The organism is Streptomyces sp. NPDC001093, from assembly GCF_040298985.1.
In the GTDB taxonomy this organism is placed as follows: domain Bacteria; phylum Actinomycetota; class Actinomycetes; order Streptomycetales; family Streptomycetaceae; genus Streptomyces.
Genome location: NZ_JBEPBF010000015.1, coordinates 57672 through 113097 on the forward strand (window position 1 = coordinate 57672; position 55426 = coordinate 113097).

The 55426-nt window shown below is 68.5% G+C and carries 39 protein-coding genes and 1 pseudogene (1 of these 40 running past the window's edge); 22 read left to right on the forward strand and 18 right to left on the reverse strand.

The annotated features are described in order from the left end of the window. On the forward strand, positions 1-1200 hold the 3' portion of the coding sequence (locus tag ABT288_RS10525; protein ID WP_055707164.1) for a PP2C family protein-serine/threonine phosphatase. 42 nt of this gene lie to the left of the window's left edge; only the last 1200 of its 1242 coding nucleotides appear in the window; the start codon falls outside the window, past its left edge; it ends in the stop codon at positions 1198-1200. Between the two features lie 62 nt (positions 1201-1262). Here ABT288_RS10525 and ABT288_RS10530 read toward each other — a convergent pair whose 3' ends face one another. Beyond that, complete coding sequence (locus ABT288_RS10530; protein WP_351604828.1) at positions 1263-1868, reverse strand: DUF5994 family protein; 606 nt, start codon at positions 1866-1868, stop codon at positions 1263-1265. A 354-nt stretch (positions 1869-2222) separates the two neighbouring features. Between ABT288_RS10530 and ABT288_RS10535 the strand changes: the two genes are divergently transcribed. The 3 genes from ABT288_RS10535 to ABT288_RS10545 all read left to right on the forward strand — a co-directional run bounded on the left by ABT288_RS10535 (position 2223) and on the right by ABT288_RS10545 (position 5291). Next, positions 2223-2915 carry a DUF5994 family protein gene (locus ABT288_RS10535; RefSeq protein WP_351604831.1) on the forward strand — a complete coding sequence of 231 codons (693 nt, stop codon included), beginning with the start codon at positions 2223-2225 and terminating at the stop codon, positions 2913-2915. 124 nt (positions 2916-3039) lie between these two features. Then, positions 3040-3903 (forward strand): slipin family protein, encoded by an 864-nt coding sequence (locus ABT288_RS10540; RefSeq protein ID WP_069777874.1) that lies wholly within the window; start codon positions 3040-3042, stop codon positions 3901-3903. 119 nt (positions 3904-4022) lie between these two features. Continuing rightward, entirely contained in the window at positions 4023-5291 is a 1269-nt protein-coding gene (locus ABT288_RS10545; RefSeq protein ID WP_351604833.1) for an ATP-binding protein, read from the forward strand. A 39-nt stretch (positions 5292-5330) separates the two neighbouring features. Here the strand turns inward: ABT288_RS10545 and ABT288_RS10550 are convergent, their stop codons facing one another. The 4 genes from ABT288_RS10550 to ABT288_RS10565 form a co-directional block, all read right to left on the reverse strand. Further along, positions 5331-5816, reverse strand: coding sequence for a DUF5994 family protein (locus tag ABT288_RS10550; protein WP_351604836.1), 486 nt, complete (start codon positions 5814-5816; stop codon positions 5331-5333). A 283-nt stretch (positions 5817-6099) separates the two neighbouring features. After that, entirely contained in the window at positions 6100-6372 is a 273-nt protein-coding gene (locus ABT288_RS10555) for a hypothetical protein (protein ID WP_055495844.1), read from the reverse strand. 251 nt (positions 6373-6623) lie between these two features. Next, positions 6624-7172 carry a DUF5994 family protein gene (locus tag ABT288_RS10560; RefSeq protein WP_063785065.1) on the reverse strand — a complete coding sequence of 183 codons (549 nt, stop codon included), beginning with the start codon at positions 7170-7172 and terminating at the stop codon, positions 6624-6626. Positions 7173-7362: 190 nt separating this feature from the next. Beyond that, the gene (locus ABT288_RS10565; protein WP_351604839.1) at positions 7363-8340 is read right to left on the reverse strand and encodes a magnesium transporter CorA family protein; all 978 of its coding nucleotides are present in this window, start codon (positions 8338-8340) and stop codon (positions 7363-7365) included. Between the two features lie 248 nt (positions 8341-8588). On the opposite strand from ABT288_RS10565, the gene ABT288_RS10570 reads away from it, so the two are divergent. Then, entirely contained in the window at positions 8589-9641 is a 1053-nt protein-coding gene (locus ABT288_RS10570; protein ID WP_351604842.1) for a fatty acid desaturase family protein, read from the forward strand. A gap of 1026 nt (positions 9642-10667) precedes the next feature. Here ABT288_RS10570 and ABT288_RS10575 read toward each other — a convergent pair. Both ABT288_RS10575 and ABT288_RS10580 read right to left on the reverse strand, forming a co-directional pair. Beyond that, complete coding sequence (locus tag ABT288_RS10575) at positions 10668-11510, reverse strand: site-specific integrase (protein WP_351604845.1); 843 nt, start codon at positions 11508-11510, stop codon at positions 10668-10670. Further along, positions 11507-11635, reverse strand: a complete 129-nt coding sequence (locus tag ABT288_RS10580; RefSeq protein WP_351604847.1) for a hypothetical protein — start codon at positions 11633-11635, stop codon at positions 11507-11509. The genes ABT288_RS10575 and ABT288_RS10580 overlap by 4 nt, the downstream gene beginning before the upstream one ends. 5 nt (positions 11636-11640) lie before the next feature. On the opposite strand from ABT288_RS10580, the gene ABT288_RS10585 reads away from it, so the two are divergent. After that, entirely contained in the window at positions 11641-12225 is a 585-nt protein-coding gene (locus ABT288_RS10585; protein WP_351604850.1) for a DinB family protein, read from the forward strand. A 45-nt stretch (positions 12226-12270) separates the two neighbouring features. Continuing rightward, positions 12271-13088, forward strand: a protein-coding gene (locus ABT288_RS10590) for an IS5 family transposase (protein WP_450862119.1) whose coding sequence is annotated in 2 segments (ribosomal slippage) — positions 12271-12613 and positions 12613-13088 — 819 coding nt in all. Because the reading frame shifts where the segments join, the coding sequence is not laid out codon by codon here. On the opposite strand, the gene ABT288_RS10595 is transcribed toward ABT288_RS10590, so the two are convergent. Next, the gene (locus tag ABT288_RS10595) at positions 12988-13392 is read right to left on the reverse strand and encodes an Arm DNA-binding domain-containing protein (RefSeq protein ID WP_351604854.1); all 405 of its coding nucleotides are present in this window, start codon (positions 13390-13392) and stop codon (positions 12988-12990) included. The two genes, ABT288_RS10590 and ABT288_RS10595, sit on opposite strands and share 101 nt — an antisense overlap. A 990-nt stretch (positions 13393-14382) precedes the next feature. Between ABT288_RS10595 and ABT288_RS10600 the strand changes: the two genes are divergently transcribed. From ABT288_RS10600 to ABT288_RS10610, 3 genes are read left to right on the forward strand one after another with little or no spacing between them, the layout of a single operon-like run. Next, complete coding sequence (locus ABT288_RS10600) at positions 14383-15576, forward strand: restriction endonuclease-related protein (protein ID WP_351604857.1); 1194 nt, start codon at positions 14383-14385, stop codon at positions 15574-15576. Continuing rightward, complete coding sequence (locus ABT288_RS10605) at positions 15573-18956, forward strand: hypothetical protein (protein ID WP_351604860.1); 3384 nt, start codon at positions 15573-15575, stop codon at positions 18954-18956. Before ABT288_RS10600 ends, ABT288_RS10605 begins: the two co-directional genes overlap by 4 nt. Continuing rightward, complete coding sequence (locus tag ABT288_RS10610; protein ID WP_351604863.1) at positions 18953-21709, forward strand: RNaseH domain-containing protein; 2757 nt, start codon at positions 18953-18955, stop codon at positions 21707-21709. Before ABT288_RS10605 ends, ABT288_RS10610 begins: the two co-directional genes overlap by 4 nt. 103 nt (positions 21710-21812) lie before the next feature. On the opposite strand, the gene ABT288_RS10615 is transcribed toward ABT288_RS10610, so the two are convergent. From ABT288_RS10615 to ABT288_RS10625, 3 genes and pseudogenes are all read right to left on the reverse strand, one after another. Continuing rightward, a complete protein-coding gene (locus ABT288_RS10615; protein ID WP_351604866.1) occupies positions 21813-25088 on the reverse strand; it encodes a type I restriction-modification system subunit M in 3276 nt (1091 codons plus the stop codon). Positions 25089-25557: 469 nt separating this feature from the next. Beyond that, positions 25558-26472, reverse strand: a complete 915-nt coding sequence (locus tag ABT288_RS10620) for a transposase family protein (RefSeq protein ID WP_351604922.1) — start codon at positions 26470-26472, stop codon at positions 25558-25560. A gap of 68 nt (positions 26473-26540) precedes the next feature. Continuing rightward, positions 26541-27089 (reverse strand): annotated as a pseudogene (locus ABT288_RS10625) (restriction endonuclease); the annotation flags it as partial. Between the two features lie 264 nt (positions 27090-27353). Here ABT288_RS10625 and ABT288_RS10630 point away from each other — a divergent pair. The 4 genes from ABT288_RS10630 (at position 27354) to ABT288_RS10645 (ending at position 34756) form a co-directional block, all read left to right on the forward strand. Then, positions 27354-28316 (forward strand): alpha/beta hydrolase family protein, encoded by a 963-nt coding sequence (locus tag ABT288_RS10630; RefSeq protein WP_351604868.1) that lies wholly within the window; start codon positions 27354-27356, stop codon positions 28314-28316. Positions 28317-28582: 266 nt separating this feature from the next. Continuing rightward, the gene (locus ABT288_RS10635; RefSeq protein WP_351604871.1) at positions 28583-30493 is read left to right on the forward strand and encodes a vWA-MoxR associated conflict system protein; all 1911 of its coding nucleotides are present in this window, start codon (positions 28583-28585) and stop codon (positions 30491-30493) included. Next, complete coding sequence (locus ABT288_RS10640; protein WP_351604873.1) at positions 30493-31482, forward strand: MoxR family ATPase; 990 nt, start codon at positions 30493-30495, stop codon at positions 31480-31482. Before ABT288_RS10635 ends, ABT288_RS10640 begins: the two co-directional genes overlap by 1 nt. Beyond that, complete coding sequence (locus ABT288_RS10645; RefSeq protein ID WP_351604876.1) at positions 31475-34756, forward strand: SAV_2336 N-terminal domain-related protein; 3282 nt, start codon at positions 31475-31477, stop codon at positions 34754-34756. The genes ABT288_RS10640 and ABT288_RS10645 overlap by 8 nt, the downstream gene beginning before the upstream one ends. Positions 34757-35191: 435 nt before the next feature. On the opposite strand, the gene ABT288_RS10650 is transcribed toward ABT288_RS10645, so the two are convergent. Continuing rightward, a complete protein-coding gene (locus ABT288_RS10650) occupies positions 35192-38839 on the reverse strand; it encodes a Z1 domain-containing protein (protein ID WP_351604879.1) in 3648 nt (1215 codons plus the stop codon). 589 nt (positions 38840-39428) lie between these two features. Between ABT288_RS10650 and ABT288_RS10655 the strand changes: the two genes are divergently transcribed. Beyond that, entirely contained in the window at positions 39429-40673 is a 1245-nt protein-coding gene (locus tag ABT288_RS10655) for an IS256 family transposase (RefSeq protein WP_351604881.1), read from the forward strand. 713 nt (positions 40674-41386) lie between these two features. Here ABT288_RS10655 and ABT288_RS10660 read toward each other — a convergent pair. Then, positions 41387-41776: a hypothetical protein gene (locus ABT288_RS10660; RefSeq protein ID WP_351604884.1), complete on the reverse strand. Its 390-nt coding sequence runs from the start codon at positions 41774-41776 to the stop codon at positions 41387-41389. Between the two features lie 320 nt (positions 41777-42096). On the opposite strand from ABT288_RS10660, the gene ABT288_RS10665 reads away from it, so the two are divergent. From ABT288_RS10665 to ABT288_RS10685, 5 genes are all read left to right on the forward strand, one after another. Further along, positions 42097-42723: a DedA family protein gene (locus ABT288_RS10665; protein WP_351604887.1), complete on the forward strand. Its 627-nt coding sequence runs from the start codon at positions 42097-42099 to the stop codon at positions 42721-42723. A 159-nt stretch (positions 42724-42882) separates the two neighbouring features. Then, on the forward strand, positions 42883-43803 hold the full coding sequence (locus tag ABT288_RS10670; RefSeq protein ID WP_351604889.1) for an undecaprenyl-diphosphate phosphatase: 921 nt from the start codon (positions 42883-42885) through the stop codon (positions 43801-43803). Between the two features lie 169 nt (positions 43804-43972). Further along, entirely contained in the window at positions 43973-44629 is a 657-nt protein-coding gene (locus ABT288_RS10675; protein ID WP_351604892.1) for a DedA family protein, read from the forward strand. Between the two features lie 201 nt (positions 44630-44830). Further along, entirely contained in the window at positions 44831-45088 is a 258-nt protein-coding gene (locus ABT288_RS10680; protein WP_351604895.1) for a Chromate resistance protein ChrB, read from the forward strand. Between the two features lie 38 nt (positions 45089-45126). Then, the gene (locus ABT288_RS10685) at positions 45127-46263 is read left to right on the forward strand and encodes an MFS transporter (protein WP_351604925.1); all 1137 of its coding nucleotides are present in this window, start codon (positions 45127-45129) and stop codon (positions 46261-46263) included. On the opposite strand, the gene ABT288_RS10690 is transcribed toward ABT288_RS10685, so the two are convergent. Together ABT288_RS10690 and ABT288_RS10695 are read right to left on the reverse strand one after the other, a co-directional pair. Further along, positions 46250-47077 carry a polysaccharide deacetylase family protein gene (locus ABT288_RS10690; RefSeq protein WP_351604898.1) on the reverse strand — a complete coding sequence of 276 codons (828 nt, stop codon included), beginning with the start codon at positions 47075-47077 and terminating at the stop codon, positions 46250-46252. The two genes, ABT288_RS10685 and ABT288_RS10690, sit on opposite strands and share 14 nt — an antisense overlap. Further along, entirely contained in the window at positions 47077-48405 is a 1329-nt protein-coding gene (locus tag ABT288_RS10695) for an MGDG synthase family glycosyltransferase (protein ID WP_351604901.1), read from the reverse strand. The genes ABT288_RS10690 and ABT288_RS10695 overlap by 1 nt, the downstream gene beginning before the upstream one ends. A gap of 603 nt (positions 48406-49008) precedes the next feature. Between ABT288_RS10695 and ABT288_RS10700 the strand changes: the two genes are divergently transcribed. Both ABT288_RS10700 and ABT288_RS10705 read left to right on the forward strand, forming a co-directional pair. Then, positions 49009-49524 (forward strand): hypothetical protein, encoded by a 516-nt coding sequence (locus ABT288_RS10700; protein WP_351604903.1) that lies wholly within the window; start codon positions 49009-49011, stop codon positions 49522-49524. Between the two features lie 192 nt (positions 49525-49716). Next, positions 49717-50367 (forward strand): phosphatase PAP2 family protein, encoded by a 651-nt coding sequence (locus tag ABT288_RS10705; protein ID WP_351604906.1) that lies wholly within the window; start codon positions 49717-49719, stop codon positions 50365-50367. 375 nt (positions 50368-50742) lie between these two features. On the opposite strand, the gene ABT288_RS10710 is transcribed toward ABT288_RS10705, so the two are convergent. The 3 genes from ABT288_RS10710 to ABT288_RS10720 all read right to left on the reverse strand — a co-directional run bounded on the left by ABT288_RS10710 (position 50743) and on the right by ABT288_RS10720 (position 54801). Further along, entirely contained in the window at positions 50743-51129 is a 387-nt protein-coding gene (locus ABT288_RS10710) for a BlaI/MecI/CopY family transcriptional regulator (RefSeq protein ID WP_351604909.1), read from the reverse strand. A 119-nt stretch (positions 51130-51248) separates the two neighbouring features. Then, the gene (locus tag ABT288_RS10715; protein WP_351604912.1) at positions 51249-53936 is read right to left on the reverse strand and encodes an MFS transporter; all 2688 of its coding nucleotides are present in this window, start codon (positions 53934-53936) and stop codon (positions 51249-51251) included. A gap of 211 nt (positions 53937-54147) precedes the next feature. Continuing rightward, a complete protein-coding gene (locus ABT288_RS10720) occupies positions 54148-54801 on the reverse strand; it encodes a hypothetical protein (protein ID WP_351604915.1) in 654 nt (217 codons plus the stop codon). Positions 54802-55426: the final 625 nt, after the last annotated feature.

Below are 55426 nucleotides of genomic sequence, written 5' to 3' on the forward strand. Positions count from 1 at the left end.
CGGTCGGAGCGCTTCGGGGAGGAGTTTCTGGGAATCCTGCTGGACCAGGGGCACGAGCTGCCGCCGCACCAGCTCGGTCCGCTCGTCGCACGGCAGATCGGCAGGCTCGACGGCCGCGAGACCTCGCTCTTCCTGCAGGACTACGGCCAGGTGTGGCTCGTCCCCCTGCCGGGCGACGGGCTGGCAGCCGGGGAACCGCAGCCGATCGACGGCTCCGATGCCGGTCGTGCCTTCCAGGAGGCGCGTCCCGTCGAGGTGCCGCAGGCCGGCGGTGTACGGGTCTATATGCCCCTGCTGGACGGTGGCGACCAGGTGGGCGTCCTGGCCGTCACCCTGGACCGCGTCCACGACGACGAGCGACGGCTGCTGCGCAGGCTCGCCTCGCTCGTGGCCGACATGCTGGTGACCAAGCACGGTTACACCGATCTGTTCTTCCGGCTGCGCCGCAGAGAACCGATGAGTGTGGCGGCGGAGATCCAGTGGTCGCTGCTGCCACCGCTGGCGATGTCCACGCCCCGGGTCGAGCTGGCCGGGATGCTGGAACCCGCCTACGACGTGGCCGGCGACAGCTTCGACTACGCCCTCAACGGCGATGTCCTGCATGTGGCCATGGTCGACGCGATGGGCCACGGACTGGACGCCGCCACGATGGCCACGGTGGTCATCGGAGCCTACCGGCATGCCCGGCGCATCAGCGTCGGCCTGTCGGAGATCTATACGTTCATGGACCGGGCCGTCGCCGATCAGTTCGGCCCCGACCACTTCGTGACCGCTCAGATGATGCGGCTCAACACGGCAACGGGCAGGCTTCAGTGGGTCAACGCCGGACATCCCGCTCCTCTGTTGATCCGTGGACACCGTGTCGTACGACGGCTGCAGGGCCCGACGACGCTGCCCGTCGGCTTTGGCGGTCACGAGCCCCGGATCAGTGAAGTGGCTCTCATCCCCGGCGACCGGATCCTGTGCTTCACCGACGGACTGATAGAGGAGCGCGATGTCGGCGGTGAGGAATTCAGTGAGGAGCAGCTCATCGGGTGGGTGAACCGCCTTGAGCCCACGGCCCAACAGATCCGGACGGTGGCGCGCTCCCTCTCCCACACGCTGCAACGGGCGCGGGGCGGGATCACGACGGACGATGCGACGCTCCTGCTGATCGAATGGCGCGGGAGCGCCACCGACGACCTCGCCCTCCCGGAGTGAGCCGGCCTCCCACCCCCAGGGAAAGGCCGACGGCACGCAGCCTTTCCCCCACCGCCGATCTCTCACACTCCTGCTGCCGCGGTGGGCACGTGACGGGTGACCGGTCCGTCAGGAGTGCGTGAGGCGGAGTGGGGGGCGTCGTGTCCGCCTTCGGAGTCCCAGACCGCCTCCCGGAGCGAGTCCGAGTCGGCCGCTGCCTCTGCCGCGGCCCGGAAACGTTCGGCCTCATGGATCAGGCCGGTCGCCGTGAGGCTCCGCGACGGGTCGGTGGCCGTGGCCATGAGCCGGGCTGCGGTGGCCGGGGCTGTCTCCGGTGGGATCACCAGCAGGTCCCAGCGGCCGAAGGTGTGGGACAGCAGCAACAGCTTGTGCGGGTCCTGCCCGGCGTTGGACCAGCCGACGCGCACCATGTGGCCGTGCGCGGGCACTTCACCCGGGATGACCGGCCACAACGTGCGGCTCACCGCTATCCGGGTGATCCGCCCCCACAGCGGGTCGAGACATTCGACGAGCGCCGGGAGCTCCTCCGTCAGGTTGCGCGAACGGGGCCACCAGGCACCGTCGATCAGGGCCGGAGGGGCGCCGGCCCGCGCCAGCGTGAGTCGGAGCGGTGACGAAGAAGGGGCCCGGTCTCCGACTGCGGGTGTGAACGGAATGGTCGCGGTCATGACGCGGACCCAACCCCGGGCCGGTCACGGCCGACCCGGTTGCCATGAATCGCCGAGAACGACCCGGCGTGGAAGCCGGTGTACGAGATGCTCTCGGTAATCACCAGGATACTCCTCGCCCGCGCCCGGCGGACCGATGCGGAGCGAGGGGTTGAACGGAACACGAGGAAAACCTCCCGCGCAATACAGCCAAGGAGTGCCGGCCAGGGCATGCGAGCCGTCGGGCGTGAGACCGGTCCGGTAGCCGGCGTACGACGTGCCCCGGCGCCCTCAGCCCACTTCCCGCCGGTATCGACAGCCGCTTCACCGAATGCGGCGGCGTCTCCACAACCGCCCCGGCGTGTGCGGAGTACCGTGGACAGCACCGAGGGCATTTCGCACACCGGCTTCCACGCCGGGTCGTTCTCGGCGAGAGACGAAACCCGGGGCGCCGCCAAGGCGGCCCGGAGACGGGTCCGCATCATGTCGGCGACCTTGCACCAACTCCTGCCAGACCACGAGCCCGTCGCAGCCCCGGCCGCGCGTCTCGCGCTGAAGACCGACGGCCCGTCGCGCGGCCTCCTGGACGGTGCCTGGTGGCCCCGCTCCCGGGACCTGCTGAGCGAGCTGCCCGCACTGACCGATGTGCTGGACCCTCTGTGGGGCCGCATCACCCGCATCGCCGTCAACCCGAAGTACTGGCCGGTCATCCCGCACGAGATCCCCGTGGGCGGTCATGTCGTCAAGGTCGGATGGTTCACCCCGGAGATCGACCCGCACAAGCTGCTGCTGCTCTCCTACGGCACCGGCCGCTGGGACCTGCTGGTCATCCCACCCGAGACCGAGACGAAGTCGGCGGCCCGCCTGATGGCGGCCGCGTCCGACTACGACGGCCCACCGCTGACCGCAAGCGCTCTCATGGCCGCGGACGAGACCCGGCACGCCATCTCCGCCGCCGACCGGCCACTCGAACCCGACGAGGCAGGGAAGCACGAGGAGGACGGCCCCGCCTCAGCGGCCGTTCCGGCAGGGACGGATCGCGCCAGTCGCCTGGTCATCGGCATGTGAGACGGCCGCCACGACCGGTGCCTTCACGGGTTTCGGACCTGCCTCACGAGCCGGCGCAGGCACATGCAGGGGTCTCGACCGGCGAGTCTCCGCCCCACGTGGTCCTCGTCCCGAGGAGCAGTACATGCAAGCCCTGATCGTTCTCATCGTCGTGATCGGTCTTCTGGCCGTCCTGGCCCTCGCCCTGTCCGTGAAGGTCGTCAAGCAGTACGAGAAGGGAGTGCTGTTCCGCTTCGGCCGACTCGTCGGAACACGCTCCCCGGGACTGCGGTTCATCATCCCGTTCGTCGACGCCCTGCACCGGGTGTCGCTGCGGGTCGTCACCATGCCGATCCAGTCCCAGGGCATCATCACCCGGGACAACGTGAGCGTGGACGTGTCGGCGGTCGCCTACTTCCGGGTCGTCGACGCCGTGAAGTCGGTCGTCGCCGTGGAGAACGTCAACGCGGCGATCAACCAGATCGCCCAGACCACCCTGCGGAAGGTCGTCGGCCGGCACACGCTCGACGAGACGCTGTCGGAGACGGACCGTATCAACCTGGACATCCGCCAGATCCTCGACGTCACCACCGTCGACTGGGGTGTGCAGGTCACGCTGGTCGAGCTCAAGGACATCCAGCTGCCCGACACCATGAAGCGCGCCATGGCCCGCCAGGCCGAGGCCGAGCGGGAGAAGCGAGCGAAGATCATCAACGCGGAGGGCGAGTCCCTGGCCGCAGCCGCGCTGGGCGACGCCTCGGACACCATGATGGCCCACCCCCTGGCGCTTCAACTGCGCAATCTCCAGAGCCTGGTGGAGATCGGTGTCGACCAGAACACCACCGTCGTCTTCCCGGCCCCCCTCATGAGCACGATCGGCGAGCTCGGCTCCTTCCTCGCCCGGGAAACCGCTGCCGCCGCACCCGCCGCGGCAGCGCCACCGGCCGGCACCGGCCGCACCGACACGTCCCTCAGCCCGGCAGGCAGCGCGCCCGGCACCGCGGCGTGAAGCCGACTACGGCCCGAGCGATCCGTGGCACCAGGGAGGATTCGTGACCGTCGCCTGTCGCGCGCATCCTCCGGGCACCGGCTGATGATGGGGGTACGGCCGAACACGCGGAGCTGATCATGACGGGTTGGCGGGTCAGGGACTACACCCAGGACGATCTCGAAGCGGTGATCCGTGTCGACATGCAGAGCGGCACGACCGAGGAGCCGCCGCTCTTCCCGCTCTCGGACGCCGTGACGGCCCTCCAGACCCGCCACCCGGCCGTGGTGGCCACGGCCGACGACGTGCTGATCGGCGCCGCGGTGAGCAGGGTGGAGGGCGAACGGGCATGGATCCTGCGCATCTGCATGGCGCCCGGCTGGCGGCAGCGCGGGCTGGGGAGTGCCCTGATCACCGCCCTTGAGCAACGGCTCTTCGCCGCCGGCGTCCGCGCGGTGCACGCCGTCCTTCCCGAGGGCGAGACCGGTGCCACCGCCCTGCGCAACTGCGACTTCGGCGCCCGCCCCGGGCTCGTCTTCTTCGAAAAGCGCGGGCCGGTGACCCCGCAGTCGGCCGGCACGCTGTCCTCGCTCGGAGCGGAACTGCCGCCAGGGGGACTGTGGCAGAAGGTCGCGGGCATGCAACGGGAGAAGCAGCTCATCGAGCGGCGCCTGGTCCTGCCGCTGGCCCATCCCGAGCTGGCCGCCCAGCACGGAGTGGAACCGCCACGGGCGGTGATGCTGTTCGGCCCGCCCGGGACCGGCAAGAGCACGTTCGCGCACGCGATCGCCAGCCGCCTGGGATGGCCCTTCCTCGAACTGTTCCCCGCCCGTCTGGCCGCCGAGTACGGCCTGGCGACCGGGCTGAACCGGCGCTTCGACGAGATCGCCCGGCTCGACCACGTCCTCGTCTTCATCGACGAGGTCGAGGAGGTCGCCGGCGAACGCGGCGGCGCGGACGCGACCGCTGTCGGCGTCGTCAACGAACTGCTCAAGGCGATCGTCCGGTTCCGAAGCCAGGACGGACGGCTGCTCGTCTGCGCCACGAACAACGTGACCACGCTCGACTCCGCGTTCCTGCGGCACGGCCGCTTCGACTACGTGCTGCCGATCGGCCCTCCCGACCACACCGCCAGGACCGCGCTGTGGGAGAGCTACCTTGCCCGAGCGGGCGCACGGGCCGACAGCGCGGTACTCTCGTCCGCCAGCGAGGGGTTCACCCCCGCCGACATCGCCCACGCGGCGCGCACCGTCTCCCAGGCCCAGTTCGAGCGCACCTTCGACACCGGAACCCGGACCACCCCTACCACCGACGACTACCTGGACACGATCCGCGACACCAAGCCCACGGTCAGCGCCGCCATGGCCCAGGACTTCGCCCAGCAAACGGAAAAGTACGCCCGCATCTAGCGTCCAGGCCGATAAGGGAGTCGATCTGCGACGGACGTGTCAGGCCGGCGCAGGAGGCATGCCGCCGCCCGTATCAATGAGGATCTGCCTGGCCTCGGTGACGTTGTCGGCCCGTACGGCCCTGGCCATCGCGGCGCGTGCCGCGTCGGGCGACGTGTCCGGAGGGACCAGCAACAGAGAGAAAAGGTCCCCTTCGCCTCGGGTGATGAGGACGGTGTCGTCACCGACCGGGAAGGAGTCGATGTGCACGACCCGGTCGTCGACCATCACCCGGGTCGGCAGTTCGTCCCAGGCGCTGCCGTCCAGACCGACCCGGGTGACAGGCCCGAGATGCTCGGTCAACGCGGAGATCAGCGAGGGAAGCTCGGCACCGATGTCCCGGGACCGCGGCCACCAGGCACCGTCCAGGATTCCCTCGCGTGCGTGTGTGGTCTCCAGCCTCAGCAGGGCCGTCCCTGGTTTCACCGACCGGTGGACGGCGTCCGGCAGGAGCCTGGGGAGGTCGGGGGTGTCTGAGTCAGCCATGGTGTCCGCCCGTCCGCAGAGAGCAGTGCCATCGCAGAGCATGCGACCGCGATACGGCCCTGCTACCTCACGGTACTCCGCACGACGCTCGCGCGAGCGCTTCGCCGCAGGGCGCGGTTACGGAACAAGCAACGGCTCCGGCGTATACCCGCCGGAGCCGCCCTTCCAGGTCATTGCACGTGAGCGTGCGCCGACCCGCTTTCCACGTTACGCCAAAGGGATTGATCCGACATGAACAATCCTTGCGGAAGTTCACTTCGGTCCGAGAAACCGACGCGGCTGCTCAGCCACGCCCTTCTTCTTCTGTCTCCATCTGCCGGATCCCCTGATGCGTCAGCGTGATCATCGCGGGCGTGTTGCCCCTCTCCCAGTCCACGACGACCCAGCCTTCACCTGCCAGGTACATACAGGCAGCGGCCATGTCCTGCTCAGGGATACCCAGGTCGGTGCGGAGCTTCGCCCCATCGACGCCCAGGAGGCGATTGCCCTCGGCGGCTTGGTACAGAGCCTGCATGATCCTCTCGCGGTACGTCTTCCGGTCTCGCAATATCGCCATGACGCGCCTTCCTCTACTGCCCACGGTCGGGCCGAAGTCGATGTCATCCGCGGTCGCCGTCGCGGTGGGGCGCGTCGGAACGGTCGCGTCCACCGCCGACCGACGGTGCCTCCGGGGCCGACGCCCGATCCCCGGCAGAACATCGCTGTAGTGGAAGGCAGCGATCCGTTCGGCGTGCTGGCCGTTGAGCCGGTGGATCAGAGCGACTCCGACGGCGATCAGAAGGAGCAGCGCGGCCGCGGCGATGACCGTCATGGTTCTCTCATCTCCGTCGAACGGCGGGCGAAGGGCCTGCCGATCCGATATGCCGGGGCAGGCACGACGGCCCGACCGGCTCCGCCGTCGGTCTCCCACGCTTCTTCCCTGATCCGGGCGTCGATCCTGTCTGCTGCTTCCTCCAGTGCCGGGGCCTCGATGCCGTCGCCCGCCATGAGCTGCGCGGCTGCCTCCGCACCGGTTTCCGGCGGAATCACCAGGACGTCCCGGCGGCCATTGGCGGAGAAGAAGGTCAGTCTGTGCGGATCCTGCTCCTCGGTGGACCAGCCCACGTGCACTGTACGCCCGGCGATGGACACCCGACACGGGATGACGGGCCAGTGGGCCGGGTTCACCGCGATACCCGTGATGCGACCCCAGAGATCGCCCAGGGCGGCTGTCAAGGGTGGCAGCTCACGGGTCAGGGCACGGGAGCGAGGCCACCACGTGCCGTCCAGCCCGCCCGGCGCGGGTGTCAGGGACAGGCGAGCCGGCAGCGACGGCGCGCGCTTGCCCCATGTCGTACGGTCGATGGTCACGGACATGGTGCGAACCTGCCCCCGGGCTCGTGAGCGGCCCGGCGTTGTCGATCACCGGAAACGGCACCCGCAGCGGAGCCGGTACGCGAAGAACTCCCGGTGCTTTCACACTACTCCGCTCACCGGCCCGAGAAGCCTGGGGTGACCAGGTATTTCCTGCCTTCGGCCTGGTCACCCGCGCCCGGCACTGGGCCGGTCAGAGCCAGTCCTTGCGCTTGAACGTCAGATACAGCACTGCGGACAGGACCACGATGACGGCTGCCGATGTGATGAATCCGGACTGCCGGCCGAAACCGGGGTAGGGAAGATTCTGGCCGTAGTAGCCGGTGATCGCGGTGGGTACGGCGATGATCGCGGCCCAGCTCGTCACCTTCTTCATGATCAGGTTCATGCTGTTGGCCTGGACCGAGAGGTTCGTCTCCATGACCGAGGCCACCAGGTCCCGCAGTGATTCCGTCCACTCGGTGGCACGCAGCACGTGGTCGTAGACGTCCTGGTAGTACGGGGCGAGAGGGTCGTTGATCAGGTGCAGGCCGGGGCGCATGAGGGTGTTGACCACCTCACGCATCGGGAGCACGACGCGGCGCAGCTGGACGAGCGACTTACGCAGTGCGAAAACCCGGCGCTGCACGGCTTCGATCTCACGGCGCCCGGCCGCGAAGAGCAGACCCTCCAGCTCCTCGACGCTGTCGTCCAACTGCTGGACCGCGGCGAAGTGTCCGTCCACGAGATGGTCGAGCAGACCGTGCAGCAGGAATCCGACGCCGTGGCCGGCCAGGTCCGGGCTCTCGTCCCAGCGGGCGACAACGTCCTCGATGTCGAGGCCGTCGTCCTTGCGGACGGTGATCATGGCCTGGCTGGTGAGGAATACGGCGATCTCGCTGTACGTCAGTTGCGCACCGTCCGGGCTGACGGTCACGGCGTAGGCGCTGAGGAACTCGTGGGTGCGATAGCGGTCGAGTTTCGGCCGCTGTCCATGGTGAGCGGCATCCTCCAGAGCCAGTTCGTGGATGCCGAACTCCTGACCGAGCATGGTGAGTTCAGCGGCTCCGGGCCGGTGCAGGTCCAGCCACAGGACCGACGCCGGATCAGCGAGATGCGCAGAGACGTCACTGGCGGGAAAGCCCTCCAGGACCAGAGTGCCGTCGTGATACAGCCGGGTACGCGTCACCATGGCCCGAGGCTAGTGTCTTATACCCCTGTCATGCCGCTTCGCCCCGATTGCCAGCGCGGCAGGTTCATCGACAGCAGCCACCCTCCGTGGGGGCCTTACGTCAAAGCCCGCGACATCCGGAGCTCCGACCGACGAGCATCGGGTGCCGGTCCGAAGGCAGGGATGTGGGTACCCGGCCGCCGCATCGCATCCGGCGTACACCGCACGACCGGATGCGGCCCGTCAGCCGGGAAGGACACTCCGAGACCATGACCACGCATACCCCGCGCCGTCGCCCGCCTCCCCCCGCAGGTGGCAGTGATTTCGCCCGCCTGTCGAAGAAGATCGCCGAGGCCGGCCTGATGAACCGGCGCCCCGGCTACTACACCGTCCGGTCCATCGTCGTGGCCGTCGCCTACGCCGGGGGCTGGAGCGCGTTCGTCGTCATCGGCGCGGGGTTGTGGACCCTGGCGCTCGCCGCGTTCCTCGCCGTGATGTTCGGGCAGGTGGCTCTGCTCGCCCACGACGTCACGCACCGCCAGGTCTTCCGCCGGCGCCGGCCCAGCGAAACGGCCGGCCGCATCGCCGGGGCCGCGATCGGGATGGGCTACGGATGGTGGCAGGACAAACACACCCGCCACCACGCCAACCCCAACCACGAGGACCTCGACCCCGACATCGCCCCGGACCTGCTGGTGTGGTCCCAGGACCAGGCCCGCGCCGCGACCGGACTGCCGAGGATCATCGGCCGTCGGCAGGCGTTCCTCTTCTTTCCCCTGCTCCTGCTCGAAGGGGTCAACCTTCATGTCTCCAGCGCGCGAGCACTGGGCAATCGCGCCCTGAAGAACCGCGCCCTGGACGGCACGCTGCTCTACGGGCACACCGCCGCCTACCTGACCGCAGTGTTCATCGTCCTCCCGCCCGGCATGGCGATCGCGTTCCTGGCCGTCCACCAGTGCCTGTTCGGCCTGTACCTCGGTTGTCTGTTCGCCCCCAACCACAAGGGCATGCCGATCCTGACCGGCAAGGACCGCCCCGACTTCCTGCGCCGCCAGGTCCTCACCGCACGCAACGTACGCGGCAGTTGGTTCACCGACCTCGCCCTGGGCGGCCTGAACCACCAGATCGAACACCACCTGTTCCCCAGCATGCCCAGCCCGCACCTGCGCAGGGCCCGGCCCATCGTCCGCCGCTACTGCCAGGACTTGGGAGTCGACTATCGGGAAACCGGACTGATCGCCTCCTACCGGCAAGCACTCGCCAGCCTCCACCGAGCAGGAGCGCCACTGCGGCGAGCCCGTATCAGCAGCGCCCGAGCATGACGCACCGGCGCCGGCGGTAGATGATCTCGCCGCCCTGTCTGAACCAGGAGGCAATCCCGTCGAACCGCTTGCATGAGTCCGCAGCTGTAACGCATCCAGACGCCCTTGCCGTACTCCAGCGCCTTGTCCCGGTGCCCGGCTGAAGTGATCCGGTGAGACCCAGCGGCTGGAACAGCCCCGTCGGCTTCCCGGCGCGGCTGCGTCGTCTTACGGCTCCCCTCCCAGATGGGCGCAATCGCAAATCCAGCGTCCCGCGAGCATCGCAGGAGCGCGCACTGTGTGCGGAGCCGAACGCGGTCATGCGCGCAAGCACAGTCGAGATCACGGCGAAGCCCCGCCGGAGCGCTCCGGCGGGGCTTCGTCTCAGGGCTCCGAGCAGAAGCCCCGTCGGGGGATGGTTCCCGGATGGGCTTCACTGCTTCGCCCTCTCTCACACCGCTGTCACGAACTGAGCGGACACCCGCGAACCATAGGGACCTGACCTGCAATCTTGTGCGCGCCCCGGAGCGGCTGGACACCCATGGACGATCGTTACGACCTGTGCCATGTGGTACCCAGTGAGGGACCCAAGATCAGGACGGGAGCCTCTTCTGGCCCGTCAAAGCGGTATTGCAGGGTGTTCGACGGTGTCTCACTCACGCGTCAGACCCTCTCATCTGTCACGAGATGTCACATCGCCGGGGTGAACCTAGCGGACCTTAGCCCTCTCGCGTCGGCATGTCCGGACACTGCCGGAACCCTTGAGCGTCTAGGTATGTGGTTCTCCGGCGTGTACTCATGACCGCGTCGACAGCGGACCCTCCGGGCGCGTTCCTGGTAGGAGACTTGGCCGTAGCCGGATGGGCCCTCCCGGTCACGGCTTTCGGTCCACAACCGGCAGCCGCATTCCGAGTCCGCCGGCCATACGGCTCGGCAAGTCGCTCGGCTGGTGGAACGCGTGGCTCACGCTTGCCCCTCCGCCGCACCCCCGTGCAGGCCGTCCCATGTGGTGGCGGCTCCGCGGAGGTCCTCTACATCCGGCTTGACCTACCACCTCTTGGTCGTCTTTACGTTCGTATGCCCGGCCCATCGCGCGAGGATGTGGTCCGGCACGCCGTTGTTGGCTAGGAAGGTGAAGCACGACGAGCGGGCGTCGTAGAGCCTGACGCGACGGAGGCCGAGAAGCTCCATAAGCCGGTACGCACGCCGACGAAGTTGCTTGAGCGTGAAAGCTTCTCCGGTCTCGTGCACCAGCACATAGCCGGACACCACGTACCCCTCTCCCAGAGCGAGTTTCTCCTCGGCCTGGAGAGCCCTGAACGTCTTGAGGGCGGCTAGCACCGGAGTCGGCAGCGGCAAATCCCGCTCGCCCGCAAGAGACTTGGTGTCCTTCTCCACCACGTAGCGGTTGCCCATCATCGTGCGCGTGTTGGCAATGACGATCGTTGCGTTTTCCAAGTCAACATCTTCCCAGCGAAGGCCGCAGACTTCAGCTGGGCGGAGCCCCATCAGAGAAAGCAGAAGCGCGGCGTAGAGGCGTTCTCCCCTGATGCCATGGATGAACTTCTGAACCTCCTGGACGTTCCAGGGCTGCACCTCCTCCTTATTCTTCCGCTCCTCTTTGCGTGCCCTGCGGGGGATGGTGACGTGTTCAGCGACATTGACGTATACCAACCGCCGCGTAACAGCTCTCCCCAGAGCTTCCTTCAGTCGAGCGAGGCTCATATCCACACTCGTGACACCGAGTGGCGTACCTGCCCTCTTGCCACGCACACGACCATGCGCCAGCGCCCAGTCCCTCCATTCCTCCACATGCTCTTCAGTAAGATCCTGCAGGAGGATCTTGCCAAGTCTCCCCCGAACTCGATCCAGGGTAAGAGGCTGTCTCACGTGGCAAGTTTCGCGAGCTTCTTGTAGCAGGCCAGGGCGGCGGCCATGGCCCGGCCTCGGCTCTGCCAGTCGTTGCGAACCACGTACGGGATCTTGAGGCCACGAGCAGCCCATGGCAGGCTCATGCCGCATGATCGATGAATTCGCGAAGGACAACCTGCACGGGAGACTGCGGCGGGACCGCAAGGCGCTGCTCTGGAAACTCGACGGCTTGTCCGAATACGACGCCCGCCGGCCTTTGACCGCGACCGGGACCAACCTCCTCGGCCTGGTCAAACACGTGGCCACCGTCGAGGCCAAGTACTTCGGCGAGGTTTTCGACCGCCATTCCCCGGAACCGCTGCCCCGGTGGCAGGACTCCAACGGCAGCGATCTGTGGGCGACCGAGGACGAGACCCGCGATCAGATCATCGGGTTCTACCGGCGCACATGGGAACACTCGGACGCGACGATCAACGAGCTTCCCCTCGACGCCCCCGGCCACGTGCCGTGGTGGCCGGAGCCTTATGCCGACACGAACCTGTTCGCCATCATGGTCCATGTCCTCGGCGAGTCCAACCGGCATGCCGGGCACGCCGACATCCTGCGCGAGGGCCTCGACGGCCGGACCGGGATGCGCCCCGAACACGAGAAGCAGATCGACCAGGAAGCCCGTGCAGCCTACTGCGCGAAGATCGAGCAGGCCGCCAGGTCGGCCGCACCAATCAAGGCGTAGAGGTTGTCTCACGTGACTTGATGTTCGTGCGGCACGATGCCAGTCGTGGGTGCTGATCTCTCGAAGCGTCTGGTTCCTGATGAACTCTGGGAACTGGCCGCCCCGTTGCTACCGTCGTTCGCTGCTCGTCCGCAAGGTGGTGGGACCGCTCCGTGTGACGAGCGGGCCGTGTTCACCGCAGTGGTGTACGCGCTGACCAGCGGCTGTGCCTGGCGGCATCTGCCGCCGACGTTCGGCACGTCGCCCGCCACCGCGCATCGCCGCTTCACGGTATGGACCGCGGCCGGCCTGTGGCGTCGGCTGCACCGGGCGGTGCTGGACGAACTCGGGGCCCGCGGCGAGGTGGACTGGACCTCGGCGATCGTCGACGCGGCCTCCGTTCGCGCCAAAAGGGGGGATCGCTCACCGGCCCGAACCCGGTCGATCGCGGCAAGAAGGGCAGCAAGCTGCACGTGCTGTCCGATGCCCAGGGCATCCCGCTCGCCGTCGCCGTGTCCGGCGCGAACATGCACGACAGCCTCGCCCTCAAGCCGCTCATCCGCGGCATACCCGCCGTCCGGTCCCGCCGGGGACCACGGCGGCGCCGACCCGTCAAACTCCGCGCGGACAAGGCGTACTTCTCCGCCGAACACCTGGCCTGGCTGCGCGAACGCGGGCTCGTCGCGCGCATCGCGCGGCCCGGCATCGAGTCCGGCGAACGCCTCGGTCGGCACCGCTGGAAGATCGAACGGTCGATCGCCTGGCTCTTCGGCTACCGCCGCCTCACCGTCCGATATGAACGAAAGGGCTCGCACTTCCTCGCCTTCCTCGGCCTGGCCGCCGCCCTGACCTGCTACAAGAAGCTCGCGAAACTTGCCACGTGAGACACCCTCTAATCGTGTAGTTGTAGATGGTGGTCTCTTCGAGGTCATCGGCTTTCATGGCCAGCCATCGATCAAGCCACTCGTTCACAGTGATCTCGTTGGGCGGCACGAACGAGCCCTCGTTCCGCCGGTTAGTTATGTTCGCGTACTCAGCCTTCGCTTCCTTCAACGAATCGAAGGTGCGCCTCAACTGCTTACGCTTCCCGGTTTCAGGGTCGACCCCGACGTCGACAACAAACCGGTATCTGACCTTCCCCTTGGAGTTGGGAGGAAGTTTCTTGATGGGATCGGACAGAATTCTCACTCTCCCCGAATGCGCGGGAACATCTACACTGGGCCGCCTCCGCCAATAAGGGTCTAGGCGAATGGGCTACACCGTCCGCTACGGCTCCACCGCCAAGCACAGCCGAAGACGAACAGCACCAATGGTCCGGACGATCCCCGGTTTCGGTAACCGGGGATCGTCTGCTATGTATCGTCCTGTACTCCGGCGGCGGGATCCTGCCCTGGCCAGGAAGCCAGTCGGCAGGACCTGTGCGTAGGGTTGGCGCCGTCAGTGACGAGCGTTAGGAGTCCGTCGGCGGTAAGGCCGTCGAGGTTACGGGCGACGCGCTCGGAGGCACCGACGGCTCGGGCTATCTGACGGGTCGCCGCTCCTGGGTTGCCCCGCGACGTGCGCGAGGACCTCGCGGTCCCGGTGATAGCCGCGCTGCAGCAGATCTTCGCCGCACAGGCCGTCCGTGCAGATGCAGAGGCACAGTGCCGTGGACAGCGACGCATAGTCCTCCGTCTTTTGGCCGTCCACGCATTCATGGCGCCGAGCGCCAAGAGGGCAGGGGCAGTGAAGCGGGCAGATCGCAGAGCAAGTTTCGACAGAAGGGCCTCCTTGGGACAGAGCTCGGCCGCGAGGCCGAGGGGCGCGGGCTGCCGAAGCGGCCAGCCGTAAGCCGACTGCCCCAGAACCCCTCATCCCTTCGCTGACCTTGTGCTTTCCGGGACGTTGTACGTTGACATGGTCCCGGCGGAGGTTCCAGTCCCTTTGGGCTCTTTCTCGTCTGCCGTGGGCGAATGCCCTGCCGACGCCGCATGTGAGACGCCCGTCAGCTGGTCCCACCCGGACGGCAGAACGGCGGTCTCTTCGCTCTCTCGAGCCTTGGGGAGATTATTGCTGCCGAGGCCCCGCTTCTTATGCACAAGGGCACAAACCTGATAGAAGCGCAGCAAAGGGGCGACCCGTCATCTAGGCGGGGATCCATGACACAGCCGCGCGCACGATATCGAGGACCGTTCACAGATGCTTGCCCTCGAAGCAACGCCCGCCGAGATCGATGAGCTGGACCAATGCCAGCGCGACGCTCTTGATGCGTGCGTCATCGCAGCAATGACGTTGTGCACCCCCGAGGGGGGTGCGCGAGGTCGTGCGCGTCTCCTGATAGAGTGTCACGGCCGCTATACGCGGTCGTGGGGTACATTCGGGAAAGCAGCTTCGTTCCCTGCCTTCCTGAACCAGCTGCAGTCAGCACCTATTGGCACGTTGCTGCCGGGTCCTGGTTCGTGGTCAGAGATCTGGGACGTGCGTCTGCTGGAGGATGACGGCACTGCCACGGCCGCCCTGACGCGTCTGATTATGGAAGCGTCAGCTCAGGCCCACGAGGTGCCTGGGCTCTCGGCTGATCTGCGGCACCTTCACAGTGTGCTGCGAGCCCTGGGGAAACTGCCATCGGGGGCGCGGCTGTCTCGTATCGCGGCCGAGGCTGTGCAGCACGCCGTATTTCGTACTTTGCAGCAGGCCGGGTTCGCCGCCTACACCGAAGGCCGCAGGACCTTGGTGAACGAGCCCGTCCTTGGACGGCGTGCCCTGTCTCGCTATGCCCTTCTCACGGACCTGGGCGTGTATACGGGTATTTCCCCCGTCCGGCAGTTCGCTGGCCAGTGGGCGCCCTGTCCGCTGTGCAAGTGGACCATGCGGGCAACGCCACGAGGCCGCCACGACGCGGAGTTGGCCTGTGAGGACGAGCGCCATCGCCAACGGGGTGCGCGCTTCAAGATGGAGTCGGACGACGGACATTGGCGGCTCAAGCCACTGGGTGAGATCCGGGAGATCCCCGAACTCCGCCCTGTCGAAGGGTGGGTCGCTCTGTCGTACGGGCTGTGGCAGTGGATCACGATTCCCGGGTTGCTGGAGATTGACCTGGAGGCGCTCGCTGACGGGGCAGGCGCAGATGTTCGCCTGTGGCCGTTCGGCGACAGCTACGACCTCCACATCACGAAGAGCGGCCTCACCTGGCGCGTCGATGTCAAGACCTGGGCTGACCCCCAGGGCATCGCGGAGCAGATGCGCGCGGATCCGGAGGGCTGCTCGGGTCTGATCGTCGTCATCCCCGAGCACCTGCGCGGATACACCGCTGTGCTGTACCGGGTACTGGGCCCGTTCGGCGCGAGGGTGATCACGGATCTGGATCTCATCGCGGAGGTTCGCGCGGCATGAGCCGAACTCTTGCGGCGGCTCTCGCGCTGGCCGAGCACTACTTTCCGGCAAAGGATGACGAAGGCCGTGCAGTCGTCCGGCTGGAGGATGCCCACGTCCTGATGTCAGGGCAGTTGGCGCATGTGTGGCCCGAATGGGACTCACTGACGTACCCCGAGCAGCAGCGCATCGGGAGGCTAGTCGCTCAGAGGTCTCGCGGCGAGGCGGATCTGACGTCGGTACAACGCCGTGTGCGCAAGTGCTTCGACCAGCAGTGGGAAGATCCCGTCTTCCACCGCTACGCCGCAGGGGCCCGGGATGGCTGGCGCATGGTGGAGGTGTACCCGCGCCACGGCCAGGATCCGCTGGAGTCGGCGGACCGGCTGCTCGTGCCCACGGACCGGGAGGTCCAGATCCGCGTGGCCAGCGGTGGCGGCTGGGTCGCCACCAGCTCCCGCGGTCCGCTGCAGCTGGCCTTCGAGACCACCGCCATGCCCTACAACCCGCCCGTCATCACCACGGTCGACGCGACCGGCCCGATCCCCATCAACCCGAATGTACTGAGCTGGCTCACGCGCAAGACCGACGTCGGAATGGGTGGCGATCCGTTCCGGGAGCGACAGGTGGGGCTCCTGCTGAGCGGCACGATGGGGGGAGGGAAACTTCCGCAGTCCGCGGTGCTGATGGACCCCGGGCTGATGCGTCATCTGAGCGCACCGACGGGTGTGGGAAAGAATGTGTTCGCCCGCGCCCAGGCCAAGCAGCTGGCCCGGGACGGCTACACAGTCACCCTGCTGGTCAGCGACAACGCTGATGTCTTCGGCGAGGTGGCCACGCTGCGGCGGGAGCTGGCCGCCTTGAGCCTCGATGTGGCGGTGACGCCCTTGATCGCGCCGGGAAGTCGCCACGAGTTCACACTCCAGACCGCGCACAAGGCAGTCGACGAGCACACTGCCCTCTCCCAGATGCCGGCCGACCTCATGGAACGCCTGGCCGAGTCGGGCTATGGCTGCGCGGTTAGGGCGCAGTTGGAGGGGCGCGACGCCTTCGGTGACGGGCGGGAGCCGTGCAGCAGCCTGCGTCATACGGACCCCGACGGTCCCCAAGGCGCGGCCTTGTGCCCGTTCGTGAACCGGTGTGACAAGTTCTCCCATATCCGGGCTGCCTGCTCGGCCCAGATCATCGTGACGACGCATGCCTGTTTCCAGCGCGGCATGGTGAAGATCCCCGTCATCGTGGACGGCGAACTGCGTCGTCAGGTGAGCGTGCGCGAGACGCTGCTGCGTCTCTCCCACTTGGTAATCATTGATGAGGTCGACGCCTACCAGTCCCGTGGCTTCGAATCGTCGCAGAGCTTGGTGCTGGCGTCGGTCAGCGAACCGAACACCATGATGCGAAAGATCCGTGACAACCTGCACCGTGCCCCTGAACGGCTGCGACTGGAGGCGCGGGGACCGCTGACTCGGGCCGTCTTCCTCTCCGAGCAGCTCTTGGACCTGGCCAGCAGTGGCGAGGTGTGCACGGAGACATATCAGGCGCACGCGTTGGCCTCGGGGCAGGACCCGCGACGGATGCGGCAGGTGCTCCGCGACCGCCGGCGCTGGTATCAGCCGCATCATTGGGACCGCGAACTCCTCGAAGATCTCATCGGCGTAGAGGTCGATGACAGCGCCTCCATCGCGCAGATGGACCAGCTGCAGGCCCTTCTGCCACCTGTCGCTGCCCGTCCGGAAGACCGCGTTTCCGCTGATGTGCTGCCCGACCATCTGCGGCAGATCCCCAACGTGCTGGAGCGGATGCTCAGTATCGACAAAGGCGGTCAGTGGGAGCTCGACGAAACCAAGGAGTTGCTGCGCGAGGTCGTGGAGAAGGCCGTCACCAAGCTCGCCAAGCACCGCGAAGGCAAGAAGAGGGACACGGGTCAGCAGATCCACGAAGCATCACCGCCTCCCGAGCAGAAGAGCCGCAGCGAAAAGCGCCAAGAGCTGCCTGCCCCGGTCCTCGCCGCTGGAGTCTTCCACGCGGTGATGATGAAGGCATGGCTGAGCGCGTTGAACCACACTGTGTTCGATCTCGCCGACCGGGCCGGTGAACTGGCTGGTCACGGCATCGACGCCGCCTCCACGCTGGCCGATGCGGTCGGGCACCGCGACACCGGCAACATCGTTCCCTTCGGACCACTGGGACAGCAGATCAGCGGCTTCCGATTCGAGGGCCTGGACGACCCCACGGCAAAGCCCTGCCTACTCATGGAAGTGTTGCGCGGCGATCCGCACACCGAGACCGCCTATCTTGGCGACATCGTGTCGCTGGCCCTCGCCGGCCACCGCAGGGTCATCCTGGGCATGTCAGCAACCGGATATCTGCCCCGGGCAGCCCGGACGCACCTGCTGGCCGAGCCGCAGTGGACGATGCCCGACGCGCAGCAGGGCGGCCTCACCATCTTCCGCAGCACCCCCGTCGTCGACCAGCGCACCCTGGCGGTGGGCAGTACTCCCTACCGTGAACGCGCCCAACGCGTCGCCGCTCTGGCCAGCGGATACGCGGCTGCCCTGATCGCAGACCTAGCCCGCTTGGCCGCCGACCCGGCCACCGCACATCGTGCCCGGGCTCTGATCGCCGTCAACTCCTATCCACAGGCGCGCTGGTTCGCCGCCGCCTTGTACGAAGCCGCGCTGGCCTTGGGCTGCAAGCTGAAGATCTGCGTAGCCACCCCCGACAAGGAGAACCCCGACCTGCCGCCGGTGCCCGACGCGGTCAGCCTTGTCACCCGCGACCAGTTCTCGCAGCTCGCCGAACGCGGAGGGGAGGTCCTCATCTCACCGCTGCCGCGCACCGAACGAGGCCTGAACATCCTGACCACGGCGCCATCGGGCAAGCGGGAGTCGGCGATCACCCTGATCGGACTCGCCATTCGCCCGGTCATGCCCGTGGACGAACCGCCCGTCCTGGCCGCCAGCATCGCGTCCTGCGCTTGGCGTTCCACACCCCGTACAGGCTCTCCTGCAGCCCGCCTCGCCGCGATCCGCAAGACGGCCCGGCAGCGTCTGTGGGCCATCCTCGCGGCCCCCAAGCGGTTCACCGCCCTGCCCGACGATCTACGCAGTGAGCTGATCGCCACCCTGCTGGGGCAGTGCATCCAACTGGCCGGGCGGGGCAGACGGGGCCAGACCCACGTCGAACTGCACTTCATCGACGGTGCCTTCCATGACACCACCTGGGGCAGCGACCTGCCCACCCTGGTGCGCGACCTGTACACAAGCTACACCGCCACGGAACTAGCCGGCACCGGCCGCACCTACGGGTACACCGCCGAGGAGTTCCTCGACTACGCCCAGGCCCCCCATCTGCGCGCCGGCCTGCGGAACGGATACCCCGACCACTTCGGAGTTGCCGCATGAGCCCATGTCCCCCCGGCGACGAGACCCGCAAGCGCGCCGGCCTCCTGCAATACCGCACCGACGCCAACGTCCTGGGCACTGTCTATGCCTACCGTCCCGGCCCCACAGCCTTTGGGATCTGGTGCGACCTGTGCAGCGCCTACAAGGAGCGCTTCGGCGACAAGAGGAAGGACGTGCAGCCCCCGTACCGCTCCCTGGAGGCCATCCTGCGGGCCGTTCTCGGTGACTGGGCACGCTGGGATGTCAGCGACGGGCAGGCACAGCTGATCACCGGTGCAGAGATGACGGCCGAGGACCGTTATGACGTCTTCCTGTACTGGGGCGAGGCGATCTTCCCCGACGGGCACGGCAGGCAGCTCGCTCAGCAGTTGGCCGAGCTGGTCGCCCAAGCACTGCCGCTGCCCTACCCCGACCTCCCACGCCCAGTAGCCGGACGACGCACCCTGAGCTGGTGGCCCGGCGAACTCGCCCGCTGGCGCCTGGCCCAGGACCTGGCCCGCATCGACTGGAAGCTCGGCGCCAAGGATCCGGTCCGCTTCACGCTGTGCACTGACGGAACACTCGCTGCCATCGGCCACGAGCTGCCCAGTGCCCCCGATTCCCAGGGAAGAATCCGCCGCCTCCTGCCCCGCATCAAGATCGGCACGGCAGCCACAGGACACTCTTCGCGCCACGCAGTCACCATCAATGCAGTCGCCACGCTGCTGGCCAACCGGTGGTACGGCGTCGCCACAGTCCTGCTCTCCAACCCCGAGCAGCCGCTCGCGGTTGCCGCTCACACCGACGGCCTTGCGTGGCAGCGCCGCTTGAACGTGCCCGCTGTCGCCGCCAGCCGACGGCTCGCCGGCCTATCCCGGCTGAGCCGACGCGTCCCGCCCTTCCCCGAGACGCTGGACGAACAGGCCATCGCGCCCGATGCCGAGCTGGGCGCGGTGCGGGCCGTCGCCCCCAAGAGCGTCGTCACACCCGGCCTCGGGCGCGGCCACGGGATGGAGATGTTCCGCCGGATCGAGGAGCACATCGACGAACACTGTGAGCGCTACCGATCCCGCAGCCCGCTGTATGTCGAGGTGCCGGACCTCTCCGTGCCACCGGGCAAGACCGGCATCCGTATCAGCGGCCCGATCCTTCCCAAAGACCTGCCCGCCGCCATGGACGCTGCCCAGCTCGACACGGTCCTGGTCGTGGTGCTGTGGCACACGGATGAGGTTCGTGCCCGCCTCCAGCGCGAGATCGCCCGGCAGTGGAACCTCGATGTTGACTTCGTCGCACCGGACAACACCGTCGTGACCGAAGTGATCCCGGGCCGTGTGCACCTGCTGTTTCTGGAGGACAAGGCCGGGGCGCTCACGCACGGCCCCGCATCCTCAGCACACCGCCAGCAGCAGCTCGAGGCCCTCCTGGCTCCGCATCTCACGCCAGGACTGACGATCGCGGCCCTGTGCGAGACCCAATGGGACCCCGACCGCAAGTTCGCCACCCCGGAGGAGAAGGAACAGGCTGAGGCCGAAGACGGCAAGTGGCCTTCGAAAGCCGCGCTGGCCCGCATGGGCATCACATCGCAGTACATCAAGCAGGCCCCTGCCCCCGTCCCCACGCACAAGAAGAACGGCGAGCCCTGCTCCCCCAAGTACATCGAGAAGGCCACCGCGGCACGGGAGTCGGGCCTCGCCAACTCAACCGAGAACTCGCTGCGCGACATGCTCCGCGGCCTCGGCCTCGCCGACCACCGCCTCGGCGCTGCCTTCGGCCCGCTGCCGCTGCGCCCTTGGTGGCACATCGGTATCCACGTACGACGCCACAACCAGCCACGCCGGTACGGCCAGCGCAACACCAAGCCCGCCCCCATCACCATCACGCTCACCGCCATCCGCCCCACCGGCGGCACCAGCGAACCATGGACCATGTGGGCCTACTCACCTGTCACTTCCCAATGGGCCCCCTACCTCCACACCCGCCTGGCCGTGCACGCCACTGAACTCGGACTCGACGTCGCCAGCTTCGAAACCGTCGGCGACGAGAGCCACCAAGCATCCGCCGCGGCACAGATCACCGAGACCGCTCTGCTGGCAGCCCGAACTCAACTGCCTCTGCCTGGACCCATGGTGATCTACGTCAACGGCGACACCTCCGAGTACATCTGGGCCGGCCTTCGAGATGAGAACATCGGTCAGCAGCCCCCCAGCGACCTTCCACGACCAGCCTCGTGGCTGCCCGGGCACGGCCTTCCGCGGGCCCAGCGCCCCATGGCAGTGGTGCGCACGATCACCGACCTGGAACGCATCGGCCGCCCCACCGGCGCCTACCTCTACGGCAAGGACGGTCAATGGCGTCGCACCAGCACCACCAACAGTCCGTTCCAGCTTGCCTCGGACGACGGTGCAACTTACCTGCCCGACTTCCTCCTCATCAGCGTCCCGCGCACATATGCCGCTGGGCCCGGCGGCCGTTTCGGAGGTGAATACACCCGGCTAGACCTGCAGGCGAAGGCACGGCAAGGAAAGAACGGATACGCCCACACCGCAGTACGCCTCACCGTCATCGTCGCGGCAGAGACAGCCGATGCAGATCTCATCGGCAAAGTCGGGGTCGTACTCACCAACCAGGGCGTCAGTTGGGATGGTCGACAGACCGAGCCCACACCTCTTCGTCTGGCAAGGCAGATCGACAAAGACCACCCCTACTGGCGACGCAGCTGCGAGGAGACGGAGCTACAGACTCCAGAAAGCAATGCAACCGGCGACCACCTGTGAACAGCGAGTTTCGCGTGCGGCCGAAACTCTCCTCCCAGCAGCAAGTACGCCTTCAGCACGCCTAGTTCAGCGAACACGCCTCAAACTCGACGCATTTACCAGCTCAGTTCTGGTCCTGGGTTGTGTACGGCATTGTCAACTCGTGCTCCTCCAGGCTGCGCAGAACTGCCGTGCCATTTGAAATCTTATTGAGCAGGAACAGTTCCCGCGTGCGGCAATCCGAGCACAGGCTGACCATGGCCAATGGCCATAGATCGATCGGAACGCCTGGCGGGGTGCCGTCGACATATATCCTGTCCGGCCGCAGGGGGTGGTTGATCGGCCGGCTAAACGGCTCCCAGCTCGGGTGGCTCCCTCGTAGCCTCAGGCCCACAGCCTGGAAGGAGGAATCATCGAGGTATTCACAGCGCTCCACCCAAAACCAGTCGGTGCTCGACAGCCAGTTGACTGAGTTGAGCGCCGAGACCACATACGGTTCGAGCTTTTCGACGTCCTCGTCGAGTTCGTGACTCCTGCGTACTCCGTGAGCGTGGTGAGAATTATTACGGAGATCCTTGATGTCCTTCAGAAGTGATAGCGTGACGCCGTGTTCGCGGAGCGCGACAAGTTCCGGCAGCTGAGGCGTTGGGACCTCATCCATGAATCTCTTAATGAGCGTGGTCCAGGTGCCAAAGGTCGCCCCTTGACCGAAAGTTTTACGTAGAGAGCTGGTGAAGCTCCCGTGGTGCGCAATGAGTTCATGCAATGCAAGGACGCCCAGAGTGCGTGCCGTTCCTTCACCAAGCTTGAGCAGTCCGTCCTTCCTCTCGGCCGGGTGAGTGCTCACGCGGTAACGCCGCGCGAGAGCGGCTACGTGAAATGGATAGCTCGCCTCCGCACGCCACACGGGGTCATCGAAAGGGCGCACCAATTGTCCCGCGAGGCGCGCTTCGCGGGCGATGAACCGGATGGACTGACGGATCTCCGCAACGCGTGTCTCGGGGCCGGCGAAGACGTTCGGCAGGATGCCGTCCGTCGCCATTCGCAGCGCATGACGGCCCTCCTGCACCTCTGTCAGCAGATCCTCGACCTCCGGGGCTGCGACCAACTCCACTGGTACGGGCGTGTCGAGCAGCTCTCGGGCTTGCGGGTAAGCCGCGTTGCTCTTGCGGGAGTTTAGCCATTCGCATAGTCCACGGCCGCTCCCCGGGGTGGGGTGCAGCACGAACAGCCGAGTGACTGCGTCACCGAACCCTGAAGGCAGAAGGCGCCAGTTACCAGAGCGCCCGACCAAGTCGCCGCCCGTGCATGGTGTCAGTTCGGAGTCATCCAGTTCCGCATCTGGCAGTTCCAAGACCGAGTCGACACTGTGCAGGTAGGAGGCCGTGAGGTGCTTGGGCGGGATGGGCTCTACCTCGCCGCGTCGCGGACGTCGCAGCTTGACACGCTCTGTCTCCAGCTGTGCGAAGGCACGCAGCGGCCCGAACTCCCCGTCAAGCTCCGCGACGTAGAAGAGCGAAGTCCGGATAGCGCACCCGAGCCGGGTCTTCGCATGGTCGAGCCAGGCATCTGGAGCGTGGGGCAGCACCTCTTTGCGGAAGTATTCATCAGGATCGTCCCGCAACGGCACGACGACCAGGTCACGCAACTCCGGATCAGGTTCCGTCACACCCCGGCGATGCTGCACTTCTCCTTGGTCATCGCGCACCCCGATCGCGTTTCGGACGCTCCTTTCGAAGGCGGCACCTCGCGGCCAGGTGTGGCCGACGGTCGCGACCGCGTGCCGTAGTGCCGAGAAGGCGTCTGAGCTGGTGGTCCAAGACGTTCCGACGAGCCCACGCAGCGCGCCAACCAGCTTCTCGGGCTGGTCCCCTCGTTGGATCAGCCGCAGGGAGGAGAGCTGCTGCAAGCCGTCGGTGGTGAGCTCGAAGCGCAAGCGCAGCGGGCGCTCGATGACAATCTGCCGGTACAGCAGGTCCTCGTTCCGCACGACACTCACCTGGTCGCGGGGAGACCCGCCGACCGGAGCCGACAGCGCCTCTTCGTAGAGCCGGACGATCTTGTTAAGTTGATCGGGGCCGAGGTACTTCCGCTTGCTGCCCGATGGCTGCCGCGTCTTCTGCCAGTGGTCCTGCGCCTTGACCAGGGCCACCCTGCCCCTGTGCGCCAACTTCTTGCGATTACTCAGGACCCATAGGTACGTACTGACCCCGGTGTTGTAGAAGAGTTGGTCAGGCAAGGCGACGATGCCCTCGAGCCAGTCATTCTCGACAATCCATCGCCGGACGTCGGACTCACCCAGGCCAGTGGCTCCCCCCTGCATGGGAGAGCCACTGAAGAGGACCACGACACGACTGCCACCATCACCGGAAGCGTCCACCGGCTTCATCTTCGCCAGCATGTGCTGAAGGAAGAGCAGCGATCCGTCGCTGACACGCGGCAGTCCCGCACCGAACCGTCCTGCATTGCCCAGCTCATGCTCGGCGCGGACCTGTTGCTCAGCGTGCTTCCAGCTGAGGCCGAACGGAGGGTGCGCCAACAGGTAGTCGAAGCGCTGGTCCCTGAAGAGGTCCTCCCGCAGGACGTTCCCGAACAGGATCTGTCCCGGATCGCGTCCGCTCATCAGCATGTTGGAGCCAGCGACAGCCCAGGTCTCGGCGTTGATCTCCTGGCCGTACAGGGACACGTGCGCCGAGGGGTTGGCGGTCTCGATGCGCTCGGCAACCTCCTCGAGCAGTCCGCCCGTCCCGCAGGCCGGGTCGTGGACCGTGCGGAGCACGCCGGAAAGCGTGAGCTCATGCTGATCGGGCTGCAGCAGCAGTGCAGACATCAGCCGGCCGACGTCACGGGGGGTGACGTGCTCATCGGCGCCAGCCCCTCCTGCCTGGTCGACAGAGCGCCGTACGAGGTCCTCGAACACAAACCCCATGTCGCCGGCAGAGAGGGGTGCCCCCAGGTCCATGGAAAGGAACCGGCTGACGACGGCGTACAGCAGCCCAGCGTGGTGCAGCCGTTCGACGGTGCGGTCGAACTCGAAGCGCTGGAACACGTCCCTGACGTTCTCGGAGTAACCGCGCACGTACTCGCGCAGCAACGCCACCAAGTTGCTCGGGTCGGCGACGACAGCATTCAAGGCGTAGCGACTGGTGTTGAAGAAGGGATGGCCAGAGGCGCGGCGCAGCGCAACGTCCCGGAATGAGTCCGAATATGCACCCTTATCGGCCAATTTGGCCGAGGTGTCCAGCACCTCCTGGCGAGTGGGTTCGAGCAGGCAATCCAAGCGCCGCAGCACGGTGAACGGCAACACAACGCCGCCATACTCTGATGTCTTGAAGTCCCCGCGAAGAAGATCCGTGAGCGACCAGATATGCCTGGAAAGTTGGGTCCCTGAATCGCTCATGGCATTCCCCCTCCGGCCACCCGGCCCCTCCTGCGCTCAAGGCCGATCTTCACACAGCCAGTTGGATCTTACGCAGAGGGCATCACTGCAACGGCCCACTCCTGCCAATCGGTCATTGCCGCTCCCCCGGCGGCAGTCGGCGCCACATGGGCTCGACCTGGCATGACCGCGTCAGGAATTGCTGCGACACGAAGGTATAACGTCACGGGCACGGCGATGTGATCGCCCACCCGACACCCACCGCTTCATCCGTACACGCAATCGACTCGGCGCTGCTGCGGCTTGAATTGCTATGGCCCACCTGGCCGAATTCGTTCGCCGTGCACTGTGCCCCGTTCCATAGCCACCAGGTCTGCGTGGCAGGGCCTCTGTCGTGCCACGCTCAGGCCGCTCTTGGTGTCAGTGTCACCCTTTACGAGTTGGTGCGTGATAGCGGGTGAGGCGTGTTTGGCCTGGTCGTGGCCTGTGCTCAGGTGTTGTTGGTGCGGTCGGAGACGAGGCCGGCGATGGCGCGGTAGGTGTCGGGCAGGCGGTCGCGTCGATGGGTCCAGCGCATCAGTTGCTTCCAGCGTTTGTCGTCGGCGAGGGCGTGTTCGACGGTGATGCGGTCGGAGGAGTGCCCGTGACGGTCGCGTTCCCACTGTTCGACTCTGCCGGGCAATGCTCCGGGCCGGGGTTTTCTGGGCGGTGTGATCGCTTGCCCGCGGTGGTCGCGGCTCAGGCCCAGGTAGCCGTCGTCCAAGAGGACCTCGACATCGGGAAAGTGCTGGAAGCAGACGGCGATGCCTTCGTTGCGGGCGGCCGTGGCGTCGTGCATACGTCCAGGCCGCAGGGCATCGGTCCATAACGTGCGGCCCCGCCAGTCGGCGATCACGGTGGCCTTCATCGTGTTCTGCTTCTTCTTGCCCGAGACGAACGCACGGCGACCGCCGCGGTTGGCCGGCGGCCTGCGGACCTGGATCTCGGTGGCGTCCAGCCGCAGCTCGACGCCTTCGGCCTGGGCGTAGGCGAACACGTCCGTCAGCGTCCGCAGTCGCAGGCCGGGACGGTCGGGGACCGCGCACCCCCGCTCGGCCAGGAGCGTACGTATCTCTGCGATCGCACGGGTGATGGTGGAGCGGTCGACGTCGAACAGCAGCCCCAGCACCGAATGCGGCAGGTCGTGCCGCAGATGGATCAGCGTGGCCACCAGCCGGTCGACGAACACCAGCTGGTGGCGGGCGCCAGCACCCGCGGCCCGCTTCCGGACTCCTCCTCGTGCAGCATGGCGTCGGCCCTCGAGTCCGGCCTGCCACGGCACCGCCAACTCCTCAACCAAGCAGGCGAGATGCCGTCGAGAGATCCCAGTGAACAGCCGATGCGCCAGCACCGCCCGATTAACCATGATCGCCACAACCAGATCATGCCACCTGCCTGGCACGACACCTCACCCGCTATCACGCACCAACTCGTAAGTGACTTCAGAGGGGCTCCCTTGACCCAGGACCCCAGCAGATCCCGGTGCAGGGCCACAATGTCGTGCCGCAGCGCCAGCCCCTGCGCGGCCTTCGTGAACGTACGGCAGGTGGTGACGAACAGAGCAACGTCCGCGCCGTGCTCGAGGCGGGCCGTGCCGACGAACTTCTGCATGTCCTGCGAGGAGACGCTGCGCTCGGGCGCGTACTTCTTACATTGGACGACCAACTTACGTCCGTCCGAAAGGTGCCCGACGACGTCGGCTCCCAGGTCGCCGCTCCTGCCGCTGACCACAACCTTCGTGCAGCCGTCCCGGCGACACAGCTCAGCGACGTAAGCCTCAAAGTCCTGCCAGGACAAGCCGTCCACCTCCGTCATCGATAGTTCTCGCGCCTTCGCCTCCTCCTGCGCCCGCCACTTTCGGTCCTGGCCTACCGCGTCTTGGTGCGCGCGCCACAGCCTCCAGCCGACCCCGGCCACCACCGTCGCGGCGAGCACGGCCACCAGGACCGGCCACACCGCCGTCCAGTTCCCCGCCAGCCACACCGCGGCGACCACCGCCGCGACGATGCCCCATCCTGAAGCTCTTCCTCGGGCACTGGAGCCCCTACGGCCCCACCTACTGACGCCCGCTCCGTCAAACGTCCGGCCCGCCGAAAGACGGCGGCACCGCGCCTGCCACCGTAATCAGCGGCGCCGGGAACGTGACGTGCGAGCCGATCCGACTGGCCCACCCCGTACCTCGCGTCTTGGTAGCGTCAGGGGCGCATATCGTGTCAGGGGGGTTGGGGGAAGAGCATGGGCAATCCGATGAAGCCGCAGCTAGTCTTCGTGCACGGCATCGGCGGCCCCCGAGATCCGAACGCGGAGTTGACCGCCTGGAAGCGCGCCCTGGCGGAGGGCTTCCGCGCCGCCGGAGGGTCGTCGGACATCTCGGCACTGACCATGGACTGGGCGGCGGACAGTCAATTCGCATACTACGGCGATCTGTTCACCGACGGGCAGGCACAGAGCGGCGACGGCGAGGAGCTGGACGAGGAAGAGGCAACCCTCGCGCTAGGCATCCTGGCGGACTTCCTGGACCAGGAGGCCGCCCGGCCTGAGAACAAGGACAATCTCTCTCTGGCACGAGTCCGGGCACAGATTCGGCCTGATGGAGAAGCCCAAGGAGTCGGCGCCGCAGTCGGGCACCTGTGGGCGGTGTGCACGGCGGTTGCGCGTGTACCGGGGATCACCCCCATCGCACGATGGACCTCGGCTCGGGAAGTCCTCGGCGCCATCTCCCAGCCTGCTCGCTACCTGCGTCGCAAGGACGAGGACGAGGACGGCCACACCCTCGACCGGCGGATCCGCGACCGGGTGCTGGCGTGCCTCGATCCGAACCGCCCGGCTGTGGTGATCGGCCACTCCCTCGGCAGCGTGGTCGCCCTGGAAGCCCTAGGCGAACACAATGGTCCCGTGCCTCTGTTCATCACCATCGGCTCGCCGATCGCGACACCAGCGTTCGTCTGGCCCAGGCTACGTCCTCAGCCCCCGACCACGCCCGAATGTGTGTACCGGTGGCTGGACTTCTGGGACGGGGACGACGTGGTCGTGCCCCGCGCCCGGCTCGCCGACGCCATGCTGCCCAACGCCCGTGGCGTTCGGCCCACCCCCGGGCGGTTCGACTCTCGCCTGCTGTGGGCGCACTCAGCGACGACCTACCTCGCCCGCCATGAGATCGCTGAGCCTGTACGGGAGGCAGTGGTCACCGTCCGCCCCGCGGCTTCATGACAGCCGTGCCACGGCATGTACTCGTCGTCGCCACCCAGTGCGAGGCAATGGAACAGGAGCTCAGCCGCCTGGTGGAGGCCGCAGAGGAGCTCCACCACGTACTGACCGATCCGTCGTTAGGAGGCTGTAAGCCTTCCCGGCCCGGTGTGCCAGCCCGTGCCTGCGGATCGCTCCGCTACGGCAGCGCATCGGCTGGCGACGCCCACGGGGGCGGCGCTGCCGCCCTACGCTCCGGCAAGGCGGCCTGTCAGGACATCGTCACGGCAGTGGAACAGGCCATCCGCGACGCCGCGGAGGTCGGCGCGGTCTTGGTGCTGGGATTCCTCGGCCATGGACAGAGCCCCAAGGCCAGTCCGAGGCTCCATTACATGGCGAGCGACAGCAAGCCCGGCGAACTGCTCGGCTCGATCGACATCGGCGCCCTGCTGATACGGGCAGCGGACCACCCCGGCATCGGCGGGGTCATCGGCCTCGTCGACACTTGTCACGCCGGCGCCGCCGTACCCGAATCCAGTGATCTGAAGGGGGGCTTCTCCATGGGCGCGACCAGGCTGTCAGTGCTCATGGCCTCGGCGGCCCATCAGAAGGCGTACGACCTGGACTTCAGTCGCACGCTCACTCGGCTCATCCGCCAAGGACTGCCGGGCAGGGGTCCGACCCTGCGTGCAGCCACCTTGAAACTCGCCCTAGGCGAAAGCCTGTTGAGGCAGAACACCAGCGTCCTCGATCTGGACGGCTCCCCGGACGCCACCGAAGAACTCTGGATCACCGTCAACGCCCGACGGCCGGACCGGCCGGGCGGACGCGCGGGTCGGACCGGCCCGCTCGGCGAGCACGACCTCTCCGAGGCCCTGGCCGCCGAACTGCCCGGCCACCCTCACCCGCCCGGCGGCTGGACGCGTACGGCCCTCGAAGAACTGCACGACACAGCCGCCGGCCCCGTCGGGGCCCTCTGGGTGGAGGACGTGGCTGGGGCGCTCATCAGGGCCGCCGACACGGTGACGGCCGTGGAGGACTGGGCGGAGGGTGAGCTGACCCTCACCGGTCTCCGGAAGGCGCTGCGCGAGCTGAGCCGTCTTCGTCCGCCCGGCGCCGGGCCAGAGGACGAGGGATCCGCGCCGCCTGACGGGCTGAGCACTTCGGAGTTGCTGCGCTACCTCGTCGAGTACGCCGTCCTCCGGCTCACCCGCGTTGGCAGCGGGGCCAACCCTCTCGCCCGCGCGGTGGCGGCCGTCGGCATCCACTGCGGACTGGACACCTCCGATCCGAAGATCCAGGCGTGGGCGCGGCGCACTGGATGCGCGGCCGAACTCCGACAGGCGCACGAGGCGTACGACCGCACATCCCGGGACCGGGCCCTACGGCTGGTCGTCAGCCTCCAGGCGGCCCAGGTCGACTGGCCGGACTCGCTGTTGGCCTGGCTGCTCGACGGGGCGGACTGCCTGGAGCGGACCGAGTGGGCCTGTGACCCCACCCGGGCGGGGGTGGAGCAACGGCTGGCGGAGATCGTCCTGTGGGCCGACGCGCGGGTCGCCGAGCGGGCCCCGGTGCGCCACATCGACATCGCCGCTCCAGCTCCACTGCTGGCCACCTGGCAACCGGAGACGGTACGTGTCGGCCCCTACCGGCTGGGGGCTCGGCGGACCGTCGTGCTGCGCTGGGCCAGACGACTGGCCGTCCCGAGCCACCTGACCGGCATGAACGAGTTCGCCAGACGCCAACTCGAGGAACTAGACGAGACCTTCAACGGCCCGGGCGCACCCATCGACTGGTTGGGCGCCACGGCAACACAGGTGCTCGACGCCCTGCGGGAACGTCTCTCGACTGGGATCTACCGGCGGGCCATCGGCCTCGACCACCGTCCGTCGCACCTCGGCGAGGTGCTGGAGGCCGTGCTGCCGTACTCCCCCATCGTGCTGTGGCCGCGCGGGGAACAGGGCATCGCCGACGACGAGCGGCGCTGCCTCGACGAGCACTGGGATCGGCTGCCTGACCGGTTCACCGAGGCGTACGCGCATCACTGGCAGCAGGAGTATGCAGACGCCGTCGCAGACCCGCTACTCGACCGGCTGGCCCGGCTCAGCGCGGCCTGGCACGACCCCGGTTGGCTCGACTTCTGCCAGCGGACCTCGCAGCACCACCAGCAGCACACCCCGACCACCCCGTGGAGCGCCTGATGTCCTGGAACACGTACTACCGCGGCACCGGTGAACCGCGCTACGTGCCCCTCCCCGCCCCCCCGCCGTGGCGCGCCTTCCCGCGCCAACCGGTCCCCGGCAGCTTCCAGCCCCCGGAAGGGCTGACCGACGCCGTCAACGCCGCCCTCTACCTGCACCGCCCGCTGCTCCTCACCGGGTCCGCCGGCACGGGCAAGTCCACCGTCATCGAACAGGTTTCCGCCGAGCTCGGCCTGGGCCAGGTGCTGCGCTGGCACATCACCTCCCGCAGCACACTGCCCGACGCCCTGTGCCGCTACGACGCCCTCGGCCACATCCAGGCGCTACGCCTGCAACACCCCAACGCCCCGTCCCGCACCGAGGGCCGGGTTCACAAGCTGGCCCGGCGCCGGGGCAGCGGATCCGGGACCGACATCGCGCCGTTCCTGAAGCTCGGCCCGCTCGGCACGGCGCTGCTGCCTGCCGACCGGCCCCGCGCCCTGCTCATCGACGAAATCGACAAGAGTGACCTCGACCTGCCGAGCGACCTGCTCGACGTGCTGGAGAGCGGCACGTACGAGATCCCCGAGCTGGTCCGCCACCCCAGGCTCAGGGTGGCTGTCTCGGAGTGGGACGGATCGCGGACCCACGTCGTGGAGCGGGGCCGGGTGCAGTGCACCCTCTTCCCATTCATCGTGATGACCAGCAACGGCGAACGGGACTTCCCCGCTCCCTTCCTGCGACGGTGTATTCGCTACACCATGCCGGCACCCACACCAGAAATGCTCCACCGCGCGCTCGAGGCCCACCTCGGGCTGCCGATCGCCGCGCACGGCCCGGCAGCGGACCTCGTCACAGAGTTCGTCGAGCGGATCGCGAGGGGTGAATCCCTGGCCGTCGACCAGCTCCTCAACGCAGTACGGCTCGTCACCGACCCTCATGCCCCGAAGGCGGGCGCGCAGCGGGACCGGCTGCTGGAACTGCTCATGCGCGAGCTCGCCGGTGCCTGAGCGGCCGGAGTCCGTGCTGCGTGTCCTGGCGGAGGCGCTGGGGGCCGACACCGACGCCACCTCAATCGCCGACGCCCTGTGGCTGGCGGCGGCTGCGGGGAGCAACCGGTTTGGGCCAACGGACAAGGCACGGGCACCAGTCCCAGCCGCAGACCCGGCCGGCGCGCACCAGGACACCGGGCACGAGCAGGAAGAGGCATCGGCGCCGACGGCACGGCACCCGAAGCCGGACGCGGCGGACCCTGATGCGGCGGACGCGACCTCGCTGGTCCTATACGAACGCCTCCCCGGTGCACGGTCGGCCCCCGGCACCCCGGTGACGGTCGCCCCGGGACGCTCTCTGCCTCAGTCGATGGCCCTCGGCCGCGCACTACGTCCCTTCAAACGCCGCTACCAACACGGCTCACGGCAGGACTTGGACCTCGACGCGACCCTTCGAGACTACGGCCGCAGCGGCGAGCTGGTCCCGGTGTTCGGGCCCACCCCCGAGCCATGGTTCGACGTCCTGCTCGTCGTCGACACTGCCCCGTCCATGGAGCTGTGGAAGAGGACCGTCGGCGAGTTCACCTCGCTGCTGGCAGGTTCGGGCGTCTTCCGGCAGGTGCACACCTGGCGGCTGGCGGCGGGACCACAGCTCACCGACCACCAAGGACGCCCGGCCGCCCCCGGACGTGCGCTCTCCTCCGACGTGCGGCGGCTGATCCTCGTGGTCTCCGACTGTTCCTCGGCCGACTGGCGGGACGCAGGAGTGTGGCAGCTCCTCCGGCGATGGGGCGCAGCCACGCCCACTGTCCTTCTGAACCCGCTGCCGAGCCGCCTCTGGCACCAGACCGCCCTCGATCTGCCCGCCGTACGAGTCACCCAGCGCGGGCCCGGCCTGCGCAACACTGAGCTCGACTACCGGGCACCGCTGTTGCCGCGCACGCAGGAAGGCCCCGGCGCCGAGTGGCTGGCCCTGCCAACCCTCGCATTCACACCGCACTCCATCGGCCGCTGGGCACGGGTCTTCATGCGCGGGGCGCCCCACGGGTGCGACGCCGTTCTCGTCCCTCGGTCCGGCAGGCTCGCCTCGCCCTTCGCGGCACCCGCCGCACCCGCCGGCCGCTCCGGTCCCACCGAGTCCTTCCTACACACCGCCTCACCATCAGCCGTACGACTGGCGATGCTCTGCAGTCCGTTCAGCCGGCTTAGCCTGGACCTCGTACAGCTCCTCCGCCAGGAACTCGTCCCCGAGGCCACCACGGGCGACCTCGCCGAACTCCTGACCAGCTCCCTGGTCACCCTCGCCACGCCGACGGGCGGCGAGCCGTCGGTCATCACCTTCGACCCCGCAGCCCGCGACCGGCTGGCCGCCGACCTCGGGCGCAGGGACGCCCTGCACACCCTGGACACCCTGAGCCGTTACGTAGCGCGCCGTCGGCCTGCCGCCGGCCCGGGCATCGAGGCGACTGCCGTTCCCGACGGGGAACCGCTCCCCGAGGACCTGGCACCCTTTGCCCGTGCCTCGGCCGAGCTCCTCCGGCTGCTGCGGACCGGCACAGTGGTCCCCCTACCGCCGGAGTCCCAGCCGCCGGCGCCAGCGCCACCGGCAGCCCTGCTGCGGGAGGAACCCCGACTGCCGGTTTCGCACCGCAGCGCGGCCCTGCTGTTCGACGCCGAACCATCGAGGCATGCCCCGGCGGGTCCGCGTACGCCCAGGGCAGCGGTACACCTACGAGACCTCCTGATGTCGGACGTCGGTTGGAGGCTGCCGGAGGACCGGTGCACGGCGCTGCCCACCCCTGGCAAACTCCAGCGCGTGGTGAGACTCATCGAAGAGCGCTGCCGATCCGCGGACGACAGCCTCGTGTTGTACGTCGGCGGACATGGTCGACCGGTGGATCTGGAGCCGGTGGGACGGACCCTCGGAGCCTCGGGCCCCGTCTACGCCGTGGTGCTCCTCGACCAGGGTGACGGGCGCCAGGGTGCGGAGCTGCTGATGTCCTCATGGCAGGCGGAAGTCGCCAAGCGAGCGCTCATGCCGGGGTTCCGCCAGCCGACCCTCGAGGTGGCGTTCACGGACGGGCCGGTCAAGAGCGGAGTCGCCGAGGCGCTGCTGCGGACCGCCCGAGAAGGGGTTCCGGATGGACCCCCATACCTGGATCTGCACACGGTCATCTCGGAGTCCCGGCGGTACGGGGACCAGTCTCTGGTTCTGTTGCAGTCTCTGGGGTCCTCCAAACGCGTATGGGTGCGCAACGTGTGCTACGTGCAGCCTGCGCCATCGGCCCTCGGTGCGGAGATCGCCACCGTGTACGCCGAGCTGTGGGAGAGACTCCGCGATCACCTTCCGCAGCACGGCAATAAGTCACACGAAAACGCGGTCGAGTCGCTGCTGCGAGCATTGCTTTTCTTTGCCGCGGAATGGGCGCACAAGAACCTGGTTGTGCGAACGCTCTCGGAACTGGCCAAGAACGTACATGAGTCACTGCAAGGGCAGGGCATCGAGATCCAACACGAACGTGCGGTGGGCGGCCGGGTCAGAAACCTGGTCTGGGATATCGGCGACGCCTACCTCAACGTGACGGTCTCTCGAAGGAGTCGCCGTCAGCGGGCACCAGGGCGACCCCAGAGGCTGTTCGACTCGCCCGTCGCTTTCTGTCTGATCCTCGAGCCGGAGCGAGAGCTGAGAGGCGTGCCACTGTCCCGTCGGGCGTCCGTGCGGGAGGCAGACGGCGGCCCGGGAGCCGATGCGGGCTGCGAGGTAATTCTTACGGTGCCAGGCGCGCCAGCGGAGTCCTCGTTCCCCCCGCAAACCGGTGCTGAGCCGTTGATGACGACGTCCGATCTGGAGGCAGAATTCCATAGGGATACCCTCCCGCGTGCAGTCGAGGTCGCCTGCGAGAACCTCCGTGACGTACCACTCGGCGAGGGGCAAAGGGCCGCCTTCGGAACAGAAGTCGAGCAACTGACCATCGCGCTGGCTGCTCCCGCTCTCGACCAGATCGACTGGCGACCCAGCGGTGCTTATGAGACCGGCCTGGCGGGCGGCAAGGTGTTCGTCGCCGCCCGTCTCGTCCTCGAAGGAGCTCTAGAGCGGACGGCTTTGCCCTTGGCTGACTCGAACGTGGAGGTCGTGGACGACGCCTGGGGCGAAGATACTGTGTGGGTCAGCGTCGAGCGGGACGCCGTGCTGGTCTTCGAGGCCGAGCGGGACCTAGTAACAAGCGACGTTGACCTGGAGTTCTCTACAGCCGAATTTCGCCAGCCATCCGGTCTCCCGTCCGCAGACTAGGCACCCCGACCGTGCTCTGGCATGCAACTGCCGTGCGCTGGAGGAATAGGGCTGGTCACGGTCCGCTCCTGGACACTCGGAACGGTGCGGAATCGGCCGCGTTCTCGGAGCCGAGTATGCGCCCGGCTCATAGGCACGATGGGGCCCTGGACTCCTTGTAGGGTATCCCCCAGCATGGGCTCCCGAGCGGCCTGTCCGCCGTGGTGGCGCAATAGCTGAGCAAGCCGAAGAAACAGCGATAGGCGCGCGATAACACAGGTTTAGGAGTCCTGCGCAACCATAGAGGTGGCTCGACCCATCCCCCGATCCCTGAAACCACCATCCCTGCACCTGCGGGGTGGCTCGGCCCAGTCAGTTTGCTTGGTGTCCCACTGGTAGCAGTCCCCACTGACCGCGCACCGTCGGGACGGCCTGAACCGCACAAGACCCTTTCGCCTACCTGTCGATAATGGGACGATCGGGCAACGAGGAGTTCTTGGCGCGGAATCGGACCAGAGGAGATTGCGGAGCCGCTTCGTCGTTCGAGTCGCCAGGCGGGAGCAGGGCGAAGGCAAGGGAGACCTGGGACGGGTCGACCGGTGCGCCGGGCAGGTACGCGGTGTGTTGGTAGGCGTCACCCGCCTCCAGGACCGGGTAGAGCAATGCGATCCCCCTGCGATCCGGAAGGCTCGCACGAAGAGCCCGGGCGGCCAGGCGATGTGCGGGGCCGCTGATGGCGCCGAAGAGCGGCCCCCTACGCCGACTGCGGACGAAGAGGGAGAGCTCTGGGGATCCCAGCACAGATCCGGCCCGGCGCTGCGGCGGGGCTAGCTGAGGGGCGAGGATCAGCCAATCCTCGATGCTTGCCCCCGTCGTGCTTGCTTTCTGCAGATAGGCGAGGTGCGGTGCAAAATTGTCAGGGGTCAGCCACTCCAGCCTGCTGAGCACCTCAAGGAGCTGCGTGTGTCCGATGACAGTCGTGTACGCGGAGAAGGAGGTCTCCTGCCGACTGCCGTCGGCCGGCACGGAGACGGGGATCAGGGGGCTCTGGAACGCGTCAAGGATCGCACGCCACCGCTCCGTGTTTCGGCGCTTCGCGCCGATCTCCAGAGGGTAGCCCGACGGTTCGATCCACCTCCCCGGTGACCGGACCTCCACGAGTTCGGCGTTGTACATCTTGGTGGGACTCGTCGGCTTGAGCCAGGGCAGGTACTGGGCCACCAGTGGCGGGAGTTGAGCCGGAGTGATCATCGGCTTGCCGTCCACCAGGTGTGCGTAGTCGGCGAGTTGAGACCGAAACTCCTCCTCATCGCGGCACATCGCTGCGAACGCCTCGTAGAGATCGATCTCCTTGTTCCCAGTAGCTTCACCGCGACTGATGTAGAGCCGGACCAGGTCGGCATAGCCTTCGCGGAAGCCGAACCAGCGGCCCATCTGCATCAGGGTGTCCGCCTGTGAGGCGGCACGGCGGTAGTAGCTGATGGTGAGGCCCTCGACGGTGAAGCCTCGGGCGAGCTTGGCGCCCCCGACTAGGATCTTCCATACGGGGCGCTGGTCGAAGTCCACGCTGGCGCGCTCGATATCCCTGTCACCGTTGACAATGATCACAGGCTTCTCTGAGCCGTCGGCGATGCGGGCACGCGCGGCATCGATATGCGGGATCAGCTCGTCGAACGAGACAGGGCGTGCGAGGTCTTCGGCCCGGTGGGCGGATACGGGGGCAAAGTCCAGGTCGTAGAGCGCCCTCAGCCGATGAAGAGCCTCGGCCTCGAGTGGGCCAGGGACGTACCAGAGCTTAAGGAGACGATCCATGAGCTCGCGGTGGTCGGCGATGCGCACGGACTCGTGCACCAGCATAGTGTGGTGACGATAAGTGATACTTCTCGGGTCGAGGGCTTCGCGGTACAGCTTGATGGCGCCCGACAGGACAAAGGCATCGAGGGCCTGTTGCAGAGAGGAGTCGTCGCCCGGTTCAGCTTCGTGGATGGCGCGGACATGGGCCATCTCCTGGGAGTTGGCGACCGTTCGCTCCTCAGGAGGAACGGCAGAGTCCACGTCGTGGAAGTCACGCGCCCCCATGTACCCAGCCGGGCGGGGCAACGAGAGCACGAAGTCCTTTGGGAAGACGTCCTCCGCATCGTGCGGATCAATGAGGACATTGGCGAACGGCGTAGCCGTATACGCAACGTACTGGGCTCGGGGAAGCAGGCCAAGCAGTTCGGAGAGGAGTCCGTTGATGGCGCTGCGCTCACGGCCTTCGCGTTGATGCCCAGGGTGCAGCGTATTGACCGATCCGTGGTCGGATTCGTCGTCCACGATCAGTGCCGGAATCTCCTGCAACTGGGCACCGAGTCTGCGCAAGTCCCTGATAACCGAGCCGAGCACGGCCTTGTTCTTCTTGACCACCATGAGCCGGGCAGCCGTGCGATGCAGGTTGGCCGGGTGGTACAGCGGCAGCGTGGGGTCATGCTTCTCGAACTCGAGCGCGATGATCCCTTGTTGCAGGGACTGATAGTCGCTGTTCAGGGTCGTGAGTCGGAGAACGTCGAACGCTCCGCGGAGGGATGGAAGCCCGCCGTGAGTCAAGAACTCTCCCGCCCTCCACTCCGGGTCCAAGGTGTACTCGCAGTCCTCTTCGGGGGCTCCGCGCAGAATGTTCTCGCGACCGACCAACTCCTTATCGATCCGCCGTTGTGTCTGGGCGCGGAGGATGTTGAGAGAGCCGCTGAGGATGATGACCAATCGGTAGCCGGCATCGACGGCCTTGGCGACGACCCCAGTAATGCTGGCGGTCTTCCCGGACTGGACGTAACCGATGACCAAACCCTTGGACTGGTAGGCGGCAGCATCAGTAGGGTCGGCGAGACGCGCGACCACTTGGGCAGCGCTCTCTCCCACGGTGGCCACGGCCTCGGCGGTCCATCCCTTGATTTGCGCCAGATAGCGCTGGTAGGCGGGCCAGTACCAGGGGCGGCCGGGCGGGTGAGTAGGCGCGTACCACGGGGTGAACTCGCTACTGATGATGATCGGTCCTTCAGCGAAGGAGATCGGGATCAGCTCTGTGAGCACTCTGCGGGTCGCGGGCTCCAGTGCGAGGCGCTCATACACCGCGATGCGGCGCTCGGCAGTACGGGGTGGGGTGGATGTCCAAGCAGGCCGTTCCGCGTGGTCCCATTCGGTGAGGCTTCGTCGCCACAGAGCCAGGAGCGGAGCAGCGGTTTCGCCTGACGCCAGGTGACTGCGGAAAGTGGACTGGCTCGCGTCCAGAGCACCGGCACCCGATACAGACGGATGGTCCTCGGACCAGTATTCGAGGGCGCGTGCGAGCGGACGGGGGCCGTTGGCGTGCATGGCTCCCAGCGCCAGGGAATGCACCTCGAGCGCAACGTCATCGACAGCGGCGTCGCCGCCGACCTGTAACGGTACGAGTTCGTCGAGCGCGTCGCGGTGCAGTTGATCCAGCCCCAGACGCCGATAGCTGGCCACGCGGCGCTCGGGGGTGCACGGTCCGGTGTCCGTCCAAGTCAAGGCCGGGGCGCGATCGTATTGGTTCAGCGCAGTGCGCCAGCGGCGATGGGTGTCGTGTGAGATGGAGGTGACGGCATCGCGTGCACCTGCCGCGCGTAGCGCGGCATACCGCTCCAGTTCGCCGAGGAGGTCATCGGAGGTGTCGGCCAGCGGTCCGGTGGAAAGGCGCAGCTGAGTCTTCAGTCTGTGGATCTCTGTTTGGGCCCGATCCAAGGCGCCCATCGTGGCCAAGTACTGGCGGGCCGCCGTCTCGTACTGCACTTTCTGATTGAGCATGCGCGCCGTCAATGTCCGGATGCTGCTCTCTCCGTGCTCCGCCTTCTCCTCAGCCCGCTGGCTGTGGAGGTTCCGCAAAGTGGTGGCGTCTTCCGCGGTAAGACGAGTGCCGGCCAGCTCGATGGTCTTCTCGATGAACTCTTTGGACGGAATGCGGTTCCCGCTCAGATATCGGCTCACCACCGACACACTCAGGTGATGTCGCCTGGCGTATTCCCTCAGGGTGATCTGCATGACCTCGAACGCACCACGTAGGGCTTTGGCCAGGGCTTGATGGAGTTCAGGCAGCTCCTTGTTCAACTCGCGCAGGTTTCCGCCTGCCCAGTGTTCTGACGGCACCAGACAGTCCTACCGGTTGTTGGGCTGACTCGTGGCTGTTGCCAGAGATTTGGCAACAGACCTGGCCTGTTGCGCTGTGATCCGGCAACGCGTTGCCACGGGTGCACCAGAGTCCCGTGCGAAACGGTCGGGGCTCGGCCATGCCCGTGGCCCTGACCCGATGTGCGCGTCACGCACGTGAGGAAGGCGAACGATGCGAAAGCGTCCAAGGAAGACGAAGATCTCCCCCCGGAATTCCCGACGTGCACGTCGGATGATCCGCCGGGCCTGGCTGCTATTCGGCCGGTTCGTGCTCCGCGGTGCGGCGACCGCATTGGGCGCCACGCTGACAGCCTGGCTCACCTGGTGGGTACGGAGTCGTTGACTGGGGCTTCACCACATGGGCCGAGGCAGATCGCGTCCCATGAAGTGGTGTAGCCGGGCAGGGTTCCGGAACGCGCGGGTGTCTGCTCGGGGCGTGCATCCGCTGGCGTTGCGTGCTCCCTGAACAAGGGCAGGCCACCGCGCAAGTCTCCCTGGTGAACGGGCAGTTCGACCAGAGGAGCACGCGATGGCCTTGTCTCAGTCTGAGCTGATGCGGCTGCTCGAGTCACTACGTAGGGCCGATGGAGTTGAAGCAATCAGGGTGGTGTGCGAGCGCATCCTGCAGGAGCTGATCGAGGCCGAGGCCACGGAGATGATCGGTGCCGCGCCGCGTGAGCACTCCGAGACGCGCACGACCTGGCGCAATGGACACCGGGAGAGGCTGCTGACCACGCAGGCCGGTGACCTGGACCTGAAGATCCCGAAGGTGCGGAGCGGGTCGTTCTTCCCGTCGTTGCTGGAACGCCGGCGGCGGATCGACCGCGCGTTGTTCGCCGTGGTGATGGAGGCATACGTGCACGGTGTCTCGACCCGCTCGGTCGACGACCTGGTCAAAGCACTCGGTGCGGACAGCGGGATCTCCAAGTCCGAGGTCTCCCGCATCTGTGGTGAGCTGGATGCGGAACTGACCGCGTTCAAGGAGCGGCCGCTGGACCACACCGTCTTCCCCTACGTCTTCCTGGACGCCACCTACTGCAAGGTCAGGGTCAACCACCGGATCGCATCGCAGGCCGTGGTCATCGCCACCGGGATCTCCGCCACAGGGCACCGCGAGATCCTCGGGCTGATGGTCGGCGACAGTGAGTCGAAGCCGTTCTGGACGAAGTTCCTGCGCTCGCTGCGGGCCCGCGGCCTGGAGAACGTCCAGCTGGTCATCTCCGACAGCCACAGCGGTCTGGTGGCCGCGATCCGCACCGTTTTCCTCGGCGCGGCCTGGCAAAGGTGCCGGGTTCACTTCGTCCGGGACGTGTTTTCGGTGATCGAGAGGGGCTCCGGGGAGATGGTCGCCGCGACCATCCGCACTATCTTCGCGCAGACCACCGGCGAGCAGGTGCGCACCCAGCTGAACGTGGTCGCCGACATGCTCGGACGGCAGTTCCCGCAGGTCAAGACGATGCTGCTGGATGCGGCAACCGACATCACCGCGTTCGCCGACTTCCCGCCGGCGCACTGGAAGAAGATCTGGTCGACCAACCCGCTGGAGCGGCTGAACAGGGAGATCAAACGACGGGCCGACGTCGTCCAGGTCTTTCCCAACCCCGCCGCCTTGGACCGGCTCGCCGCCGCGGTCCTGGCCGAACTCCACGACGAGTGGCAGGTCTTCGACCGCCGCTACCTCTCCGAAGCCTCCATGGCCGAGCTCTTCACCACCAAGCCAACCGAACCCGAACCACAGATCACCCCACAACCGGAACCGAAACAGCTGCCGTGACTACACCACCCCGCGGGACATGACCCCGAGGCAGGCGACTTCATGGAGCGCGATCTACTCTCAGCGCGCCACCACCCAACTGCATGCGTACCTGGCATCTTCGACGAAGCCGGGCACCGTGCGTGGAAGGCGTTACATTCCGTCACTCGCGATCAGGACTTTACTTGCCTGCCGCCTGCCGCCTGCCACATGAGCCAATGGGTCATGTCCCCCTCACGTCACAAAGCCCCGCCAGGTGGATGCGGCGGGGCTCCGCCATCCCAACGGCTGCCCCCGAATGCAGGAACCCCCGTCGCCACCTGGCCGACGGAGGTTCCTCAGCTGTCACGTTCCTGTCACCAACACCATCGACGCACCTGGACCCCAAAGGCCCCACCTGCATGAACAGCAGCGATATAGACCACGTGGACGCCAGAAGACGGTTCCGACTACCTGTGCCGAGTCGTGCCGAGCGACGGTCCCAGGACGAGGACCGGGGCGCCTTCTGGCCCGTCGAAGCTGTATTCCAGGGGTTGAGGCGTCGTCGTACTCACGCGCCCACGTTCCCACATCGCAGGGATGGCCCCGGGCGGGGGGCCGGGGGCCGGACCAGACCCGTCGAGGGCCCTCCCGGGGAGCGCGGCGGCCTCCCGAACCATGGTGCGCCGCCCCCGCGTCTCCCTCGGCGCGCGTACGGACCGCCGGTCGTCCGCGGTCTGCGGTGCGGGACCGGGTCAGGGGCCTGATCCACCCGGCACGTCCGCCGGCGTGTCACGGCCGGCGCGCTCCGCGCGGCGCCCGCGCAGCACCTCCAGCGCCACCGGGACCAAGGAGACGACGACAACCGCGGCCGCCGCGGGCACGAGGTAGGCGTCCGGACGACGTACGGAGTCGCCCAGCCAGTACCCGCCGAGGACGAGCGACTGAGGCCAGGCCAGGCCGCCGATCACCTGCCAGAGGAACCGGCCCAGCACCACCGCCCTCGCGTAGCCGTAGCGGGCCGGCAGCAGTTCCGCACGGTCCGCGCCCGCGCGGAGGCGTCGGTTGCCGATCCGGGCGAGAGCGGCACGGCCTGCCCGCCGTCCGGTCCAGAACCCGGCCTGCGCACCGGCGACGGTGCCCACCGCGGCGCAGGCAGGGACCGGCAGCAACGGCAGGTGCGGCCCGCTGCGGGCGGTGGAGGAGCAGAGCAGCCCGGACTGGCTCCTACTTCTACATCATGTAGTAGCTCAGAGGCGTGCCCGCCCGGCCCACTCCCGAGCCGGGACACGACGACGGAGACCGTGGCCCTCGCCCCGGACAGGACGCGCGGGTGAACCAGTCGACCTGAACGCCCGGGGCGCGGCCGGGAGAGCAATAACCTGAAGACCATCACCCCCGGCGCGCCCCGGCCCGGAACACATGACAAACGGGCCCGCCGTTCCGCGGAAGGAACGAGATCCGCATGAGTACACCACCGCTCCCCGGGGTGCTCGGTGACATCGCGCCGATCCTGGACCACTGGGGCTACTGGGCCGTGGGCGGCCTGATCTTCGTGGAGGACTTCGGCGTCCCTTCGCCGGGCGAGACGGTCCTCATCGCCGCATCGGTGTACGCGGGGGCCGGGCAGCTCAACATCGCCGCCGTCATCACCATCGGCGTCGTCGCCGCCGTCCTCGGCGACAACGTCGGCTACCTCATCGGCCGCACCGGAGGACACACGCTGGTACAGCGCTACGGCAAGTACGTCTTCCTCCCGCCCGAACGCTACGAGAAGGCCGAGGCGTTCTTCACCCGCCACGGCGGGAAGGTCGTCACCGTCGCGCGCTTCTTCGAGGGGCTGCGGCAGCTCAACGGCATCATCGCCGGCACCGCCGAGATGCCCTGGCCCCGCTTCTTCGCCTTCAACGCGCTCGGGGCGGTGCTGTGGGTCGGGCTGTGGGCGGGCGTCGGTTACGCCGCCGGCAACCACATCACCACCATCTACACCGAAGTCAACCGCTACTCGACCTATCTGCTCATCGCCCTGGGCGTGCTGGTTCTCGCGCTCGTGGCCCGCAGGGTGCTGCGCCGCCGCCGCGCGGCGGACTGAGCATCCCTTCCGAGGAAAGGTGAATCTTGCGCGTCATCGAGATGAACACTCCTCGCTCAGCCCATCAAGTTCTACAAGAAGTAGTAGTTTCCGGACTGGCCGGGGCCGCCGCGAGCGTCGCCCGGAGCCCACCCCTGCATTCCGAGCCAAAGGGCATCCATGTCCGTCCTGACCTACCCCGAAGCAGTGGGCGTCGGCCTGCTGCAAGGCGTCACCGAGCTGTTCCCCGTCTCGAGCCTCGGGCACAGCATCCTGATACCCGCACTGCTCGGCGGGCACTGGAAGCACGACCTGGACGTCTCCGCCGACGGCTCGCTGTATCTCAACGAGCTGGTCGGCCTCCACCTGGCCACCGCGCTGGCGCTGGTGGTCTTCTTCTGGCGCGACTGGGTCCGGGTGATCCGGGGCCTGGTCACGTCGATCACCCAACGTCGCATCCAGACCGTGGACCAGCGTCTCGCCTGGCTGATCATCTCGGCCTGCATCCCGGTGGGCGTCGCCGGCGTCGCGCTCGACAAGATCTTCCGCACGACGCTCGGGCGCCCCATCCCCACCGCGATCTTCCTGGCTCTCAACGGCATCGTCCTCTTCGTCACCGAACAGCTGCGGCGCGGTGGCAGCGGCCGCCGGCGGGCGGAGGACGCCGTCACACCGGACGAGGAGCACCTGAGCCCCGACGAGCTGTCGGACCGGCGGATCACGCGGATGACCATCCGCCAGGCCGTGACGATCGGCGCGGCCCAGATCCTCGCCCTCCTCCCCGGCATCAGCCGCTCCGGCTCCACCATCAGCGCGGGCATCTTCAAGGGCCTGAACCATGAGGACTCCGCCCGTTTCGCGTTCCTGCTCGCCACCCCCGTGATCGGCGGAGCAGCGCTGCTGAAGCTGCCTCCGCTCCTCGGTTCCCAGGGCAACGGCCTGCGCGGTCCGCTGCTGGCGGGCGGCATCGCCGCCTTCGTCGCGGCCTATCTCGCGACCCGTTATCTGGTCCGCTACTTCGAGAACCGCACCCTCGTCCCGTTCGCCGTCTACTGCACCCTGGCCGGGCTCGGCAGCCTCGCCTACTTCACCATCGGCTGACAGTGCGTGGCGCCAACCACGGGGTTTGGCGTTCCCACACCCATCTTCTACATTGAGTAGAACTTCGACGGCGGCGTGCGTGCCGCCGTCTCCTGAGTGCGCCGCGCGCTCCTGCACCCAAGAGAACCGCCGTACCCCGTGACGGCGCGCGGCAGGAAAGGACCCCCGGGTGTTCCTGGCCCTCAATCCGCTGGATGCCACCTCGCTGCTGACCACGTTCGGCACCGCCGGCATCTTCCTCGTGCTGTTCGCCGAGACGGGCCTGCTCGTCGGGTTCTTCCTGCCCGGCGACTCGCTGCTGTTCACGGCCGGTCTGCTGTGCACGACCACCAAGAACGGGGTGCACTTCTCCCTGCCTGCCGTGCTGGCCGCCGCCGTGGCCGGGGCACTGCTCGGCGCCCAGGTCGGTCACCTGCTCGGCCGCCGCGCCGGCCGGGCGTTCGTGGCCCGCGCCCGCAACCGGCACCTGGCGAACGGCGTGACCCGGGCGGAGGAGCTGCTTGCCCGGTACGGTCACGGCAGAGCGATCGTGCTGGCCCGGTTCATCCCCGTGGTACGGACGGTGCTCAACCCGCTCGCCGGGATCGTGGGCGTACCCACCCGTACGTTCGCGCTGTGGCAGATCACCGGCGGGCTGGCGTGGGCGGCGGGCCTCGTGCTGGGCGGCTACGCCCTCGGCTCGAGCATCCCGAACGTCGACCACTACCTGCTGCCCCTGGTCGGGCTGATCGTCGTCGTCTCCCTGCTGCCGCTGGTCCTGGAACTCCTGCGCTCCCGCCGCACCGGCAAGGACACGACGAAGCCGACCCGTAGGCACGCCGCGTGAGGATCACGCTCCTGACCCTTCGGCCGGCGTCCGCCGGGACTCCGCCGACTTGGGCGCTTCCGGCCACTCCCGCGGAGGGAGGCACCCCGGACGCCTTCCGCGTTCACCCACTGGTACGTCGGTGAAGGTGACGGCTGCTACATTCCCCAGCGTGTCGAGCACAGAGACGGTGAGCCGCTGCTCGCAGACGGCATCGCGCGGGTGGTCGCGCTGACGGAGCAGGCCAAGGGCCAGGTCGTGACGTCGAAGGCCAGGTTCACCCTCGCCGCGCCGGAAGAGGAGGAGCAGTCGCTGGAGCGGCTGCGCCGCCGGCACCGGGACCTGACGGCACGCGACGTGCTCGGGGCCCCGGAGGCGCCGGTGGCCGGTGAGCGCCCGGGTCAGTGCGTGGCCGCCCGCGAGGACCTCGCCGAGCGCGTCTTCGCCGCCCTGCGCCAGGCACCGGAGCCGGAACAGTGAGCACGGCCGCCACGACGCAGGCGGCACCGGCCCGGCAGATGTGGCCGCTGTACGCCGCCGGCTTCACCACCGCCTTCGGTGCGCACGGGATTGCCGCCAACCTCGGCGGCCATGCCCGGGGCGCGGTCACCTCACTGCTCGTCCTCGGCGGCCTGCTCGCCCTGTACGACGGTGCCGAGGTGATCCTCAAGCCGGTCTTCGGCAGCCTCGCCGACCGCATCGGCGCGCGCCCGGTACTGCTCGGCGGACTCGTCGCGTTCGCCGCCGCGTCCGCCCTGTACGTCGTCGCCGGCAGCCCCGGCTGGCTGTGGGCCGCCCGCCTCGGCCAGGGTGCCGCGGCCTCCGCCTTCTCCCCGTCGGCCTCGGCCCTGGTCGCGCGGCTCAACCCGGCGGCCAGGCACGGGCGGGCGTTCGGGAGCTACGGCTTCTACAAGTCGATCGGATACACCCTCGGCCCACTGCTGGGCGGCGTCCTGGTGTGGGCCGGTGGCCTGCGGCTGCTCTTCGCCGTCCTCGCCGTACTCGGTGCGGCGGTCGCCGGGTGGGCCGCGCTCGCCGTCCCCGCCGTACCGCCGCTGCCCAAGGCCCGGCAGACGGTCCTCGACCTCGCCCGGCGGCTGGCCGAGCCGGCGTTCCTCGCCCCGACGGCCGCACTCGCCGCGGCGACGGCCGCCCTGTCGGTCGGGGTGGGCTTCCTTCCGGTGTCCGGGCGGGCGGCCGGTCTGGGCACGGTGGCCACGGGTGCCGCCGTGTCCGTGCTGGCCGCCTGTGCCGCCGTCGTGCAGCCGAAGGCGGGACGGGCACTGGACCACGGGCGGCTCACGACCCGTACGGGCGTCACGGCGGGGCTGCTGCTCACCGCCGCCGGAATGGGCTGCGCCATGCTGCCGGGCCTGACCGGCATCCTCGCCGGCGCCACCCTGATCGGCGCCGGAACCGGTCTGATCACCCCGCTCGGCTTCGCCGCCCTCGCCGCGAGCACCCCCGCCGAACGGCTCGGGCAGACCATGGGCGCCGCCGAACTCGGCCGCGAACTCGGCGACGCGGGCGGCCCGTTGCTCGTCGCGACGGTCGCCTCCCTCACCACCCTCACCCACGGCTACGCCGCCCTCGGCCTCCTCCTCGCCCTCGGTCCGGCCCTCACCGTGCTGCGAGGGCGCCTCACGGGAAGGTGATCGGCGACCCCTCCCGCTCTGCCCGGCCGTTCGCCGGGTGGGACGGACGCTGCCCGGAGGGGACTGCGCCGGGCAGGCCCGGGACGCCGTGCTCGCGCAGAGGTCCGATCTGCCGGCCGTGCTCCTGGCAGACGTCGAGGATGCGGGGCAGTGCCCGCAGGGTGGTGCGCCAGGAGCCGGTGGCGGAGGTGCAGTCGGAGTCGTGCAGCAGGATGGTGCCTCCGCCGCGCAGGTCGCGCAGGACGGTGTCCTCGACGGATCGGGGTGTGGCCCGCTTGCGCCAGTCCTCGCCCCAGCAGGTCCACAGCACCGGAGTCAGCCCGAGGCGGCGGCAGGCCAGATGGGCGGTGGTGGTCATCACCCCGTACGGGGGCCGGAAGAGCTCCGGTGTCCGGCCGGTGACGTCGGCCACCGCGTCGCGGGCGCGGGCCAGGTCGTCGTAGGTGGCACGGGGACCACGCACCAGCAGCGGACGGTGGTGCCAGCCGTGGACGGCGATCTCGTGCCCGGCGGCCGTCATCTCCCTCGCCAGCCCGGGCGAACGGACCAGCATCGAACCGAGCACGAAGAACGTGGCACGGATCCCTCGCGCGTCGAGGAGCCGGAGGAAGTGCGGGGTGGACAGGTGGTCGGGGCCGTCGTCGAAGGTGAGGGCGATGTGATCCGGTCGGCCCTGCCCGGACAGCCGCGGCATGACCGTGTTGCGCAGCGGGCCGAAGGTCGAGACCACGGGGGCCGCCTGGAGAACGGCGAGTGCGGGCAGCGCCGTGGCCGAGGCGAGCGCGGCGGCACGGGCGAGACGAGCCGGGGTCATCACCAGTCCCCGTCCAGGTAGTGGGTGACGGCGGGGAGGCGCGCGGGGGCTTCGGTGCAGGCGATCGTCGCCGCGATGCCCAGCGAAAGGGTGGCCGCCGCACCGGCGACAGCCAGGCTCGGCCGCCGTCTCGCCGGACGGCGGCTCGTCACGGGCTGTGCGCCCGCAGCGGGTTGAGGTCCGGTTCCGGCGGCGATGGCGGGTACCGGGCCGGGAGCGGAGCGGTGCAGTTCGAGTCCTGCCGCGCGCTGGGCACGGCCACGCGGACCGTGGAGGAGTTCGGCGAGCACCGGGCCGAGGTCCGCCGGTTCGCGGATCCAGGCCGCGAGGCCCGCCTCGTCCAGGGCGGCGGCGTTGGTCCGGCCGTGGCCGGGGATGCAGCGGTAGCTGAGCACCGGCAGGCCGGCGGCGAACGCCTCCAGCGACGTCAGCCCGCCGGCGTTCTGGACCAGCACGTCGCAGGCGTGCATCAGGCCGGGCATGTCCTCCACCCAGCCGAAGGCATGCTCGATGCCGTCTCCTCGCAGCGCGTCGGCGAGGGCCTGGTTGCGTCCGCACACCACCACCGGCACCGCCACCCCCGTCTCCCGGATCTCGGCGGCGGCCCGCCGCACGGGGCCGACGCCCCACGAGCCCGCGACCAGCAAGGCCAGCGGCTCCTGCCCGGGCAGGCCGAACCGGTCACGCGCCGCCCGCCGTTGCTCGTCGGTTGCGGGGGCGAACCGCGGACCGGTGACGGGGCCGACGACGGTCACGGCGGCCGCGCCCTGGGCGTGGGCCTGGGCCGCGGGCACCGCGTGCACGGCGAGGTGGGCGTCGATACCGGGGGCCACCCACAGGGCGTGCACGGAGAAGTCGGTCAGGTAGGTGAAGGCCGGCACCCTCAGCAGACCGCGCCGCCGCAGCGTGCCGAGGACCTGGCTGGCACCGGGGTACGTCGAGACGACCGCGCACGTGTCAGGCTCGAGCGCTCGCAGAGTGGGCTGCTCGGCGCCGCGGAACAGCGCCCGCCACAGCGCGCCCGGGCGCGACGCGTGCTCGGTCGCCGCGTACAGGCGCTGATAGCCCGCCGGTGCCCAGGTCAGCATGCGGTGGTAGACGTCGCAGATCAGCCTGCCGGTGCGCGCGGGGAGCAGGTCGAGGAAGTCGTACCGGTCCACCAGGAAGCCGTGCGCGGCCAGCCGGTCGGCCAGCCCGGCCGCCGCGCCGTCGTGTCCCGCACCGACGCTCGCGGAGATGATCGCGATCCGCCGAGGGCCTGAGGCCGGCAGAGCTGAGGCGGACACCGAGGGCGCCGTCGTCGGCATCAGGTCGTCGCGTTGAGCCACGGGGGTTCAGCCTCCTGACGGGATGGACGCACGGCCGGAGATGCCCGGGCCCGACGGTGCCGTGCGCAGGACGGGGCCATGCCTCTTTCACGGCCGAGCGGGGCCACTCGGTCTCGGCAGGCGCCGTGAGGCAGAAGCTACTACACGATGTAGAACTTGGGGAGCGGTGAACGAAACCTGCTGTCGTTGACCCCGCAGCGCGCATCGCCACCGACATCAAGGCATACAGAGCCAGGGTGAACAGGTAGGCGACGTATCCGAACTGCCGGCGCACTCTGGCCGAACACAGCGCGACGCCGGCGAGGAGCGCGGCGACCGAGGCGAGCACGGCAAGGATCCGCACCCCACCCAGAAAGTTACTACATGATGTAGAAGTACAATGGACCGTCGACGAAAACAGGAAGGAGGGGGTTCACCGATGGCGCCGCGGGTATCGCGTGTACGGCCGGCAGCTCACCCTTCCTGCGACAGACCGGCGCCGCGCCGGTGACCGGGCAGGCCTCGGCGGAAACCGGGCGGCCCGCCGGAACCCGGACCCTCCGTCCGCCGTCCCGGGGCACGACGGCTCGCCTGTGCCGCGGGGCCGTCGCCGCCCTCCTGGTCGTGACCCCGGCCGCCTATCTGGCGATCTCGGCCGACCAGAGCCACAACGTGGCCGCCGCGCGCAAGCTGCGGGCCGAGCGGGCGGGGCTCGTCCGCGACACGCCCTCCACCGTGCAGCGCGACGTCTACCAGGTGCCGATCCCGGCCGGAGCGAGCGATGTCACCTTCTTCGAGGCCAACGCCTGGGAGAAGGACTCGCTGTATGTGCAGTTCACCACCACCCCCGCCGGACTGGCCGGCTTCCTGGCCCGGCTCGGCACCAACCGCGCACACCTCCGGGACGGTCTGGTCACGGACGTCGTCCCGACCCGCCTGCGCAGCCAGGTCGGCTGGCGCTTCCCGCCAGGCCACCACTGGGCGAGCACGGCACTGAACCCACGGGGCCTGCGCCCCGCCCACCAGGTCACGGTGAACCTCGACGACCCGCGCAGACCCGTGGTGTTCACCGTCTCCACCATCCGCTTCGCCCACCACGACGGCACGGCACGGCCTTCCACTCCCCGCCCCGCCCCGTAGCCGACGGTCCCGGCACTCCGCCACCGAACCGGTGGGCAGGACCACAGCCACGTTTCTACAACATGTAGTAGATTAGCCGGACGGCCACCACTGATTCACCGCGATGTCATCAGCATGCCATCGCGGGCGTGGGGATCACGGCGGCGCAGGGCCGTTCCGCGTCGCCTCGTGCTGACAGGGAAGGACCTGCCCATGATCGCGGCCGCCACCGCGCAACTGGCCTTCGACGGATCCGGCATCGACGGTTCGTTGTTCACCTCCGTCACGGACTTCGCCCGCGACACCAAGTGGCTGAACACCCCCTTGGAGCTGTGGACCAACCTCGGTCTCGGCGTCTTCGCGGTGCTCATGGTCATGGGCTGGTGGAGCGCGCGCCGCCGCGGCGCACGGGAGATGGCGGTCGCACTGGCCGCACCGGTCGCCGTCCTGGTCGCCTTCGCCGCCGCCGAGGTGGTCAAGAAGATCGTGGGCGAGGTGCGGCCCTGCCGGTCGATGCCCCACGCCTACATCGTCGACACCTGCCCCGCGCCCTCCGACTACGCCTTCCCCAGCGGTCACAGCACCGTCGCCGCCGCGACCGTGGCCGCCCTGTTCCTGCTCGACCGCCGCCTGAGCGCCATCGCGGCCGTGTTCGCCGTGGTGGAGGGCTTCACCCGGGTCTACGTCGGCGCCCACTACCCCCACGACGTCCTCGGCTCCGTGCTCCTCGCCCTCCCGGTCGCCTACCTCACCAGCCTGGCAGTGCGCCGGTGGGCCACCCCGCTGGTCGCATCCCTGAGCACCGGCGCCCTGCGCCCGCTGCTGACCGCCGAACCAGCGACCGCCCTGCAGCACGCCCGGTAGACCCTGCGGGGACGCGCCTGCCGGTAGCGCGTCGCAACCGACACCGCCGTAGGCCGGTTCTCACGGCACCCGGCAGCGCGCCGCCGAGGCGCGCTGCCCCGTCCGCCCGGTCGGGTCCGCAGTCCGTCCTCTGCTGCGCTCATGGGAGCGGGTACGGGCCCTGATCTGAGGCCGCCCGGGCAGGGGAGAGCAGGGCCCCGGCGCCGCATGCCCTGCAGGCGAACGCCGCCGGGACCGGACCATCGCCGACGGCCAGGTCCCCGCCCGTCGGCCCACGGCGGTGATCGCCGGAATCGCCGGCGCGGTCACCCGGCACCGCGCGCACCAGCAGCGGCAGATGCATCGGCACCGGCCGGAACACGCCTCACCCTCGGGTCAGACAGAGGAGTCGCCGTGCAGCAGCTGTTCCAGCAACTGCTCGTCCTCCGCCGACAGTTCCGATACGAACCGGGCCAGCACCGCCGCACGGTCCCCGCCCTCGTCCAGCAGCGTGTGCATCCCCGCCGCCGCATGCCCGGCCTGGTCGTCCACGGGCGCGTACACGTAGCTGCGCCCCTCCCGGTGCCGGGTCACCAGTCCCTTGTCGCACAGCCGCGTCAGAATCGTCAGCAGCGTCGTGTACGCGGCATCGGGCACCTGCTCCTGGACCACCGTGGCCGACACCGGGCCACCGGCCGCCCACAGGGCTGCCAGCACCGTGCCCTCCAGTTCGCCCCGCGCACGCCGCCGGGCCTCCCCCCGGCCGTCCTTGCCGCCCGTCACCTGGCACCTCCCTCACTGTCCGGCCAGGCTGTCCACGATCATCCAAGCTACTACGAGACGTAGAAAAACGGCCATCTTGATCACGGGGCTGTCTCATCTCCGGTGTCGACGTGGCGGTGCTACCGGGCCTCCTCCCTCTGGGACTCCTCCTGGTGGGACAGCTCGACGTCGAAGCCGGTGACGCCGCTGCCGTCCAGGCGCACCGACGCGGCGACCGGGGCGTAGCCGCTGGCGATGACGGTGTAGTCGCCGCCGTCCAGGTCGGTGAACCCGTAGGCGCCGTCGGAGCCCGTGATCATGGTGCCGACCACGTTCCCCGCCGAGTCCAGCAGGGTGACCTTGGCGTCGTCGAGCGGCCGGCCGGTGGCGGCGCTGACGACACCGTGGAGCCGGGCGCCGGGTTCGAGCCGGATCTCGCAGGCCTGCGTGCCTCCCGGGGTGACCTCGACCGGGAGGGCGGCCGGGCGGTGTCCGGTCGCGTTCACGACGAGCGTGTAGCTGCCGGGGACCAGATCGGCGAGGAGGAAGCCACCGTCGGCGGCCGAGGCGCCGGAGGACACGACCTCGCCGCGCACATCGGTGGCGACCAGCAGGGCTCCCGGCAGCGGGTGTCCCTCGACGGCGTCCCGGACCGTTCCGGTCAGGGCGACGGTGCCACTCAGCGCGAGATCGCAGGTGACCGGCTCCTCGCCGACGAGCACCGTGACGGCCTGCGGCTGCCGGGCACCGGCGGCGCCGATCAGCACATAGGTGCCGGGGCCGGTGACGGACATCGTGTAGGCCCCGTCCGCGCCGCTGACGGCGCGGCCGAGCTGCCGTCCGTTCACGTCGATCAAGGTGACCACGGCCTGCGGCACCGGCGCGCCCGCGCCGTCCAGCACGCGGCCCTGGACGCCGTACGACGGGGCGCCGGGAACGGGTTCGAACCGATCGGCCGGCCCGGCGACGGGCTGCGTCCCGGCGGGCGGCGTCCCGAGGAGCTGCCTCCCCGCGGGGACGGCCTCGGCAGGGGTGGTCCCAGCGGCGGTGCGCTCTGCGGCGGCGGACCCCACGTCCGTGGTAGCGGCGGGCCCTGCGGTCGTGGTCGCGGCCGGTTCCGGGGCGGGGCCGGCGTTCTCCTCTGCGGCCTGTGCCTCCAGCCCGGAGACCTTGCGCAGCGGTACCTCCTTGGTCCACACCGCGACCAGGAAGCTCAGGACCATCACGGCCGCCGCGATGAGGAACACGAGCTGCATCGAGTCGGTGAAGCCGACCTTGAACGGCTCGGCCAGGCGCGGGTCGAGGCGCTGGATGAACGAGGAGTCGTCGAGCACGCCCGAGCCGCTTCCGCCGCCCGCTCCGGGGTGCTTGAACATCTCGAGCACGGGCGCGTTCGCGGGGTTGTGCCGTACGGCCGGGTCGTGCAGCGCCGCCCGGAACGCGGGCGTCGCGTACGCCGCCCGGAAGGCCGAGCCGATCTTGTCGCCAACCGTGCTGAACAGCACGGACAGGAAGACCGCGGTGCCGGCGGTGCCGCCCATCTGCCGGAAGAAGGTGGCCGACGCGGTCGCCACGCCCATGTCCTTGGGCTCCACGGCGTTCTGCACGGCCAGGGTCAGGATCTGCATGCATCCGCTCAGGCCGATGCCGAACAGCGCCATGTAGGCCATGGTCTCCGGCAGCGGGCTGTCCCACTGCACCCGGTAGTGGAAAAGCAGGGTGGCGGCGATGAGCAGCAGGGTGCCGATGACGGGGAAGATCTTGTACTTGCCGGTCTTCTGGATGATGCGTCCGACCACGATGGTGCCGGCGATCATGCCGAGCATCAGCGGCAGCATCATCAGGCCCGACTTGGTGGGGCTGACGCCCTTCACGATCTGCAGGTACAGCGGGATCATCATCATCCCGCCGAACATGCCCATGCCGATGAGCACGGACAGCAGGCTCATCTTGCTGAACACCGCGCTGCGGAACAGCCGCATCGGGATCAGGGCCTCCTCGCCCATCGCCCGTTCGACGAGGACCCACACCACCAGGCCGACCGCGCCGACCGCGTAGCAGACGCAGGCCTTCGTGGAGGTCCAGCCCCAGGTCTGGCCCTGCTCGGCCACGAGCAGCAGCGGCACCACGCCGACGGCGATGGTGAGCGCGCCCCACCAGTCGATGCGATGATCGCGCCGGTTGTGCGGGAGGTTCAGCACCTTGGCGACGACGAACAGCGCGATGATGCCGACCGGCACGTTGACCAGGAACACCCAGCGCCAGCCGGCGATGCCCAGGATGCTGCCGCGGCCCGCGAGGAAGCCGCCGATCAGCGGGCCGAGCACGCTGGAGGATCCGAACATCGCGAGCATGTAGCCCTGGTACCGGGCCCGCTCGCGGGGCGGCACGATGTCACCGATGATCGCCAGCGCCAGTGACATCAGACCGCCCGCGCCGATGCCCTGGAAGGCCCGGAAGGCGGAGAGCTCCGTCATCGAGGTGGCGAACGAGCAGGCCGCCGAGCCCGCGATGAAGATCGTGATGGCCGCCAGGAAGAAGGGTTTGCGGCCATAGAGGTCGGACAGCTTGCCGTACAGCGGCGTGCTGATGGTGGAGGTGATCAGATACGCGGTGGTGACCCACGCCTGCGCGCTGAGTCCGTGCAGGTCGTCGGCGATCGTGCGGATCGAGGTGCTGACGATGGTCTGGTCGAGCGCCGCCAGGAACATCCCCAGCATCAGGCCGCTGAGGATCGTCATGATCTGGCGGTGTGTCAGCCTGCCGGCCGGCGCCGACGCGGATATCGCTCCGGTTTCCCCACGGGCCGGGGATGCGGACGTGGTCATGCGTGCGGATCTCCTTGCCTCGCCTCGCCGGCCGGGCCCAGCCCGGCTCCGAGGCCTGTGTACATGCGGTCGACCAGGTCGCCGTCGCGGTGCTTCAGCGGACGGGGGACGGCCGTCGCCCCAGGTTCCGTTGCTTGCGGCTACCAACTGAGTGTAGATCCCGGCCCGGGCAGGCCGTGTCACATGGGGCCCCGGCACCGGAACGGCGTCCTCAGGGCATGGCCAGCCATCCGATCACGCCCGTCACACCGAAGACGGCGAAACCGATGCCGCACGCCTTGAGCAGCCGGCTCAGCATCCGGCCGGCCCCCGGTGACCACAACGCCGCGCCGATCCGTCCGCCCAGCCGCGGCATCACGGTGGAGAACGCGCCGCACAGGGCGGTCAGGCCGGCGACGAGTGCCACCACGCAGGCGCAGATCCCGGCCAGCCGCCCGGCCGTCGGGGCCACCCCGACCAGATAGCAGTGGCCGCCCGCGTCGTGCTGGACCGGCATGACCGTCCCGACCTCGTAGGAGTCGCCGATGGAGGCGAACTGGTCGACCACATGATGATCGTCGGAGCGGAAGAGGCCGTAGCAGTCGGTATGGCGCTGTTTGCCGGTGCCCGTGGTCTCGCAGGTCTCTATCTTCAGCAGCCCGGGGGTGCCGGACATGCGCGTGGAGTACTTCAGGCCGTCGGCGAGACCCACGCCCCCGCCGAGCCCGAGGCCGCCGAACAGCACCCCGATGAACAGCATGCACAGCGTCGTCGCGATGCGGCCCGGCACCGTCTTCGGTGCACTGTCGGCCTTCACCCGGTGCCCCCGTCCCGCCCTCACCGTCTCACGTCTCCCCGCCTGCCGGATGCCGGTCCGGCCGGTCATGATGCCACCGGCCACGGGGCTGCCGACGCAGCACCCCGACGGACCACACCGGACCCACACAGATCATGCGAGGCGGCGGGGGAAACGGGCGGAACCGCCCGGGTCGATCGGTGTCCGGGTCCTCCATCGGGAGCCCCCGATCCTCCTCCCGCGAACCGACGCCGAGCCCCGGGAGGGGGTCGTGGGTGTGACGCCACCCATAGGACGCAGATCACGTCCTAGGCGAGGCCGTAGAACCACCACCCGACTGAGCTGCACAGAAATCTCCATAACGGCTCATTTCGGACATTCCTCCGTAGTCGGGTAGTACGTCACATCATTGCGCCTCGTCAAACCCGTGGCTAAACATTGCTGTCGTCGCCGGGAGCCACCGGCCGGACCGAGCGGGATTCCGCCGGCCCCGCCCGCTCCCGACGCAGTACGGGGCCCCGCCCCACGCCACCGCGACCGACAGCGGCCGGCGCCGACGACGTCCTTCCGTGGAGAGTTCCTTCCGTATGACCATGACTGCCCGCACCCGCATCGCCCGTCTGCGCACCCTCGCCCTCACCGGCATCACCACCACGGGCGCCGCGGCCGCCGCCCTCACGCTGATGCCGACGAACGCACAGGCCGCCGAAGCGAC

What these genes read in the sequence shown, in the direction of transcription:
- ABT288_RS10580 (WP_351604847.1), bottom strand. Translation starts at nt 11,635, where the DNA reads ATGAGCCTGCCATGGGCTGCTCGTGGCCTCAAGATCCCGTACGTGGTT.
- ABT288_RS10565 (WP_351604839.1), bottom strand. Translation starts at nt 8,340, where the DNA reads ATGGTGACGCGTACCCGGCTGTATCACGACGGCACTCTGGTCCTGGAG.
- ABT288_RS10655 (WP_351604881.1), top strand. Translation starts at nt 39,429, where the DNA reads ATGGCCTTGTCTCAGTCTGAGCTGATGCGGCTGCTCGAGTCACTACGT.
- ABT288_RS10640 (WP_351604873.1), top strand. Translation starts at nt 30,493, where the DNA reads ATGTCCTGGAACACGTACTACCGCGGCACCGGTGAACCGCGCTACGTG.
- ABT288_RS10555 (WP_055495844.1), bottom strand. Translation starts at nt 6,372, where the DNA reads ATGGCGATATTGCGAGACCGGAAGACGTACCGCGAGAGGATCATGCAG.
- ABT288_RS10630 (WP_351604868.1), top strand. Translation starts at nt 27,354, where the DNA reads ATGAAGCCGCAGCTAGTCTTCGTGCACGGCATCGGCGGCCCCCGAGAT.
- ABT288_RS10530 (WP_351604828.1), bottom strand. Translation starts at nt 1,868, where the DNA reads ATGACCGCGACCATTCCGTTCACACCCGCAGTCGGAGACCGGGCCCCT.
- ABT288_RS10615 (WP_351604866.1), bottom strand. Translation starts at nt 25,088, where the DNA reads ATGAGCGATTCAGGGACCCAACTTTCCAGGCATATCTGGTCGCTCACG.
- ABT288_RS10560 (WP_063785065.1), bottom strand. Translation starts at nt 7,172, where the DNA reads ATGTCCGTGACCATCGACCGTACGACATGGGGCAAGCGCGCGCCGTCG.
- ABT288_RS10705 (WP_351604906.1), top strand. Translation starts at nt 49,717, where the DNA reads ATGATCGCGGCCGCCACCGCGCAACTGGCCTTCGACGGATCCGGCATC.
- ABT288_RS10605 (WP_351604860.1), top strand. Translation starts at nt 15,573, where the DNA reads ATGAGCCGAACTCTTGCGGCGGCTCTCGCGCTGGCCGAGCACTACTTT.
- ABT288_RS10585 (WP_351604850.1), top strand. Translation starts at nt 11,641, where the DNA reads ATGATCGATGAATTCGCGAAGGACAACCTGCACGGGAGACTGCGGCGG.
- ABT288_RS10545 (WP_351604833.1), top strand. Translation starts at nt 4,023, where the DNA reads ATGACGGGTTGGCGGGTCAGGGACTACACCCAGGACGATCTCGAAGCG.
- ABT288_RS10570 (WP_351604842.1), top strand. Translation starts at nt 8,589, where the DNA reads ATGACCACGCATACCCCGCGCCGTCGCCCGCCTCCCCCCGCAGGTGGC.
- ABT288_RS10715 (WP_351604912.1), bottom strand. Translation starts at nt 53,936, where the DNA reads ATGACCACGTCCGCATCCCCGGCCCGTGGGGAAACCGGAGCGATATCC.
- ABT288_RS10670 (WP_351604889.1), top strand. Translation starts at nt 42,883, where the DNA reads ATGTCCGTCCTGACCTACCCCGAAGCAGTGGGCGTCGGCCTGCTGCAA.
- ABT288_RS10600 (WP_351604857.1), top strand. Translation starts at nt 14,383, where the DNA reads ATGCTTGCCCTCGAAGCAACGCCCGCCGAGATCGATGAGCTGGACCAA.
- ABT288_RS10690 (WP_351604898.1), bottom strand. Translation starts at nt 47,077, where the DNA reads ATGACCCCGGCTCGTCTCGCCCGTGCCGCCGCGCTCGCCTCGGCCACG.
- ABT288_RS10540 (WP_069777874.1), top strand. Translation starts at nt 3,040, where the DNA reads ATGCAAGCCCTGATCGTTCTCATCGTCGTGATCGGTCTTCTGGCCGTC.
- ABT288_RS10685 (WP_351604925.1), top strand. Translation starts at nt 45,127, where the DNA reads ATGTGGCCGCTGTACGCCGCCGGCTTCACCACCGCCTTCGGTGCGCAC.
- ABT288_RS10550 (WP_351604836.1), bottom strand. Translation starts at nt 5,816, where the DNA reads ATGGCTGACTCAGACACCCCCGACCTCCCCAGGCTCCTGCCGGACGCC.
- ABT288_RS10610 (WP_351604863.1), top strand. Translation starts at nt 18,953, where the DNA reads ATGAGCCCATGTCCCCCCGGCGACGAGACCCGCAAGCGCGCCGGCCTC.
- ABT288_RS10720 (WP_351604915.1), bottom strand. Translation starts at nt 54,801, where the DNA reads ATGACCGGCCGGACCGGCATCCGGCAGGCGGGGAGACGTGAGACGGTG.
- ABT288_RS10665 (WP_351604887.1), top strand. Translation starts at nt 42,097, where the DNA reads ATGAGTACACCACCGCTCCCCGGGGTGCTCGGTGACATCGCGCCGATC.
- ABT288_RS10620 (WP_351604922.1), bottom strand. Translation starts at nt 26,472, where the DNA reads ATGGTTAATCGGGCGGTGCTGGCGCATCGGCTGTTCACTGGGATCTCT.